This is a genomic window from Acidobacteriota bacterium (assembly GCA_028874215.1).
Classification (GTDB): Bacteria; Acidobacteriota; UBA6911; order RPQK01; family JAJDTT01; genus JAJDTT01.
The window spans coordinates 44,370-102,040 of sequence record JAPPLF010000093.1 but is presented as its reverse complement, the minus strand read 5'-3'; the positions used below and the strand labels follow the sequence as shown (position 1 = coordinate 102,040).

Annotated in this window: 48 protein-coding genes and 1 pseudogene (1 of these 49 only partly in view); 17 read left to right on the top strand and 32 right to left on the bottom strand. The window is 63.3% G+C overall.

All coding sequences use genetic code 11. The features are described from left to right. The 9 genes from OXT71_18575 to OXT71_18535 all read right to left on the bottom strand — a co-directional run. Positions 1-156: the 5' end (the start) of a glycosyltransferase family 2 protein gene (locus OXT71_18575; GenBank protein MDE2928397.1), read on the bottom strand. The gene continues 603 nt to the left of window position 1, outside the view; the window shows 156 of its 759 coding nt (coding positions 1-156); the start codon lies at positions 154-156; its stop codon lies off the left edge, out of view. Then, a complete protein-coding gene (locus tag OXT71_18570; GenBank protein ID MDE2928396.1) occupies positions 141-1,505 on the bottom strand; it encodes a hypothetical protein in 1,365 nt (454 codons plus the stop codon). Before OXT71_18570 ends, OXT71_18575 begins: the two co-directional genes overlap by 16 nt. A 68-nt stretch (positions 1,506-1,573) precedes the next feature. Beyond that, positions 1,574-3,820, bottom strand: a complete 2,247-nt coding sequence (locus tag OXT71_18565; protein MDE2928395.1) for a ComEC/Rec2 family competence protein — start codon at positions 3,818-3,820, stop codon at positions 1,574-1,576. A gap of 306 nt (positions 3,821-4,126) precedes the next feature. After that, positions 4,127-5,122: a VWA domain-containing protein gene (locus tag OXT71_18560; GenBank protein ID MDE2928394.1), complete on the bottom strand. Its 996-nt coding sequence runs from the start codon at positions 5,120-5,122 to the stop codon at positions 4,127-4,129. A 31-nt stretch (positions 5,123-5,153) separates the two neighbouring features. Beyond that, positions 5,154-6,638 carry an aminomethyl-transferring glycine dehydrogenase subunit GcvPB gene (gene gcvPB / locus OXT71_18555; protein MDE2928393.1) on the bottom strand — a complete coding sequence of 495 codons (1,485 nt, stop codon included), beginning with the start codon at positions 6,636-6,638 and terminating at the stop codon, positions 5,154-5,156. Next, positions 6,635-7,972 (bottom strand): aminomethyl-transferring glycine dehydrogenase subunit GcvPA, encoded by a 1,338-nt coding sequence (gene gcvPA, locus OXT71_18550; GenBank protein MDE2928392.1) that lies wholly within the window; start codon positions 7,970-7,972, stop codon positions 6,635-6,637. The genes gcvPB and gcvPA overlap by 4 nt, the downstream gene beginning before the upstream one ends. 12 nt (positions 7,973-7,984) lie before the next feature. Then, positions 7,985-8,380 carry a glycine cleavage system protein GcvH gene (gene gcvH, locus OXT71_18545; GenBank protein ID MDE2928391.1) on the bottom strand — a complete coding sequence of 132 codons (396 nt, stop codon included), beginning with the start codon at positions 8,378-8,380 and terminating at the stop codon, positions 7,985-7,987. A gap of 100 nt (positions 8,381-8,480) precedes the next feature. Beyond that, the gene (gcvT, locus tag OXT71_18540) at positions 8,481-9,563 is read right to left on the bottom strand and encodes a glycine cleavage system aminomethyltransferase GcvT (protein ID MDE2928390.1); all 1,083 of its coding nucleotides are present in this window, start codon (positions 9,561-9,563) and stop codon (positions 8,481-8,483) included. Next, positions 9,560-10,000, bottom strand: a complete 441-nt coding sequence (locus tag OXT71_18535; GenBank protein ID MDE2928389.1) for a hypothetical protein — start codon at positions 9,998-10,000, stop codon at positions 9,560-9,562. The genes gcvT and OXT71_18535 overlap by 4 nt, the downstream gene beginning before the upstream one ends. 189 nt (positions 10,001-10,189) lie before the next feature. Between OXT71_18535 and OXT71_18530 the strand changes: the two genes are divergently transcribed. Next, entirely contained in the window at positions 10,190-11,107 is a 918-nt protein-coding gene (locus OXT71_18530; protein ID MDE2928388.1) for a hypothetical protein, read from the top strand. A 323-nt stretch (positions 11,108-11,430) separates the two neighbouring features. On the opposite strand, the gene OXT71_18525 is transcribed toward OXT71_18530, so the two are convergent. After that, positions 11,431-13,311 carry a VWA domain-containing protein gene (locus tag OXT71_18525; protein MDE2928387.1) on the bottom strand — a complete coding sequence of 627 codons (1,881 nt, stop codon included), beginning with the start codon at positions 13,309-13,311 and terminating at the stop codon, positions 11,431-11,433. Positions 13,312-13,420: 109 nt separating this feature from the next. Here OXT71_18525 and OXT71_18520 point away from each other — a divergent pair, with 109 nt between their 5' ends. Continuing rightward, complete coding sequence (locus tag OXT71_18520) at positions 13,421-14,266, top strand: TonB family protein (protein ID MDE2928386.1); 846 nt, start codon at positions 13,421-13,423, stop codon at positions 14,264-14,266. Between the two features lie 90 nt (positions 14,267-14,356). On the opposite strand, the gene OXT71_18515 is transcribed toward OXT71_18520, so the two are convergent. Both OXT71_18515 and OXT71_18510 read right to left on the bottom strand, forming a co-directional pair. Further along, positions 14,357-15,157: a hypothetical protein gene (locus OXT71_18515; protein ID MDE2928385.1), complete on the bottom strand. Its 801-nt coding sequence runs from the start codon at positions 15,155-15,157 to the stop codon at positions 14,357-14,359. Then, on the bottom strand, positions 15,148-15,396 hold the full coding sequence (locus tag OXT71_18510) for a hypothetical protein (protein ID MDE2928384.1): 249 nt from the start codon (positions 15,394-15,396) through the stop codon (positions 15,148-15,150). Before OXT71_18510 ends, OXT71_18515 begins: the two co-directional genes overlap by 10 nt. 263 nt (positions 15,397-15,659) lie before the next feature. On the opposite strand from OXT71_18510, the gene OXT71_18505 reads away from it, so the two are divergent. Further along, positions 15,660-17,207, top strand: a complete 1,548-nt coding sequence (locus tag OXT71_18505) for an AAA family ATPase (GenBank protein MDE2928383.1) — start codon at positions 15,660-15,662, stop codon at positions 17,205-17,207. A gap of 30 nt (positions 17,208-17,237) precedes the next feature. Next, a complete protein-coding gene (locus tag OXT71_18500; protein ID MDE2928382.1) occupies positions 17,238-17,378 on the top strand; it encodes a hypothetical protein in 141 nt (46 codons plus the stop codon). 106 nt (positions 17,379-17,484) lie between these two features. Here the strand turns inward: OXT71_18500 and OXT71_18495 are convergent, their stop codons facing one another. The 4 genes from OXT71_18495 to ccsA are packed head-to-tail and all read right to left on the bottom strand — an operon-like array spanning position 17,485 to position 21,332. Continuing rightward, positions 17,485-18,288: a uroporphyrinogen-III synthase gene (locus OXT71_18495; GenBank protein MDE2928381.1), complete on the bottom strand. Its 804-nt coding sequence runs from the start codon at positions 18,286-18,288 to the stop codon at positions 17,485-17,487. Beyond that, a complete protein-coding gene (gene hemC, locus OXT71_18490; GenBank protein ID MDE2928380.1) occupies positions 18,285-19,223 on the bottom strand; it encodes a hydroxymethylbilane synthase in 939 nt (312 codons plus the stop codon). The genes OXT71_18495 and hemC overlap by 4 nt, the downstream gene beginning before the upstream one ends. After that, positions 19,220-20,485, bottom strand: coding sequence for a glutamyl-tRNA reductase (hemA, locus tag OXT71_18485; protein ID MDE2928379.1), 1,266 nt, complete (start codon positions 20,483-20,485; stop codon positions 19,220-19,222). Before hemA ends, hemC begins: the two co-directional genes overlap by 4 nt. Before the next feature lie 43 nt (positions 20,486-20,528). Beyond that, on the bottom strand, positions 20,529-21,332 hold the full coding sequence (gene ccsA / locus OXT71_18480) for a cytochrome c biogenesis protein CcsA (GenBank protein MDE2928378.1): 804 nt from the start codon (positions 21,330-21,332) through the stop codon (positions 20,529-20,531). Positions 21,333-21,530: 198 nt separating this feature from the next. On the opposite strand from ccsA, the gene trpS reads away from it, so the two are divergent. The 7 genes from trpS to ribB all read left to right on the top strand — a co-directional run bounded on the left by trpS (position 21,531) and on the right by ribB (position 27,111). After that, positions 21,531-22,538 (top strand): tryptophan--tRNA ligase, encoded by a 1,008-nt coding sequence (gene trpS / locus OXT71_18475; GenBank protein MDE2928377.1) that lies wholly within the window; start codon positions 21,531-21,533, stop codon positions 22,536-22,538. Next, positions 22,532-23,245 carry a segregation/condensation protein A gene (locus tag OXT71_18470; GenBank protein ID MDE2928376.1) on the top strand — a complete coding sequence of 238 codons (714 nt, stop codon included), beginning with the start codon at positions 22,532-22,534 and terminating at the stop codon, positions 23,243-23,245. The genes trpS and OXT71_18470 overlap by 7 nt, the downstream gene beginning before the upstream one ends. Next, the gene (gene scpB / locus OXT71_18465) at positions 23,239-23,772 is read left to right on the top strand and encodes an SMC-Scp complex subunit ScpB (protein ID MDE2928375.1); all 534 of its coding nucleotides are present in this window, start codon (positions 23,239-23,241) and stop codon (positions 23,770-23,772) included. The genes OXT71_18470 and scpB overlap by 7 nt, the downstream gene beginning before the upstream one ends. 198 nt (positions 23,773-23,970) lie before the next feature. Continuing rightward, positions 23,971-24,744: a pseudouridine synthase gene (locus OXT71_18460; GenBank protein MDE2928374.1), complete on the top strand. Its 774-nt coding sequence runs from the start codon at positions 23,971-23,973 to the stop codon at positions 24,742-24,744. Positions 24,745-24,751: 7 nt separating this feature from the next. Beyond that, positions 24,752-25,372 carry a riboflavin synthase gene (locus OXT71_18455; protein ID MDE2928373.1) on the top strand — a complete coding sequence of 207 codons (621 nt, stop codon included), beginning with the start codon at positions 24,752-24,754 and terminating at the stop codon, positions 25,370-25,372. Beyond that, complete coding sequence (locus OXT71_18450) at positions 25,317-25,946, top strand: hypothetical protein (protein ID MDE2928372.1); 630 nt, start codon at positions 25,317-25,319, stop codon at positions 25,944-25,946. The genes OXT71_18455 and OXT71_18450 overlap by 56 nt, the downstream gene beginning before the upstream one ends. A 28-nt stretch (positions 25,947-25,974) precedes the next feature. Beyond that, the gene (gene ribB / locus OXT71_18445) at positions 25,975-27,111 is read left to right on the top strand and encodes a 3,4-dihydroxy-2-butanone-4-phosphate synthase (protein ID MDE2928371.1); all 1,137 of its coding nucleotides are present in this window, start codon (positions 25,975-25,977) and stop codon (positions 27,109-27,111) included. A 52-nt stretch (positions 27,112-27,163) separates the two neighbouring features. On the opposite strand, the gene OXT71_18440 is transcribed toward ribB, so the two are convergent. Beyond that, positions 27,164-28,195 carry a VWA domain-containing protein gene (locus OXT71_18440; GenBank protein ID MDE2928370.1) on the bottom strand — a complete coding sequence of 344 codons (1,032 nt, stop codon included), beginning with the start codon at positions 28,193-28,195 and terminating at the stop codon, positions 27,164-27,166. A 154-nt stretch (positions 28,196-28,349) separates the two neighbouring features. On the opposite strand from OXT71_18440, the gene larE reads away from it, so the two are divergent. Both larE and ggt read left to right on the top strand, forming a co-directional pair. Further along, entirely contained in the window at positions 28,350-29,189 is an 840-nt protein-coding gene (gene larE / locus OXT71_18435) for an ATP-dependent sacrificial sulfur transferase LarE (protein ID MDE2928369.1), read from the top strand. Between the two features lie 62 nt (positions 29,190-29,251). Then, the gene (gene ggt, locus OXT71_18430; GenBank protein ID MDE2928368.1) at positions 29,252-30,970 is read left to right on the top strand and encodes a gamma-glutamyltransferase; all 1,719 of its coding nucleotides are present in this window, start codon (positions 29,252-29,254) and stop codon (positions 30,968-30,970) included. Between the two features lie 8 nt (positions 30,971-30,978). Here ggt and OXT71_18425 read toward each other — a convergent pair whose 3' ends face one another. From OXT71_18425 to rsmA, 11 genes and pseudogenes are all read right to left on the bottom strand, one after another. Next, the gene (locus OXT71_18425) at positions 30,979-32,337 is read right to left on the bottom strand and encodes a glycerate kinase (GenBank protein MDE2928367.1); all 1,359 of its coding nucleotides are present in this window, start codon (positions 32,335-32,337) and stop codon (positions 30,979-30,981) included. Next, positions 32,334-33,470, bottom strand: a complete 1,137-nt coding sequence (locus OXT71_18420; protein MDE2928366.1) for a hypothetical protein — start codon at positions 33,468-33,470, stop codon at positions 32,334-32,336. Before OXT71_18420 ends, OXT71_18425 begins: the two co-directional genes overlap by 4 nt. A 19-nt stretch (positions 33,471-33,489) precedes the next feature. Next, complete coding sequence (locus tag OXT71_18415; protein ID MDE2928365.1) at positions 33,490-35,142, bottom strand: N-acetylmuramoyl-L-alanine amidase; 1,653 nt, start codon at positions 35,140-35,142, stop codon at positions 33,490-33,492. Positions 35,143-35,239: 97 nt separating this feature from the next. Further along, a pseudogene (locus OXT71_18410) lies at positions 35,240-35,689 on the bottom strand (lytic transglycosylase domain-containing protein). Positions 35,690-35,969: 280 nt separating this feature from the next. Then, positions 35,970-38,612: an alanine--tRNA ligase gene (gene alaS, locus OXT71_18405; protein MDE2928364.1), complete on the bottom strand. Its 2,643-nt coding sequence runs from the start codon at positions 38,610-38,612 to the stop codon at positions 35,970-35,972. 129 nt (positions 38,613-38,741) lie between these two features. Next, positions 38,742-39,686: a branched-chain amino acid transaminase gene (locus OXT71_18400; protein MDE2928363.1), complete on the bottom strand. Its 945-nt coding sequence runs from the start codon at positions 39,684-39,686 to the stop codon at positions 38,742-38,744. Between the two features lie 117 nt (positions 39,687-39,803). Continuing rightward, a complete protein-coding gene (locus tag OXT71_18395; protein ID MDE2928362.1) occupies positions 39,804-40,781 on the bottom strand; it encodes a VWA domain-containing protein in 978 nt (325 codons plus the stop codon). A 26-nt stretch (positions 40,782-40,807) separates the two neighbouring features. Beyond that, positions 40,808-41,701: a VWA domain-containing protein gene (locus OXT71_18390; GenBank protein ID MDE2928361.1), complete on the bottom strand. Its 894-nt coding sequence runs from the start codon at positions 41,699-41,701 to the stop codon at positions 40,808-40,810. A 197-nt stretch (positions 41,702-41,898) separates the two neighbouring features. Then, positions 41,899-44,235: a DNA translocase FtsK gene (locus OXT71_18385; protein ID MDE2928360.1), complete on the bottom strand. Its 2,337-nt coding sequence runs from the start codon at positions 44,233-44,235 to the stop codon at positions 41,899-41,901. Positions 44,236-44,267: 32 nt separating this feature from the next. Then, positions 44,268-45,935 carry a ribonuclease J gene (locus OXT71_18380; GenBank protein ID MDE2928359.1) on the bottom strand — a complete coding sequence of 556 codons (1,668 nt, stop codon included), beginning with the start codon at positions 45,933-45,935 and terminating at the stop codon, positions 44,268-44,270. Positions 45,936-45,945: 10 nt separating this feature from the next. Beyond that, positions 45,946-46,746, bottom strand: coding sequence for a 16S rRNA (adenine(1518)-N(6)/adenine(1519)-N(6))-dimethyltransferase RsmA (gene rsmA / locus OXT71_18375; GenBank protein ID MDE2928358.1), 801 nt, complete (start codon positions 46,744-46,746; stop codon positions 45,946-45,948). 183 nt (positions 46,747-46,929) lie between these two features. Between rsmA and trxA the strand changes: the two genes are divergently transcribed. After that, positions 46,930-47,256 (top strand): thioredoxin, encoded by a 327-nt coding sequence (gene trxA, locus OXT71_18370; protein ID MDE2928357.1) that lies wholly within the window; start codon positions 46,930-46,932, stop codon positions 47,254-47,256. A 139-nt stretch (positions 47,257-47,395) separates the two neighbouring features. Continuing rightward, on the top strand, positions 47,396-48,769 hold the full coding sequence (locus OXT71_18365) for an adenylosuccinate synthase (GenBank protein ID MDE2928356.1): 1,374 nt from the start codon (positions 47,396-47,398) through the stop codon (positions 48,767-48,769). A gap of 64 nt (positions 48,770-48,833) precedes the next feature. Here the strand turns inward: OXT71_18365 and OXT71_18360 are convergent, their stop codons facing one another. The 4 genes from OXT71_18360 to OXT71_18345 all read right to left on the bottom strand — a co-directional run bounded on the left by OXT71_18360 (position 48,834) and on the right by OXT71_18345 (position 54,100). Further along, complete coding sequence (locus OXT71_18360; protein ID MDE2928355.1) at positions 48,834-51,149, bottom strand: TonB-dependent receptor; 2,316 nt, start codon at positions 51,147-51,149, stop codon at positions 48,834-48,836. A gap of 112 nt (positions 51,150-51,261) precedes the next feature. Then, positions 51,262-51,660, bottom strand: coding sequence for a hypothetical protein (locus OXT71_18355; protein MDE2928354.1), 399 nt, complete (start codon positions 51,658-51,660; stop codon positions 51,262-51,264). A gap of 101 nt (positions 51,661-51,761) precedes the next feature. Next, positions 51,762-53,147 (bottom strand): ABC transporter permease, encoded by a 1,386-nt coding sequence (locus OXT71_18350; protein MDE2928353.1) that lies wholly within the window; start codon positions 53,145-53,147, stop codon positions 51,762-51,764. Next, entirely contained in the window at positions 53,144-54,100 is a 957-nt protein-coding gene (locus tag OXT71_18345; GenBank protein ID MDE2928352.1) for an ATP-binding cassette domain-containing protein, read from the bottom strand. Before OXT71_18345 ends, OXT71_18350 begins: the two co-directional genes overlap by 4 nt. Before the next feature lie 113 nt (positions 54,101-54,213). On the opposite strand from OXT71_18345, the gene OXT71_18340 reads away from it, so the two are divergent. Both OXT71_18340 and ehuA read left to right on the top strand, forming a co-directional pair. After that, entirely contained in the window at positions 54,214-56,727 is a 2,514-nt protein-coding gene (locus tag OXT71_18340; protein ID MDE2928351.1) for a hypothetical protein, read from the top strand. A gap of 31 nt (positions 56,728-56,758) precedes the next feature. Next, on the top strand, positions 56,759-57,523 hold the full coding sequence (gene ehuA / locus OXT71_18335; GenBank protein MDE2928350.1) for an ectoine/hydroxyectoine ABC transporter ATP-binding protein EhuA: 765 nt from the start codon (positions 56,759-56,761) through the stop codon (positions 57,521-57,523). Positions 57,524-57,671 lie beyond the last annotated feature (148 nt).

Here is a 57,671-nt window from a genome sequence, read left to right as displayed (position 1 = left end):
TTCGTCGGTGGAGGCGTTGTCGCACACCACCAGGTCGTCGATCACCTGGAGCCCGCTCTCCGTCTGCAGGTCCAACAGCGATCTGACGACGGGGCCGATGTTGTCTTCTTCGTCGTGCGCCGGGATCACGGCGCCGACGGTCAGGTCCTCGTACATGGCACGTGGGCGTCGTGGGCGGGCTCCCCCTGGATCCCCCGGCGCCGGATCAGGTCATAGGCCAACGCCGCCAGGATCAAGCCGAATTCCAGGAAACGGATCCAGGCCGGCTGCTGGTACGCCTGCAGGGTGTAGTCGCCCAAGTGGATTCCGATCACGTAGCTGAGCAGGACGGCGGTCGACGCCGTCCAGGCCCAGGCGCTCGGGAAGATGGCCGCGAACGGGAGCAACCAGAGCAGATACCACGGGTTGATCACCGGAGAGACGGCAAGCAGCGCCCCGAAGAGCCAATCGCCCCGGGGGATGGCGTGCCGACCGCCTCGAGCGAACTTGCCGGCATAGCGCAGCCAAAAGACGGCGAACGCCAGACCCAGAATCAGCCGGGCCTCGAATCGTGGCAACAGGGTCCCCAGCAAGCCGAATGCCGCGGAATTGAACTCCCACTCCCGGGCGAACACCTGCAAAGAGGTGAGGTTCGTGCCGCCCGTCAGGAGGAATGGAGCATACACCGCGGCCAGTGTAACGCCGAACAGCAGCCAGTGGCGCGGACGAGTTCTCAGCAGCACCAACGGAGCCAGCACCAGGGCAAAAATCTTGGCGCCGGCGGCCATCCCCAGGCAGATGGCGGCGCTTCCCGCACGCCGGTTCCGGACGAGCAGGACCGCCGCCATGAGCAGGCAGGCGCCGGCGCCGTCCGGGTGCGCCGTGAAGGCGATTTCCTTGATCACGAGCGGGCACCAGGCGTAGAGCATCACGTTCCGGGTCGGCGCCATGCGGAGGAGAATCCAGATCAGGCCCAGGTCGACCAGAATCAGGATCAACTGCAGTGCCGTCACGCTGCCCGGTTGCAGCCAGTAGCTCAGCAGAAAGAATATCTGGGTCACCGGTCCGTAGATGGTCGGCAGGTCGGGGTTGTTGATGCCGTTTAGCACTTGCTGAAATGCCGGTGGGACGCTGGTGTCCAGAAAGAACGCCTCCGGCGCGGCGCCGTAAGGCGTTCCGGCCGTGGCGAAGCGGTAGCCGTCCCACAGATAGCGATGGAAGTCGTCCTCGAAGAAAGGTCCGCCGGCGAGGCCGCAGAGCCTGAAGGCCACGGCCCAGAGGAACATGCGTCCGATGGGAATCGGTTCGCCGCGCTGTCTGAAATAGAGGTAGAGTCCGAAGACGGGCAGGCCGGTCCAGGCTGCCAGGACGAAAAAGATGGGGAGATCGGGCTCGCCGGGCTGGCGGGCCAGGTAGGCGAGGGCGCCGTAGCCCAATGCGCACCAACAGCCGACGATGTCGACCATCCGGTGAGAGGTGGTATTGGACGGAACGTGGCCGTTTTTGCGGAGAGTTGTCTGAGACACGGTGGTTCGGGTTTCGCGAACGGGGTCAGGGGTTAGTATACGAGTTCCGGCGGGAGCAACGTCGCCGCTTAATTCTCCTCTTCCAGGGATCCCCCGGTGATGGGGCAGAAGCTGTCCGTCTCGCGCCGGTAGTGGGCGACCTGCCAGCTCGTTCCGTCGGTTCTCACGCGCAAGCTGCCCCATTGGCCGGTGGAGAGGGGGAGGGCTCCGGCGCGGCGGAGCCGTTGCAGGGTGGCTGGGGCGGGATGACCGAAGGCGTTCTTGCGTCCGGCCGAGATCAGACCCACTCGGGGCCGCAGCCGGCCCAGGAACCCCGAAGAGCTGCTGGAGTGGCTTCCGTGGTGGGCCACCTTCAGCACCGCCGTGGGTCCCAGCCTGGGAGTCAATCGCTGCTCGATGTCCCGGTCGATGTCTCCCGTCAAAAGCAGGCGGAAACGCCCGTATACCAGGAGCAGGACCACCGACCTGTTGTTGGAGCTGGAGGAGTTCCATACCGGATCTCCTCTCTCGGGCGGGTTGAGCACCCGATGCTCGACGCCCGAGAAGAGGAAGGTCTGACCGTCGCTCAGGGTCCGGCGTTGCTCCGGCAGCTCTCCAGGCGGAGGTTCTGCGAACATCAATCTTCCCACCGGAAAGGCGCGGCGGATGAAATCGTACCCTTGCACGTGGTCTTGGTGGGGATGGGTCAGGAGGACGTAGGAGAGATTCCGGATTCTACGGTGCCAGAGATAGCGTCCCACCAGCCTCTGCCCGACGAAGCGGCTGGGTTCCGCGTTCCACGACCACCGTCCTCCGGTATCCACCAGCGCGTCGCTGCCGTCCGGATAGGAGATGTGGATGCTCTCCCCCTGGCCCACGTCCAATAGGGTGACCTCAAGCTCTTCGGTGGCGGGCGCAGGCTCCCGGGTCACGGAGAGGAAGAGGAGAACCGGGGCCAGCCAGAGGAGGTGGGTCGCCCTCCGGCCCAGGATCAGAGCCAGCCCAAGGAGCAGGAAATAGAGAATCAGCTCTGCGGTCGTGGGGTGGGGCACGTATTGAATGGTGGCGACGCGCTGCACCAGTTCCATCAGCTCACGGATCAGGTCGGCCATCGTCCCCACCAGCCACGACAGGAGGTTTCCCGTGGGGAGCCAAAAGGTGGCCAGCAGCGCGAACGACGCCAGAAGGATGAGGGAGAAGCAGGGCACCAGAACCAGGTTGGACAGCCAATGGGTCCAGCACCAGACGTTGGAGTAGAAAAGGGCCAGGGGCAAGGTGAACAGTTGGATGCAGAGCGTGCACGAGACCAGTGAAAGCACCGATCCGGAGCCGCGGCCCAACCAGGGAACCAGGGTCTGCGACAGGGTTCTGGGCAGCGGCTCCAGGAGACCCTCCAGACGGTACCGGACCTGCCGCCCCATCCGGCTCCGAGCCGTCGGCTCGACCCTCACCTGGGGCAGAAAGAGCGATGACGCGGATCTCTGCAAGGTGCGGATCCAGGTATGGACGGGAAAGACGCAGAGTCCGATGGCCAGGAGGCTCAGATAAGAGAACTGGAAACTCGCCGTATGGAGGGATTGGGGCCGGGTCCCCAGCATGATCAGGGCGGCGATTCCAAGACCGTTGAGGAACTGGGATTTGAGGCCCAGGGACAGCAGGAGATGAATCCAACTGGCCATGAGTCCGGCCCGGATGGCGGAGATGGGAGCCCCCACGGCCACCACGTAGCTCCAGACGGCGCCCAGTGCCAGGAGGCGCCCGGCCAATCCCAGGGGGCGGGACAGGAGATGAAGAAACAGGTAGACCAGCGAGACGTGGAATCCGGAAACGGCGAAAAGGTGGAAGATTCCCAGTTTCTCGATGCTGATGCGATCGACCTCCTCAAGGCGGCGGGTCTGGCCCAGAAGGGTGCTCAGGACCAGGTCTTGCTGTTCCGGCTGCAGCGTCCGCCGGCAGAAGCGCTCGAATGATCGGACATAGGTGAACAATGGTCTTCGGGGGTCCCATCCGGCATCCGGCCCCAGGCGGCGGACCTGGAGGTGTGACTTGACGCGCATCACTCCCACGATTCCTCGTTGCCAGAAGCGCAGGCGCAGGTCCTCCACTCCAGGGATTCCATGGTGGGGCGGATCCTCGAGGAAGGTGCTGACCCGCAGCCTGTCTCCGTATCGGAGGAAGGGCTCCGTTTCGGTTTCGCCGGGGAGGGAGTAGACGTAGAGAGCCACCTTGCCGGGGAGGGAAAGAACCCGTCCCCGTTGTTGGACCGCCAGAGGCGTGATCTCCAGATACAGACCCTGCTTCAGCGCAAATGGGGGGTGGTTGATCCGGCCCACCATCTCGACGGTCTGTGTCCGGTCAAAGGCGAGTCGGGGACGCTGCTGCTCCTCGGTCAGGAGGCGGCCCGCACCCAGCAGGAGGGCAACGACGAGACAGGGGTTGAACAGGCAGAAACGGCCCAGTTTTGACAGTGGAACATCCAGTAGACTCTTTAACGACGGAATGCGGGAAAACTGCGACGGGGAGGCGACATTATTGTTCCTCCGGCTACACGGCTACACGGCTACACGGCTACACGGCTACACGGCTACGGGGCGACTAAAAGTCGCCCGTCCAATTCGGCGACAGGAATGTCGCCGCTCCCCTCAGAACCGGGGACTCGGCCAATAGTACTGGCGGCGGTGGAGGATCTTGCCGGTGGGTTCGCTGCATTGGACCCGGATGCTTCGAAAGGCCTGTTCCGAACTGGGCGGAGGACGGAAGGTGAGGACGTACTGGCTCTTGAGCTCCCGGGCCAGTTCCAGATACCTGTCCGTAAGCTCCTCCAGCCTCTCGGGAAAGAGGGCCCTCCCGCCGGTGGCTTCGGCCAGGTGGAGCATGGCCTGCTCCTTCTGCTCGAAGTAGGCGTCCACGAAGTCCTCTTCCGGATTCACCAACTCGGACATCACCCGGTTCAGGAATTCCACGCGATTGCTGCGGCCTACTTCGTCCTGGATCAGGCGGGTCCTGCTGATGATGTAGAGGGCGACGTTGGAAGCGATCAGGCGACGGACGATCTGGTCGTAGCTTTGACCGCTCTCGTTGTCCAACCCGTCGGTGAGCAGGATGATGGCCTTCTTCCCGGCGACCCGGGAGAGTTGCCTGTTGGTGGTGGTCCACAGCGCGTCGTACATGGCGGTCCGATAGCCCGGTTCCAGCTTCCTGAGGGCCCGGCGGACCGCCCTCAGGCTCGAAGTCCAGTCCTGGAGCACCTGGACGCGGTCGGAAAAGGTGATGACGGAGAACCGGTCGGTTCGCTGAAAGGAACGGGCGAAGTCCAGGGCCGCCTGTGCGATCTGCTTCAACTCGTTGCGGATGCTGCCGCTCACGTCCAGCAGGAGAGCGACGTGGATGCGGTCCTGGTCCAGCACGAAGTTCTCGATGGCCCGGGGGCTGTTCTCATCCAGCAGGGAGAAGTGTTCCCGTTCCAGATGGGTCAGGAGTTTCCCCGTCGGCCCGAAGACGGTGACCGGGACCCGGATGAAGTTGGCCCGGACTCGAAAGGAGGGGGGAACGGGATCCGAGGAGGGTTGGGCCTGGAGAAACTGGACCGCCAGCAGCCAGCAGGCGCTGAGCACAACAGCTCGACTCCGACGACTCACCACCGGGCCCTCCGCGTCTCGGTCCTCCTGGTTACCCTTCCTCCCCGGGACTCCACCTCAGCACCGGACGGCGGGCGGCCCGGGTCTCGTCCAGCCGGGTCCGTTTGGCCAGGCGGGGCGCTTCATGGGCGGCGTCCGCATCCTCCCGGGCTCGATGGTAGATCCGCACCATGGCGTCCACGAAAGCGTCCAGCTCCGCCTTGTTCTCGCTTTCGGTGGGTTCGATCATCATGGCACCCCGGACGATCAGGGGAAAGTAGATCGTCGGCGGATGGAAGCCCTCGTCGATGAGCTGCTTGGCCACGTCCAGCGTCTTGACTCCGTAGGGCTCCAGGGTCTTGTCCGAGAAGACCGCCTCGTGCATGGACGGAGTCGGGTAGGGAAGGTGGAAGTATTCCTGAAGCCGGGCGCGGATGTAATTGGCGTTGAGCACGGCGGTCTCGGTGAGCTGCTTCAGTCCGCTCCCGCCGCAGGTGAGGATGTAGGTCAGAGCCCGCACCATCATGCCGAAGTTGCCGTGGAAGGCGTGGACCGGACCGATGGAATGGGGACGATCCGAGTCGGCCCGGTAACCGCTGCCGTCCCGTTCGATCACGGGTAACGGCAGATAGGGGGCGAGCAAGCCTCGGCAGGCGACGGCTCCACAGCCGGGACCTCCCCCGCCGTGGGGAGTCGAGAAGGTCTTGTGCAGATTCAGGTGGAGCACGTCGATTCCCATGTCGCCCGGGCGCGCATAGCCCATGAGGGCGTTGAAATTGGCCCCGTCCATGTAGATGAGTCCGCCCTGATCGTGCACGATCCGGCTGATCTCCTCGATCCGGCTCTCGAAGATCCCCAGCGTGTTGGGATTGGTCAACATCAGGCAGGCCACGTCTTCGTTCATGCGCTCGCGCAGGATCCGGATGTCGATCCTGCCGGCGGAATCGGAGGGAATCGAGACCACCTGGTACCCGGCGATGGCAGCGCTGGCCGGGTTGGTGCCGTGTGCCGAGTCGGGGATCAGGACGTAGCGCCGTTGCCGTTGTTGCGCCTCATGGTGGGCGCGCACCATCAGGATCCCCACCATTTCTCCTTGAGACCCGGCCGCCGGCTGGAGCGTGACGGCGTCCAGGCCCGTGAGTTCCTGCAGGCACTCCTGGAGACGGTGGATGAGCTCCAGGTTCCCCTGCGACAGAGCGGCCTCCTGCATGGGGTGCACCAGGGCGATCCGCGGCATGCGGGCGGTCCGCTCGTTGAGCCGGGGGTTGTACTTCATGGTGCAGGAACCCAGCGGATACATTCCCAGGTCGATGTGGTAGTTCCAGGTCGACATCCGGGTGTAGTGCCGGATGATCTCCACCTCGCTCACTTCCGGGAATCCCCCGACCTCCTGCCGGGTCAGTCCCGGATCCAGGATCTCTTCGATGGGTGTGTCCTCCACGTCGAGGGGAGGAAGACTGTAGGCGGCCTTCCCCGGCGAGGACTGCTCGAAGATGAGCGGCTCGTTGAGGTTGTAGACGGAACTGGTTCGATTCATACGGTCACGCGGCTTTGCTGGAGAACGCGGATGAAGCGGTCGATCTGGCGCCGGGTGTTCTGGTCGGTGACGCAGACCAGCATCTGGTCCCGGCGCGACGGAAACCAGGTTCCCAGGGGCAGGCCCCCGATGATCCCTTCCCGGTAGAGCTCCTGGTTGAGACTCTCGGGGTCGTCCACCCGCAGCACCATTTCGTTGAATACGGGCCCCGAGAAGACCAGGCGGCCGGCCAATCTTCGCCTGAGGTAGTGGGCCTTCTTCAGGTTCTGCTCGGCCAGCTCTCGTATGCCGTTCTTGCCCAGAGTGGACAGGAAGATGGACACCGCCAGGGCGCAGAGGCCCTGGTTGGTGCAGATGTTGGAGGTGGCCTTCTCGCGGCGGATGTGCTGCTCCCGGGTGGAGAGGGTCAGGACGAAACCGCGCCGGTCTTTCCGGTCCACGGTCTGGCCCACGAGGCGGCCCGGCATCTGCCGCTTGTAGCGGTCGCGGGTGGCGAACAGCCCCAGGTACGGTCCCCCGAAGCTCAGAGGGAGTCCCAGGCTCTGCCCCTCTCCGGCCACGATGTCGGCGCCCATCTCACCGGGCGGTTTCAACACCCCCAGGGAGAGCGCCTCGGTGGTGACGGCCACTAGCAGAGCGCGGCGCCGGTGAGCCAGCCGGCCCAATTCCTCCATCTCCTCCACGACGCCGAAGAAGTTGGGGGACTGGACCACGACCGCCGCCGTCCGGTCGTCCAGGAGGGCGTCCACGGTCTCCGGATCCATGGAGCCGGCGGAATTGGCGGGGACGGTGGTTACGGAAAGGTGGTTCCCCGTATAGGTGCCGAGAACCTTCCGGTAGTTCGGATGGAGCGCCTCCGGGACCAGGATTCGTGTCCGGCGGGTCACCCGGGAGGCCATCATGACCGCTTCGGCCAAGGCGCTGGCCCCGTCGTAGAGGCTGGCGTTGGCCACTTCCATCCCGGTGAGCTGAGCGATGAGGGTCTGGTATTCGAAGATGGCCTGGAGAGTTCCCTGACTGACTTCCGGCTGGTAGGGCGTATAGGCGGTGAAGTATTCGGAGCGCGAAACCAGGGTGTCGATGACGGAGGGAATGAAGTGGTGGTACGCGCCGGCGCCCAGAAAGTAGCCGAAATCCTCGGCGCAGGCGTTCCTGCGGGCCATGGACTTGAAGTCGGCCAGAAGCGACGATTCGGAAAGCGGCTCCGGCAGATCCAGCGGCCGGCCCAGGCGGACTCCCACCGGGATGGACTCGAACAGGTCCTCCGTCTTCTCCACGCCGATGGCCTGGAGCATGTGTTGCCTTTCTTGCGGGGTCAGGGAAATGTAGCGCATGGGTCAAGCGGATCAGTGCCCGGATTCCTCGGCCAGGAACGCGGCGTACTCCTGGGCGGACATGAGCCCGTCCAGCTCGGCGGGGTCGCCCAGTTCCACCTGGATCATCCAGCCCTCGCCGTAGGGGTCGTCGTTGACCAGCTCCGGCTGATCTTCCAGGGATTCATTGACCTCGGTGACTGTCCCCGAAACCGGGCTGTAGAGGTCGGAGACGGCCTTGACCGATTCCACGGTGCCGAAGACGTCATCACCGCCCAATTCGTCGCCCGTCCGGGGGAGTTCGACGAAAACCACGTCGCCGAGTTCATCCTGGGCGTGATGGGTGATTCCCACGCGGCCCCGGCCCTCCTCAAGGACACGGATCCATTCATGTTCCCTGGTGTATCGAAGCCCTTCCGGGATCGTCATATTCTCTTCCTTCCGGTTTTGGGGGCCCGAACCGCCGGGCACCCACCCCGTTGGGGGGCGTCCACTATTTACCCAACCGGGCTCGATGATTCAACACCGATCAGCGGCGCCGGTAGAAGGGCGTCTTCACCACGACGGCCGGAAGAATGCGTCGCCGGTTTTGGATCTCCAGCTCTTGTCCGGGGACGGCCTTCTCCACCGGGAGATAGGCCAATCCGATGCTCTTCCGGCCCGACGGCGAATAGCTTCCGCTGGCGACCTGTGAGGTTCGGATTCCATCGATGAGCACCGGGTCGTGGTCGCGTGCGATGCCTCGTCCGGTAATTTCGAATCCGGCCAGCTTTCTTGCCGGTCCCTCCTGCCGGATTCGATACAGGGCCTCCCGCCCCATGAACGGCCCCTGATCCATGTCGACGATCCAGCCCAGGCCCGCTTCCCAGGAATTGGTGGTCTCGTCGATGTCGTTGCCGTAGAGCAGGTATCGGACCTCCAGCCGAAGCGTATTGCGGGCCGCGAGGCCCGCGGGCTGGATGCCCGCGGGTCCGCCGGCGTCCAGAAGGTCGTTCCAGACCTTGGCGGCCTTCTGCGGCGACACGTACAACTCGAAGCCGTCCTCGCCGGTGTACCCGGTGCGGGAGACCAGGCAGTCGGCATCGGCGACTCGTCCCAGGGTGAACCGGTAGTACGACAGGGAGTCCAGGTCCAACCGCGTCAGACGTTGCAGGATCGCCTGGGACCGGGGGCCCTGAAGCGCCAGTTGAGCGTATTCGTCACTGGCGTCCCGGATCTCGACATCTCCCTTCCGGTGCTCAAGCAGCCATTGGACGTCCTTCTCCCGGTTCGAAGCGTTCACGCACAGGAGCAGATGTCCGGCATGGATCCGGTAGATGACGATGTCGTCGACGAAAGTCCCTCCGGGGTAGAGCAGAGCCGAATATTGAGCCTGTCCCTCCTCCAGGCGCGACAGGTCGTTGCAGGTCATCTGCTGGGTGAATTCCAGGGCGTCCGGGCCCCGGATCTCGATCTGCCCCATGTGACTCACGTCGAAGAGTCCCGCTGCCGTCCGGACCGCAAGGTGTTCCTTGAGGGCGCCTGCATACTGGACGGGCATCTCCCAGCCGGCGAAATCCACCATCCGGCCGTTCCGCTCCAGGTGTGCGTGGTAGAGAGGAGTCCGCTTCATTCGGAGGACCCGGCGGAGACACGGCGAAAGCGGGACTGCTGCGTCGCCGCGGAAAAGAAGATCACGCCCAGGGACCTGAAAGCTCCGGCGTCGTCAGTTTCACCCACCACGACCCCCAGATCCTGGTCGCGCCCCAATACCGACTGGAAGTCGTACTGGGCATTCAAGCCCCTCAGGTGCATGTCGCCGTCATCGGTGGCAGGCGGCTCCAGGACGATCCTGGCTCGGACGGTGGGACCGGCCTCATGGACGCTGAGGACCCGGAAATCCCCACCGGCCAGGTGGTTGAACTGCTCGGTGATCTCCACCGCCTCGGCCAATCCGGGAGTGGACGGTCCGGAGAAAAAGATGTTGTAGAAGATGAAGGCGGGCAGGGCCAATCCCATGAGAATCATCACTCCCGCGGCACGCGACATCAGGTCTTTCATTCTATACAAGTCGGTGTCATTCCGGCATGCGAGTCGACGCGCCATCCGGCCCCGACGGCTTCTCGCGGTCGCGCAATAACCCGGCGAATACGGCGCCGTCGCCGCGTCTGAACCTTCCGGAACTCTCCATCGTCTATCCAAACAGGCAGATCGAGGTTGATCTGGCGAGGTCTGAAACAGTTCGCAGGGAGGATCGAAATGGATAGATCGGATGACAGGAAACAGTTTGCGGATCCGTTGCTGGCGGCGGTGGGCGGAGACCCTGACCGGGAGCCGGTTCCGGCCCCACACCGGGCAGCTCGCCTCGCCGGAGCGGTGATCTGGACGATGGTCGGCATTGGCCTGGGTCTGGGGGGATACCTCTTCTGGGACACGCACCAGGAGATCCAGCGTCTCAACCAGGACCTGACGGACAGCGAGTCGCGGTTGGATCAGATGAAGCGAATCCTGGAGAGTTCCGGCGAAAAGATCAGGACGCTGGAGGAAGGGGCGACCCGGCGCGGGAACCGCATCCAATCCCAGGACAAGGAGCTGAGCCAGTATCGGGATCTGTTCCAGGGCCTGAAGTCGGAGCAGGATCAGCAGACTCAGGGTCTGAAGTCGTTGGCGACGAACAAGGCGGACCAGGAGGACATGACGAAGCTCCAAGGTGAAACCGAGGGGCTCCGGAAAGCGAACGAGGGCGTCCGTAAGCAGGTGGACCAGGTCTCGGCCGGTCTGACCAATCTGACGGAGATCGCCGGCGTCAACCGGGCCGGCTTGGCCAATTCAAAGCGGAGACTCGACCGGCTGGACCGCGATCTGGACTCCACCAGCGACCGCCTGGCTGAGCTCTCCCGGTCTCTGGAGCGGGAAAAGATCGAATTCGAGCTGCAGGAAAAGGGAGGATTCATCAAGGTTCTCGACGTTCATCTGAATCTGCGGGACGCCAACGCCAAGAAACAGCGGTTCGATCTGGACATCTACGTGGGCCGCAAGCGGATCCAAAAGAAGCGCCAGTACGCCAACGAGCCGGTCTATTTCTTCGTGGACGGGGTCGACAAGCCCTACGAAGTGGTCATCACCCGTATCGTTCGGAATCAGGTCGCCGGCTACCTCACGGTCCCGGCCGCCTGATCCCGTCGCGCCGTTGGAGGGGGGACTCTCCTGTCCCCCCCGAATCGGAGGCTGGAAAGCCTCCGTTCCTGTCTGTTGGCTATTGATCCGGTGACGATTCCACCGCGATCGTCCCCAAATCCCTCACCCACCCATCCCGGCGCGTCCAATCCGCAATTCGCAGCGGCACCCCTCGAGGGTGCCGTCTTTCGTTTGAACGACCGGGTTCCACCGGAATCCAATTGGAGATCGCCTGTACGAAAGAACCGGAGGCCGCAATCACGCGAAGAATGGGCGAAATGGCGGCTGCGTAGCGGAACGATGCGGAATCGTCACCGCCGAGGTCAGTCCGAATCCGAACTGGAGTAGTATCCCTGCCGCGTGCGCGTCACCAGGTCCGGACGATCCCGGATCTCGACCCGGATGGAGCGCCACGACCGGTCCCGCTGCGGCTGGGGAACGTTGTAGGCCAGCAGATAGCGAACCCGGAGATCGTCCGCGATCTCCGAGAAGATCGTCTCCATCTCCTGGATCCGCCGTGGCGAGTAAAACCGGGCGCCCGTCTGGTCGGCGATGCTGGCAAGTTGCCGGCGCGCCTGGAGGTAGACGTTCCGGTCCTCTTGCTTGATGGAGATGGTCGGACGCCTGCGCTGTGGAATCTTCTGAAGAAGGCCTCCCAACATCCCGCGCGGCCTCGGCCCGACGTTGTTCCGGTGATCCAGGAAGATGGGATAGATCAAGGAATCCGACTCCCGGATCTCTCCGAACAGTTGTCCGAAAGTGGTGCTGGAACCCTCGGCGTGGTTTCCGGTGAGCTGGTTGTCGATGCCGTCCGTAAAGACCACGATGGCTTGGCGCGCGTGGCTTCCGTCCGAGTACTCGGTCAATGAGTCCATGAGGGCGTCGTAGAGCGCCGTCCCGCCGCCGGAGTAGATCCCGTCAATAGCGGTGCGCACCTTCTCGCGATCGCTGGTGAAGGGAAGGATCAGCCAACTGCGGGAATTGAAGGTGGCGATCGCGATCTGGTCGTTGTTCCTGATTTCACGGGAGAAGTCGGCCGAAGCCCGCTGGAGCATGTCCAGATGGGGCCGCGTGCTTCCGCTCACGTCCAACAGCAGGAGCACCCGGAAGGGCGCCTCGGTGGGTTCGAACTTCTCGACGGTCTGGAGCACGTCGTCTTCGTAGACCAGGAAGTCGTCCCGCGTCAGGTTTGAGACGCTCCGGTTGTTGCGCGGGTCCCGAACCGAGACGTTCAGGTAGACCCAGTTCACCAGGACCTTGAGAGAGTATCCGGGACCCGGAGCCTTTACTTGAGTGCGCACCGGATCGCCGGGTTCCGCAGGCTCGTCCGGTTCGTCGGGATGAGGATTCTCCGCAACCGGCCGCGGAACCTCTCGTTCCTGATTCTCCTCCGGCACATGGGAAATGCCTTGGACTCCAGCCGGGGGAAGCAACGGTTCGACCGGCACTTGGTCGACTCTCTTCGGCGGTTTTCGAAAGCCGTCGGGCCGGAAGATCTTGCAGAGCACGTTGCCACTGAGGCTGCTGGCGTAGAGCAGAGGCCCCCCGACCCCGAGGTTCCTCTGCAGGGACCCATTCTGCAATTCAAGTTCCCCGTTCCAGGAGAGGGTGCCGCCGGCTCGGATCCATCCACGGAGGTCCAGATCCGGGCTCAGTTGGCAGGTGATTTTTCCCCCGAAAGACTCCAGACGGATGTCGCCGCGGGGTTGGGTTCCAGTCCGAAAGAGGATGTCGCCGCTCTGGGTGCGAAGAGATACGGAAGAGGTCACGTCCTCCGAGGTCAACAGTCCGGAGAGAGTCCAGGCCTGCACCGGACCTTCCAACCCGTGGAGTTCGATGGCACTATGGGTTCCCCACACCAGGATGCCGAGCGAGCGTGGAGCATGAATCTCCAGGTAGGCGGATTCGGACACGTGATCGTCGAATCGAACCGAGATCTGCGTCTGCTTGGGGCCTTCCCGGGTCACGAGGGCGATCTTGTCCAGACGATTCGGATCGGAAGCCAGCTTCCGAAACCGGAGCTTGACCCGGTCGCCGTCCCAACCCCGGATGAACGTTCGCCCGAAATCGTTGTGGACCTGAAGCGTTCCACCCGCCGCCACCGAAAGCAGTTGCTCCCCGGTGGATTCGGATGCCCGGGAGGCAGGGGTCAGGAACAGGGCGACGATGAGGAGTGGAATTGCAGCGCCTGAGATTCGTTTCAACCTTTCGTCTTCCTGATTTCATCTATCTAGACGAGGGGGCCGCGTATTGGGTTCAGCGGCAGCGAGAATTGGTGACCGGTTAGAATTCCGGATCATGGAGTGCTGGCATATGTGGAAGAAGCCGGGAATGTTTCTGGGACTGATGGTCTGGGCCCTCACAGCAGGTTCCGTGGCTGCAGAGGGATCCCGGTATTTTCTCTATCTGTCCGATCAACGTGTCGTGACGGTGGAATTGCTGGACCCCGCGATGGCGATCCTGAATTTCATCAACCTGGGGGACAGCTTCGAAGCCGTGCGCGCTTACGAGTTGGTGCTGGTGGACGCGGAGGGCCGAACCGGCCAGGGACACCTGATCGTCCGGGAGGATCCGCCCAGCCCGAGGGACGTCTACCAGGTGAGCGGCCTGATCAAGCCCCACTCCTTTCTGGGATACAACATTGCGGGGCGGTATCACTTCGCGACGCCGCCGGACAGGTGCTACCTCAAGGTGGGAGGACGCATTCTGGAACTGGAACCCTTGACCGGGGAACAATTCGACCAGTTGGCCTCCATGGTGACCGAGTTGGATTTGAAGGCGGCCAATTCGGCCGCCATGGTGCGGGACATCGGTTTCACCCGGGGATATGGAATTCTCCACAAGGCCTCGGACATCGACGCCCGGCTGCGCGGGTACTTTCCCGACTCGGAGGTCATTCCCACCGTTCTCGCGGAGGGCTCCGAACCGAAACTCCCGAGCGCCGCCGCCCACCTGAAGGATCCGGTCGTGGTGGTCGTCAGCGTCATGATCAGTCCCTGGGGAGGCGTCTACGACCTTGAAGTGGTGGAGGGCGTCGACGAGAAGCTGGACCAGATGGCCCTCGACACGATCCGCAACTCCTGGCGCTTCCTGCCGGCCATCTCCAAGGGAGAGATCGTCACCAGCGAGCTGACGCTGAACGTGCGGTTCCGGAGGTAGTGACGGCGGCTGTTCGAGCCGGTACGGCCGATGCTGTCCGTATGTCGGGGCACCCCCTTGTGGGTGCACACTTGCCTCGCAAGCGAAACATCACCCCTGGTAAGGCGAAATCGTTGGCCAGGCCCCTCGAACGCGCCCGAAGTGGCGTGTCAGCCGGGGAAAATCGGGCGAAGCCGGATCCGGGGTCCGAGGCCTTAGATCCGGTAGGAGATAGAGGCAGCCCACCTCTTCAGGAGGGAGCTTGTTCAGGGTCGTTGTGGCCGCTTCGACCGCTGCGATCCAGCGCAGCTTCAGTCTCCTGAGATCAAGCGGCTTCCTCAAGCTGAGGCGATCGAGATCCGTTTGCCGGTAGGCGACGTGCCGTCCCATTTGGTCCAGCAGGAACTCCGGCGTGAAGCCGGGGTCTTTGCCGCTGGCCGCCCATACCAGAGCGCCAAGCGAAAGATACGTGTCGTGCAGGTGCAACACATCCACGAAGTCGCGAATCTCACTGCGTCCCGCCAGGGCCAGAACCTTGTTGGTCGCAGCGTCGGCGTCATGTAGCCGATAACCGCAGAGGTCGTCCGTTTGGACCGGGAAAAAGCGGAACGCGCTGTCGTAAGCCCATTCCATCTTCAACTGCTGGTCGGCGATTTCCACAAGACCTCGTTGGAATGTTGAGGTGCGCAGTAGCCATGAGAACGCGTAACCGGCATGCCGAAGCGATCTGGCATCCGCCGCCGCGCTCCGGGCAATGCTGTCGTCCAGGTCGTGGAACAGATTGATATCGTCTGAGAATCGTGGCGAATCGGCGTCTCGATGGAGGACCGTAGCGCCGGCAACGTCGTTTTCCGGGCTGCGATTCGAGGCGATCCGGCGCAGGATTTCGGCTTGTGCAGAGGTTAGCGGCATAGCTTCGCGGCGAGCAGAAATCCCGCATGGCCGCCGTTCTTTCTCAGGCCATCGACAATCATGGGGAGGTCTGCCCGCGTTATTTCCAGGTCAACGCGCAGGTACCAGAAGCACTGCCCGTGGAATCGCCGAAATGCCCACCTCGCCGTGCGCAAACGCGCCTCGTCGGTTGGATCGGGCGATGTCCGCGATGGTTCCTCTGGAGTGGAAACGCGCCGTTGCACTGCATCGGTCTGCATGACGAATCTCCTTCGGGCGCCAGCCCGGTTTCCAACGTTTCTCGAAGTTTACCTGTCCGCACAATTTGTCGTGGAGAATCGGCTATGGTTAGCCTTGGCGGGACCGGGAAAGGGACGGTCCCCTTCTGCCCGGTCCTGTCCGGACAGAGTCCCAGTTCTCCACCATGACCCCGAATCCATCCCTCCTTTCGGAAGCGACCCGGATCGGCCGGTTGCGGTGGCGGACGTTTGATCTCCCTTGTTCACCGAAGTAACCTGCGCTCATGCCGAGACGCCGACTGCCCATCGGCATCCAGACCTTCCGCAAGATTCGGGAGCAGAATTGCTACTACGTCGACAAGACGCCTTATATCCGCAGGCTGCTCGGTCAGGGCGCGCACTACTTCCTGTCGCGGCCGCGCCGCTTCGGTAAGAGCCTGTTCCTGGACACTCTGAAGGAGCTCTTCCAGGCCAACGAACCGTTGTTCGAGGGGCTGGACATCCACGACGGCTGGGACTGGTCGGTCCGCCATCCGGTATTGAATCTGAGCTTCGGCGGCGGGAATTTCAAGGAGCCCGGCTACGTCGAGGCGAATCTCATGGAGCAGCTTGACGCCGCCGAGCGCCGCGCGGGTGTGGTTGCCCACTACGCCACGGCGGCCGGACGTTTTGCCTCCCTGATCGAGGCCTTGCATCGACAGGCCGGCCATCCCGTGGCAGTGCTTATCGACGAATATGACAAGCCGATTCTGGATGCGCTGGAGGCACCGGAGACCGCTCGTGCCAATCGCGACTTTCTGCGTGGCCTCTACGCGGTCGTCAAGGACAGGGACGCGCACATCCGGTTCAGCTTCATCACCGGAGTGAGCAAGTTCTCCAAGGCAAGCCTTTTCTCCGGCCTCAATAATCTCCAGGACATCACTCTGGACCGGCGCTACTCTGCCATCTGTGGCTATACCGAGTCGGATCTGGACACGGTGTTCGCGCCGGAACTCCCGGGCCTCGACCGTAAGGAAATCCGCGACTGGTACAACGGCTACAGTTGGTTGGGCCAGGAAAAAATCTATAACCCCTTCGACATCCTCCTGCTCTTCGACAGTCGCAGATTCGGCGCCTATTGGTTCGAAACCGGTACGCCGACCTTTCTGGTCGAAACGCTCTTCAAGCGTCGGGTCAGCGCGCTGGCGTTGGATGACATGGTGGGGAGCGGCGATCTGCTTTCGACCTTCGACGTGGATGAAATGGCAACGGAAGCGCTGCTTTTCCAGACTGGGTACCTCACTATCACCGGGACCGAGGATCTTGGTGGGGAGCTTCTCTATCGATTGGGCTATCCCAACCGTGAGGTCCGGCAGAGTCTGAACCGCAGCCTCTTGCGTCACTTGGTGCGGGACTCGTCGCGGCAGATGGCCAACAGCGTCCGCCTGTACCGGTTGTTGGAGGCCAACGACTTCTCCGGGCTCGAGAAACTGTTTCATGCGTTCTTCGCCAGCATTCCCTATGACTGGTACACGAACAACGACATCGCCGACTATGAGGGCTACTACGCGAAGGTCGTCTACTCCTATTTCGCGGCTCTCGGTCTTGACATCACCGTGGAGGACAGCAGCAGCCACGGGCGCCTGGACATGGCGGTCCGTTTCAACGGCAACGTCTACCTGTTGGAGTTCAAGGTGGTGGAGTTCGAGCCGGAGGGCGGCGCGATGGCACAGTTGAAGTCCAAACGGTACGCGGACAAGTACCGTGGGTCAGGACAGCCGATCTATCTGATCGCCGTGGAGTTCAGCAAGGAGTCTCGCAACCTGGCGGCGTTCGAGGTGGAGCGTGCTTGACGGACAAAGATCCCCGGCTACGAACGTCTTGTGAAGTTCCGGCAGACGGGAGTCGATCCCTGGGAGGAAGACCCCGCCGAGCTCAAGGAATGGTACGGCCACTGGGACCCGGAGACGTTCGATCTTGAGCAGGCCAGGACCCACTTTGCCTGGCCCGCCAGCAGTACCTGACGGCAGTCCTGGGAAAGCGCGAAACCGGGGATGGAACTCTTCCGAAACCGGGCGGCGAAGAATTGTCAACGCTCGCCCTGGTCGTAGTGTTCGCGGCACTGTTCTTTCACAATCGTCTCCGAGCACCCTTCTGGTCGAAATAGTTGCAGATGGCCGCGAACAGTCCCGGGATGGTGGATTCCCGGGATTCGACCGCTATTTGGATTCCATGCTCGCAGGCCGTTGCCGCCGTGATGGGTCCGATGGCGGCGCAGGGAACGGACCGAACGCCGTCCGGATCGGTCGCCAGATTCATCAGATGGCGGACGGTGGACGAACTCGTGAAGGTGATGAGATCGGGTGCGCCCGCTTCGAGGGCCTGCTTGAGCGCCACTCGACTCTCCTCAGGGACCACCGTGTCGTAGACGGGAACTACCTCCACCTGAGCGCCGTGGCGGGTCAGTTCCCGGGGCAACAGGGAGCGGGCCTGGCTGGCTCTTGGAATCAGTATATTCAGGCCTTCGATCCGGTTCGAGTGAAGTTCCAGAAACGCCTCCAGGACGCCCTCCGCCTGGTAGCGCACCGGCACCAGGTGAACCTCCCGGCCGAACCGTTCCACTCGCCGGGCCGTGGCCGGTCCGATGGCGCAGATTCGGGGGGGCGGTCCATCCTTCCCGGACATGGGAGCGTCCGACTCCCGTGCCCGTGAGAGGAAAATCTCGGCCCCGTTGACGCTGGTGAAGAAGAGCCAGTCGAACCGGTGGGCCCTGGCGATGCATGGATCCAGCTCCCGGTTGGGCCGGGGCACGATCTCGATGGACGGGATCTCCACGACGTCGGCGCCGGCTTGGCGCAGGAGCCGGGAGAACTCGCTCGCTTGCGTGCGGCTCCGGGTCACCAGGATCTTTCGTCCTTCCAACGGACGGCTCATGCCGGCCCCCTTTCCTCCAATTCGCGAAGGATTTCGCCGCCTCCCCGGGAGAGGATCGACTCGGCGGCGTCGAGGGCCATCTGCGGAAGCTCCTGTTCGGGTCCGTGGACGCGGTGGCGGAGACTGATGGGCCGGTAAGGGCTGGCCAGGACGGCCTGAAACTCGCTGCCGTCGGACGTGAGGGAGGCATGCGCCCCCATGGGAACCTGGCAGCCTCCGCCCATTCGCTCCAGGAACCGCCGTTCGGCGTCGGTGCAGACGCGGGTCGGAGGATGGTCGAGGGCAGCCAACAGGTCCCGGGTCTGCCGGTCGCCGCACCGGCATTCCACCGCCAGGGCGCCCTGTCCGATGGCGGAAAGCATCTGGTCCTGGGAGAAGGTGAATGCGATCCGGTCTTCCAGGCCGAGTCTCTTCAAACCGGCGGCCGCCAATACGATCCCGTCCAGGCGTTGCTCTTCCATCTTCCGGATTCGCGTGCCCACGTTCCCCCGCAGAGGTAGGATCTCCAGGTCGGGACGAAGTAGCCGCAACTGGACGGTCCGTCTCAGTGAACTTGTGCCGATCCGGCCGTTTCGGGGGATCTCCCTTGGACTTCGAACGGCGAGCGAGGAAACCAGCGCGTCCCTTGGGTCCTCACGTTCGGGAATGGCGGCCAGGCAGAGCCCCGGGGGCAGCTCGGAGGGCAGGTCCTTGAGGCTGTGGACCGCCAGGTCGATCTCCTCCCGGAGGAGGGCATCCTCGATCTCCTTGACGAACATCCGCTTCACCGAGAGTCCCGCGAACTGCGGTTCGGGCCGCGGTTGGTCTCCGCTGGTACGGATCACCCGGATCCGGGTCGTGACGCCGGGGTGGCGCCGCTCCAGTTCGCGGCAGACGATCTCGGCCTGCCGCAACGCCAGGGGGCTGCCCCGCGATCCCACGCGGATTCGCGTCATTCCCCTTTGTCCAGACCGAATGCCTGCTTGATCATCTGGATGTTGTGCAGGCGCCGCTGCGGGTCCTGCGCCGGCGACTTGATCTCCATGATGATGGGGTGCGCGATGCGGCGGGCCGTCTTGCGGAGAATCTGTTCCATCCGGTTGGAGTCGGCGTCGGTCATTCCCTGGCGGCTCTGTTCCAGTTGAGCCAGGCAGATCTCTTCGAGGCGGCCTCTCAGGTCGGCGATGAGCGGGCCGAGGCTCATGGAAGCGATGCGCTGCATGTGGCGCTCGGATTCCCGCCGGACGATCTCCTCGGCCAGCTCGGCTTCGCGCCGGCGTTCCCGCAAATTGGCCCCGATCACCGTCTGCAGGTCGTCGATGTCGTAAAGGAAGACGTTTTCGATCTGGTTCACCCGGGGGTCCACGTTCCTGGGGACCGCAATGTCGATGATGAACAGGGGCGCGTATTTGCGCCGGTGGACCGCGTCATTGACGGTCTCGGGACCCAGGATGTAGGAGTCGGAACTGGTGGAGACCAGCAGGATGTCCGACTCGGGCAGGCGCTCTTCCAGGTCGGCCAGAGGAATCGACGTGGCGCCGAAAAGCGAAGCCAGTTGCCGGGATCGCGCCTCGGTCCGGCTGGCGACGAAGACCCGGGAGATCCCGGAGCGGACCAGGCTGCGGGTGGCCAGTTCGGCCATCTTGCCCGCGCCCAGCAGCAGAACCGACTTGCCCTTGAGACTGCCGAAGATCTTCCGGGCCAGCTCCACCGCCACCGAACTGACCGAAACCGCGGATTGGGAGATGCCGGTATCGGTCCGGACCCGTTTGGCGACCCGAAACGCCGACGGAAGAAGGGCCTTCAGCGCCGTTCCCGCGGCTCCCGCCTGCCCCGAAACGGCGTACGCCTGTTTCAACTGTCCCAGGATCTGGGCTTCTCCGGGAACCATGGAGTCGAGGCTGCTGGCCACCCGGAAAACGTGTACGACGGCATCCTGCTCCCGCAGGGCGTACAGGTATTGCTCAAGCGAATCGGGCTCCAGCGAGTGGTAACGGTAAAGGAAGTCCTTGATGCCGTCGATGGTCTCTGCGTCGTCTCCACCCTGGGCCAGAACTTCGACCCGGTTGCAGGTCGAAAGGATCATGCTCTCCCGCAACTGGTAGTCGCGGCGCAACGCCTCCAGGGCCGACGCGACCGCTTCCTCGCGGAAGGCGACCCGTTCCCGAATTTCGATGGGAGCCGTCTTGTGGCTCAATCCGACCAGGACAGGATGCATGTTCGAGGTCTCTCCGCTCCGCTTGTGGAGGGGAACGATGGGGCTAGAACTGGTGAAGGCCTCCAAAGTAGCTGGCGCCCAGATAGGTGAACAGCACCCACAGGAATCCGGCCATGCTCACCACCGCGGCTCTCTTTCCCCGCCAGCCCGCCGTCAGCCGCAGGTAGATCAGAGCCAGGTAGATGCACCAGGTGACCATGGCCGATACGACCTTGGGATCCTTGTGCCATCCGTTGACCCAGTCCTGCTCGGCCCAGACGATCCCCGTCAGGAGCCCGGCGGTCATGAAGGAAAAGCCGGCCACCAGGAACTTCAGGAACAGGTCGTCCAGCGTGGTCAGGGAAGGGAGCTGATAGTAGAAGGTCTTGGGTTTCTTGTTCTTGAGCTCGCGTTCCTCGAACACGTAGAGGACGCCCGCCACGAAAGTGACCAGAAACATGCCGTAGGCCAGGAACATGAGCGGCGTATGCACGTAGAGCCAAGCGCTGCTAAGCATTGGTTTTATGGGCGAGGCCTTCAGAAAGACCGTGCCCAGCATCAGTGCCGCCACCGCCGGCAGCAGAAAGGTGCTCAGGGCCCGGATCCGGTACCGGACGTAGGAAACGAAAAAGCACAGGGAGACGGTCCAGGCAAAAAACCCCAGGGAATCGCGAAGACCGGTGAGCGGAAAGTGTGCCGTCTCCACCGCGGAAGCGATGAGGAATCCGGAGTGCAATCCGAAGCCGATCCCCACCGTGACGACCGCAATTCGAAAGAGGGCTGCCTTGTTGGCGAAGAAGACGAGAGTGCTGAATGCGAGTCCGGCCACATAAAATGCAAAGGCGGTGTTGAAAAGGAGGCCGCTCACGGGGGGCCATTATAGTAGAGCCGCGACTTTCCTGTCGCCGACGAGAGGCCACAGGAAAGTCGCCTGGCCCAGTCGGCGACAAGAATGTCGCCGCTCCGGAGTCGCCTTTCCCCCGGTTGCGAGACGGGGGTATCTGGTAAATCATGGGCGTCGCTTTCGAATGCGGACGGCGGCCGCGGCAATAGGGAGGCCGAAAACGTGACCAAGAAACGGGTTTTCAGCGGCATGAGGCCGACGGGACGGTTGCACCTGGGACACCTCATCGGCGCCCTGGACAACTGGGTCGGCATGCAGGAGGAGTACGACTGCATCTACGGAATCGTGGATTGGCACGCGTTGACCTCCGAGTACCAGGACACCCGCGCGGTCCAGGACAACGTGATCGAGATCGCCATCGACTGGATCGCGGCCGGCCTCGATCCTGAAAAATCGGTCCTGATGATCCAGTCCCTGGTGCCGGAGCATGCCGAGCTCCATCTGCTCTTGTCCATGGTGGTTCCCGTGCCCTGGCTGGAGCGGGTTCCCACCTACAAGGAGCAGGTCATGCAGTTGCGGGAGAAGGACCTCTCCAACTACGGCTTCCTGGGATATCCGGTTCTGCAGGCGGCCGACATCATGATCTACAAGGGCGAAGTCGTGCCCGTGGGCGAGGATCAGGTTTCCCACCTGGAGCTGGTGCGGGAGATCGCCCGGCGCTTCAACCACTTCTTCGGCCGCGTCTTTCCCGAACCCCAGGCCAAACTCACCACCACGCCGCGGCTGCCGGGCACCGATGGCCGGAAGATGAGCAAGAGCTACGGCAACGTGATCCAGTTGTCGGAAGACCCGGGCAAGATTCGCCGCAAGGTCATGACCATGGTCACCGACCCGGCGCGGGTGCGCCGGACCGACCCGGGCGACCCTGAGGTGTGTCCGGTCTTCGACCACCACAAGGTCTTCACGCCGCTCGAGGGACAGGAATGGGCGGCGCAGGGTTGCCGGACGGCGAAGATCGGCTGCATCGACTGCAAGCGCCGGCTGCTCGAAGGAATGATCCCGGTCGTGGAGCCTTTGCACCAGAAGCGCGTCGAATTGGAGAAAGACCGGGAGAGCGTGAAGGAGATCCTGGTGGAGGGCAGCCGGCGAGTTCGGGGCCGCGCCCGGGAGACCTTGGGGGAGGTGCGTCAGGCCATGAATATAAATTACGACCGGCGTTCGCAATGGTGACCGAGACGGAGACTTGCCAGGTTCAGCTCGATGTCTTCGAGGGCCCGCTGGACCTGCTGCTCCACCTGATCCGGACCCAGGAACTGGACATCCGGGACATTCCCATCGCCCGGGTGACCCGGCAATACCTGGACTACCTGCAGTTGATGCGGGATCTGAACATGACCGTGGCCGGTGAATACCTGGTCATGGCGGCCACGCTGATCCACATCAAGTCCAGAATGCTCCTCCCCGAAGACGACTTGTCCGAGCCGGAACCGGAGGAAGATCCCAGGGAGGAACTGGTCCGGGATCTGCTCCAATACGAGCAGTTCAAGAAGGCGGCCCACCTGCTCCACGAAAAGGAGATCCTGGAGCAGTCCTCCTGGACCCGGGGAACGAACGAGTTCGCGGAGGAGGAAAAGGAGATGGTCGTGGTCGATCTCTTCGACGTGGTCCGGGCGTTTCACCGGATCGTGAACCGGTACAAGGACCGGATCCTGGTGGAGATCGATCGGGACGACGTGACGCTGGACGGCAAGATCGACGAGATTCGCCGGCTCCTCCAGTTGGAGGGCGAGTTCTTCTTCTCACTCTTCTTCAAGCGGGGCATTTCCCGGCGCCACCTGGTGGTTGCCCTCATGGCGCTCCTGGAACTGGTCCGGCTGGGCGAGATTCGACTCTTCCAGAAGGGCGCCTTTCAGGACATTCGAATCGTGGCATGTTGAAGGATCCGCTCGCTTCACAGATCCTGGCGGTTCTCTTCGTCGCCAAGGAACCCGTATCCATCCCTCAACTCCACCAGGTCTTTCCGGAGACTTCCTCCCAGGACCTTTCCAGGCTCGTGAGGGAGGTGGCGAAAGAGTTCAATACGGTTCAGGACTCGGTGGAGATCCGGCAGGTCGCCGGAGGCTACCGGATGAACAGTCATGCCCGGCACCACGAGACCATCCGCCGGTATCTGAAGAGCCGGCCTTCGGCGCGGCTCTCGCTGGCCGCACTGGAGACGCTGGCGGTCATTGCCTACAAGCAGCCGGTGACCATGCCCGAGATCGCCGAGATCCGGGGGGTGAAGGGAACCTCGACGATTCGGACCCTGCTGGAGAAGAAGCTCATCGAGGCTCAGGGCCGCAAGAAGACGGTGGGACGCCCGATCCTGTACGGCATCGGACGGCAATTCCTGGTCCACTTCGGCCTCAACGATCTGAGCGAGCTTCCGACTCTCGCCGAGTTCGAGGAGATTCTTTCCAGCTAGAAGATTCCCGGGGCGGCGGTTTCCCAGCCGCCGATTCTTGAGTTGCCGGACCAGGCGATTAGGAAATCGCCCTTCCGGCCGGAGCGGCGGTTTCCTAACCGCCGAACGCCGATGCAGCAGTCGAACGCGCGAGGAGCCGCTGAAGGACGGGGGGACAGGAAAGTTCCCCCTCGTGGCGCGTAAGATCTACCCGGAACGATGTGGCGTCTGCAGAAAATCATGGCCCACGCCGGCCTGGCTTCCCGGCGGAAGTCGGAGGAGTTCATCCTCCAGGGCCGAGTCACGGTCAACGGAAGAGTCGTCGACCGGCTGGGAACGCGGGCGGATCCGGCCCGGGACGAGATCCGGATCGACGGTGTCCTGCTGCGTCCGGAGAAGACCGAATACTACATCGTGAACAAGCCGCGCGGCGTCCTGAGCGCCGTCTCCGATCCCCGCGGCCGGCCCGTCGTCACCAGGTTGGTCCCCTCCCGGGTCCGGTTGGTTCCCGCGGGCCGGTTGGACTTTCAAAGCGAGGGCCTGATGCTGCTCACCAATGACGGGGACCTGGTCCGAAACGTCACCCGTGCCGGTGGGCTGGAGAAGGTCTACCACGTCAAGGTGGCGCGGTCCCCGTCGCCGGCCGCGCTCCGGCGCCTCCAGCGCGGGATTCGTGCCAAGGGTAAACGGATGGCGGTCCACCGCATCCGATTGCTGGAGCCGGGAAACAACCCCTGGTACGAAGTGGTTCTGGTGCAGGGCAGGAACCGGCAGCTCCGGATCATGTTCGGGGTCGTCGGCCACCTGGTCATGAAGCTGAGACGGGTCGCCATCGGCCCGTTGAGGCTGGGACGACTGGCGCCGGGGCAATACCGGGAACTTGCGGATTGGGAGGTCCGCCGGCTCAAGCGGGGGAATCGAGCGGCGCGCCGGAAGGGTGTCAGCCCCCGTCGTAGTAAACTGGCCAGGCGGCAAGCCGTGAAGCGAGGTTAGAAATCGCATGTTCACCGGAATCGTGCGGGAGACGGCCCCGATCAGGGAGCAGGAGATGGGGCCTTGGGGGGCGAGGCTGACCCTGCAATGCAGCCCCGGGCTCCTCGGGGCGTTGGAGATCGGTCACAGCATCAGCGTGGACGGCGTGTGCCTCACCGTATTTCGCATGAACGGGCAGGCCTTCCAGGTGGAGGCGACACCCGAAACCCTGCTCCGGACCAATCTTTCGGACAAGCGAACCGGAGATCCACTGAACCTGGAGCCGGCGGCGAAGCTTTCCGATTTCCTGGGGGGCCACCTGGTGCAGGGACATGTGGACGCGCCCGGACGCCTGGTCTCCAAGCTGCCCGAAGGGAACTCGTGGATCTTCCGGATCGAGGCGCCGGCGGAAGTGTTGCGCTACTGTACTTTCAAGGGAAGCATTGCCGTCAACGGCGTGAGCCTGACGCTGTCGGCGTTGAATTCCAAGGGCTTTGAGGCCACAATCATTCCCCACACCATGGCGGTCACCAACTTCGGGACGATGGCGGTCGGGGATCGAGTGAACCTGGAAGCGGATCTGATCAGCAAGTATGTGGAAACACACGTTCGTCACCATACTGGGCAGCCTGCTGATTTTTCCGGCTAGCTCGAAGGCGGCAGGCGCCGGATCCTTGGAGGTGGGGCCCAACTCGGTTCTCATCTACAAGAGCTACTCGGGTCCCGTGGAACGGGAGTGGATCCTGCGGTTGGCGCGTTTCGGTCCCGACGTGGTCCTGGAGTGGGAGTCCTTCGCCAATCAAGGAACCCTCCATCTCTTTCGCAACTCCGTGCTCAACGGGACCAGTTTCAGTCTCTTCGGACTCTTCGAGCCGGGTGTGGAAAAAGAGTCCAAGAAGGTCATGACGATCTGGTTTTCGCGGAAGACCTATGGAGAGCTCGTGTCCAAGGGCAGGACGCGAATCAAGGTGAACCGCTTTCCCCGCAAGCTCGAATTGCTGGAGGACGATCGTTTCCGGCTCAGTGTGAATCGGCGCCCGCACGAGGTCGCCGTCATACGGGCGGAGGATGATCGGGGCGCCGAATGGGTGTTGTTGAAGGACCCGGACAATCCCGTCCTTCTGGAATATACGGAACGCAAGTATCGTCTCGCCCTGGTCAGTTTTCAGACCCGGTCTCAGGTTTCGCTGCGTTGGCTTCGCCGGCTCCCGCCGGTGAAGTAAGGAAGAATTGTAGGAGCAGTCTTCAGACATGAGCCTGGATTCCATCGAGAACGCCATCGAGGACATCCACGACGGCAAGATGATCATCGTGGTGGACGAGGAGGACCGCGAGAACGAAGGTGACTTGACCATGGCGGCCGAAAGGGTGACGCCGGAGAGCATCAACTTCATGGCCACTCACGGCCGCGGCCTGATCTGCATGCCCATGACTCCAGAACGGCTGGATCGGCTGGAGATCCCTCTCATGGTCTCCAGGAACGAGTCGATGTACGAGACCGCCTTCTGCGTCAGCATCGAAGGCCGCCGGAACGTCTCCACGGGAATCTCGGCCGCGGACCGGGCCACCACCATTCTGACCGCCATCGACCCCAGAACACGTCCGGAAGACTTGATCCGGCCGGGGCACGTCTTCCCGCTCCGGGCCCGGCCCGGAGGCGTCCTGGAACGGGCCGGCCAGACCGAAGCGGCCGTGGATCTGGCCCGGATCGCCGGCCTCGACCCGGCCGGCGTCATCTGCGAGATCATGAACGAGGACGGCACCATGGCGCGGTTGCCCGACCTCCAGCGTTTCGCCGCGCGGCACGGCATCAAGATCGTATCGGTCGTCGACCTGATGAAGTTCAGGCTCCGGACCGAACGGTTCGTCAAACGAATCCAGGAGATTCCTTTCGAGTGCGAGCAGGGCCGGTTCCAACTGGTCCTGTATGAAAATGAGCTGGACGGGAACCGTCACGTGGTCCTGACCAAGGGCAGGGTGAACACCGATGAACCGGTCCTGGTTCGAGTCCACTCCGCTTTGTTGTTGGGAGACGTCTTTTCCGGATTGAAGCATGACTCGGGACGCGAACTGCGGAAGGCCCTGGAGTTGATCCAGGCCGAGGGCCGGGGAGTCCTGGTCTATCTCAGGTACACCGACAAGGAGGACCGGCTGTTGCGGGAGATCACCGGAGAGATCCAATATCCCGCCAATTTCCGGGACTATGGCGTCGGAGCCCAGATTCTGGCCGATCTTGGTCTACGCAACATCCGGGTGCTCACCAACCACCCCAAGAAAATCGTCGGCCTGGAGGGCTTCAACCTGAACGTGGTGGAGCAGTTGAGCATTCCCGTACGCCGTGCCGGAGACGGGCAAAAGGAACGGCGGGGAGTGGCGAGCGGGAAGTAAGGAGCGGGAGAAGGTACGCCGGAGCAGCACGATGGGGCCGCTCCGTCGTCGTCTACTTGTCTCTTTTTTCAGCCAGGTAGCCTCTCCGGTGGGCGACCTTGAGCTTGTCGATCTTGCCGTCCCCGTTGACGTCTACCTTCACTTCCACCTTGATCCGGCGCAGCTTCCCGTCCTTCTTGGTGTTGGTCGAGATATAGCCCAAGGAGTACTGGTTCCGCAGCAGATTCGCGATGGTCATAAAGATGTTGGGGAACTGGGTCACGAAGCGGGGAAAGAACGCCTCTCCTCCGGTGTACTTGGCCATCTCCTTCAAGACCACGTCGGCCTGGTAGAAGTCCATCCTCGTCGTGGTGGAAAAACGGTCTTCGTACCGGAGCCTCAGGTTCTGGCCGATGCTGATGGGATAGATCACCGCGTTGGTTCTCTTGACCTTGTCCAGGGCCTCTCCCATGTTCTTTCGGCTGAAGGTGTCGAGCCCGGTCGAGAGGAGCACGACGGCAGTCTTGCCTTCCGCCTCTTCGATTCGGTCCAGGACGTCGAAGATGGTGTCGTAGAGGTTGCTCTCCCGGAAGCCGGGATAATTCAGGCGCTGCAGGGCCCGATAGACCTCGAATTTGTCCTGGGTGAAGTCCACCAGGATTTCAGGCTTCAGGTCGTAGGCGACCACTGCGACCCAGTCATCCTTTCGCATGTTCTCCGCGAAGATCCGGGACCCGAGCCAAGCCTCGTAGAGCATCTCCCAGGGCAGGACGGCGCTGTATTCGGTCACGAGGACGGCCGTGATGGGAGCTTCGATGGGACTGAAGTGGGTGAGCTTCTGCTTCACCTTGTTTTCATAGACGTCGAAGTGTTCCTGCTGAAGCCCCTGGATCAGGTTTCCCTTGCGGTCACGGACCGTGACGTCCAACCGCACCTGATCGACCTCCACCGTCAGGGCGGCCCGGCCCTGGGGCCGGTCCCGCTCCTCCTCGATCCGGCGGGACTCGCGGTCGGATCCCTGGCTCGCGGCCAGGGCCGCCGTTGGCGCCGTTCCAACGATGACGAGGAGAGCAGCCAGCAACAGAAGTTTTGGCGTTAGTTTCATGGTTTCTCCCAGGCTTGAGGACGCCGGTTGGATTGCCTTCATATTAACATATGGGGAGCCTCCCGACCGGAATCGGCGCCGGTGACGAGTTCGCAAGTCCGACCGGATCGGCTCCTCATTCCTCATGCCTGCTCCGGGTGGTAGAATCGCGGCAGTGGATCCCGAAGAGAAAGAAAAGAATCTCTTTCAGTACCTGGAACGGTATCGCCGAGTCGTCGTGGCGTTCAGCGGCGGCGTCGACAGCAGTTACCTGGCCTTTTGCGCCCATCGGATATTGGGCAACGAGTCGCGGGCCGTCACGGCCCTGTCGCCCTCGGTTTCCGGTTACCAGCGAAGGCTGGCCCTGGACTTCGCCCGGCGCTACCGGTTGAATCACACGCTGATCGAGACCCGGGAGATGGACAATCCCGACTACGCCCGGAATCCCACGAATCGCTGCTACTTCTGCAAGGACGAACTCTACGTCCATCTGAAGAGACTGCTGCAGGAATGGAATGCGGAAGCGATTCTGGACGGCTCCAACATGGACGACATCGGCGACTATCGGCCCGGCCGGCGCGCCTCCCGGGAGCAGGGCGTCCTGAGTCCGTTCATCAACGTGAAGCTGAGCAAGGATGAGATCCGGTCCCGGTCTCTCAAGTGGGGTCTCCCCACCTGGGACCTGCCGGCCATGCCGTGCCTCTCCTCCCGCTTTCCCTACGGCGTCGCCATCACCGAGGAGAAGCTGCAACAGGTCGATGCGGCCGAGGCCTACATCCGGAGCCTGGGGGTGGTCAGCTTCCGCGTGCGTCACCACGAGGAACTGGCCCGGATCGAGGTCGACCGGGCGGAGCGCCACAAGCTGATGGATCCGGGTCTTTTCGACGACATCAACCGCAAGCTCCGCTCCCTGGGGTACCAGTACGTAACTCTGGATTTGCAGAGCTTTCGGTCCGGCTCCCTGAATCAGGTGGTGAGTCTGGAACTTTCTTCCGCACAGTCCAGGAACACCTGACGCCCGAAACCCTTACTGCCTGCTGACTCTTGGACGTCACCTCGAATAGCCGGAATTACGCCATGATTTCGTTCCACCGTACGGCATCTGCACCCCGGCTGCCGGGCTGGGTCCTGATCCTGTTCGTCACCACGGGTCTCCTCTCCTGCCGTCCCGAGGTGACGGCTCCGGGCCCCACCGTCGCTTCCCGGGGGATGGTGGTCAGCTCCAGTCCGTTGGCCAGTCAGGCGGGTGTCGATGTCATGCGCGAAGGTGGGAACGCCATCGACGCCGCCGTCGCCGTGAGCTTCGCGCTCGCCGTCGTGCACCCCATCGCCGGCAATGTGGGAGGCGGGGGGTTCCTGCTCTACCACGATGCCGAGACCGGCCGGGAGATCAGCGTGGACTATCGCGAGATGGCCCCCGGCGGCGCCGGCCGCGACATGTACCTGGACGCCGCGGGGGAGGTGGTTCCGGAGTTGTCCACCGTCGGTTACTTGGCCTCGGGGGTACCCGGTTCAGTGGCCGGGCTCCACTTGGCCTGGAGCCGTTTCGGGACGCTTCCCTGGAGCCGGTTGCTGGAGCCGGCCATCGAACTGGCCCGGAGCGGCTTCGTAGTGGAAGAACACTTCGCCCGATCGCTGGAGTCGGCAGCTCCCCTCCTGGAGCGGTTCGACGAAACCCGGCGCATCTTCCTGCCCGGCGGAAGTCCCCCGGCGCCCGGCCGGACCTTCACGCAGCCCGACTTGGCGCGCACGCTGGAGGCCGTTGCCTGCAATGGCGCCGAGGCCTTCTACCGGGGCGAGATCGCCGAGCTGATCCAGCGGGACATGGAGGCTCACGGCGGGATCATGACGCGGGAAGACCTGGCCAACTATGTGGCCCGGATCCGGCCTCCGGTCCGGGGGCGTTACCGGGGTTATGAAGTCGTGTCCATGGGTCCTCCCAGCTCCGGGGGCGTGATCCTCATCGAGATGCTCAACATGCTGGAGTTGGCCGGTCGCCGGCAGGAGACCACTGGGCGGCTCCATCTGTTGGCGGAAATCATGCGCCGTGCCTTCGCCGACCGCGCCGCGACCATGGGGGACGCGGATTTCGCCGAGGTGCCCGTCGATCGTCTCCTTTCCCGGGAACATGCCCGGGAACGGTTGGGGGATCTGGACGAGACGGCCGCTACCGAGAGCAGCCAGGTTGCCGCGGGTCCCTTTGCCGAGGAGTCGCCGCAGACCACGCATCTCTCGGTGGTGGACCCCGCGGGGAGCGCGGTGGCCATCACCACCACCATCAACGGTAATTTCGGTTCCGGCGCCACCGTCAAGGGAGCCGGATTCCTGCTGAACAACGAAATGGACGACTTCACCTCCCGCCCGGGAGTCCCCAACATGTTCGGGTTGCTCCAGGGCGAGGCCAACGCCATCGCTCCCGGAAAGCGGCCGCTGAGCGCCATGACGCCCACCCTCGTCAAGCAGGACGGCAAGGTCCTGCTGGTTCTGGGGAGTCCCGGCGGACCCACCATCATCAACACGGTTCTGCAGATCATTCTCAACGTGTTGGACCAGGAGATGGATCTGTACGCGGCCGTCGATGAGCCCCGGATCCACCACCAGTGGATGCCCGACCGGATCGTGGCCGAAACCGGCGCCTTGTCCCGAGAGGTCGAAGCCGAGTTGGAGTCACTGGGACACGAGGTGGTCTATCGCGGCCGGATCGGCGATGCCCACTGCATCCGCGTGGACCCTGTCAGCGGCCTGCGGGAAGGTGTGGCCGACCCTCGCCTCTGGGGCGAGGCCCGCGGTTTCTGAACCGCGGGTTAGCTTCCCACCAGGATGAACCGGAGGTCCATCACGTTGGTCTGGGTGGGGCCGGTGATGATGAGGTCGCCCAGCTTCTCGAAAAAGTGGTAGGAGTCGTTGTCGCCCAGGTAGGACTCCGGATCGAGTCCCAGCGAACGGGACCTTCGTGTGGTTTCCGGTCTGGCCCAGGCCCCGGCGGCGTCGGTGGGACCGTCGTTGCCGTCCGAACCGATGGAGGCGATGAGCACCGGCTCGGCTCCCCAACTTTCCATTTCGCGGGCGCACCAGAGGGCGAACTCCTGGTTCCTGCCGCCTTTTCCCGATCCGGTGACTCTGACCGTGGTCTCCCCTCCGGAGATGATGCAACAGGGTGGGGCGACCGGAAGGCCGCTCTGGAGCACTTCCCGGGCGATGCCCACGTGGACCTTGGCCACGTCCTCCGTGTTGCCGTAGATGGAGGAAGAGAGGATCAGGGGTGCGAAGCCCAGGCGGCGGGATTCGGCTGCCGCCGCCTTCAGAGCCAGGATGTTGCTTCCCACCACCCTGTTCTGGACCTTCACGAAGGCCGGGTCGTTCTCTTTGGGGGTCTCCCGCGGGGCGTCCACTCCACCGGCGGCGCCCTCCTGCAGATACCGCAGCACGGGACCGGGCACGGCGGTCCGGATCCCGTACTGCCTCAGGATTCCCAGACAGTCTTCGAAGCGGGTGGGATCGGGAACGGTGGGTCCCGAGGCGATGCTGCTCAAGTCGTCCCCGACCACGTCGGAGAGGAGCAGGGAAACCACCTGGGCGCCGTGGGTGTGCCGCAACAGGCGGCCTCCCTTGAATCGGCTCAGGTGCTTCCGAATGGCGTTGATCTCGTGGATGGTGGCGCCCGAGTTCAAGAGGACGGAGGTGGCCGCCTGCTTGTCGGAGAGCGTGATTCCCGGGACGGGGCAGGGAGTCAGGGCCGAGCCGCCCCCTGAGATGAGCACCAGGAGAAGGTCCCGGGACGTCAGGTTCCGGTCCAGGAATTCCAGGATCCGGGACGCGGCGGCGACGCCGTTCTCATCCGGTTCGGGATGCCCGGCCTCCATCACCCGGGTTCTGTCCAGAACTCCGCCGTGCCCGTACTTGACCACCACCAGACCACCGCTCAGACGATCTCCCAGGATCTGTTCGACGGCGCGGGCCATGGGAACGGCGGCCTTCCCGGCGCCGGCCAGGAAGACCCTGCGGAACCCCCTCAGCGGATAGTTCCGGTCTCCCACGCGAAGCACTTCATCGTCCAGAAACAAGGAGTCTCGAACCGTCCGGCCCGGATCCACCGCCGCCAGAGCCGCACGGTAGACAAGCTCGAGGACCCTTTCCAACCGGATTGACTTCCCGCCGGTCATGATTTTCGGAATCCCGGCCAGGATGGCCTCTCGACGCGGTCCGGCGTGGGAGCGGACCCCGACAGATTCAGGTGTATGGCGTCATTCCTGGACGACCACGCCGGGAAGCGTTCGTCAATCCGGTGCCAGATGTAGCCGAGGAAACAGCCGAAACCGAAGCTGCCCACGATGAAGCAGACGGTGGCCAATGCCGTTCGCAACAGCATGTCCAGAAAACTCCGGGCCTCGCCCTTTGGCTCCACCTGAACGGTCCGGTCATGGACCCATTTCACCGCCGGCGCCCATTGAACCTCTCCCAATACGGCCTGTGCCCTGGATTCGGTTCCCAGAAAGACAGCCAGCAGCAAGCCGCTCCGCTTGATGTAGATACCGTCGGGAGAAAAGAACGAATGCAATGAGTTCTGCAGCTCGAGGAAGTACTCGGCCGCCAGGGACGGGGTCGGGTAGGCCAGCAGAAACAGGGAACCGACCTCCGGGCCATAGTCCGCGAAGGCGACTTCGACCCGGTCCTGGAAACCGATCTTGTCCATGAGCGGGTCGGGGAAGCGATCGTTATTGGCCAGGGCCGCCGGCCCCAGATAGATGCCGACCGATTCCGTGACCAGGTCCTGACGCGGCAGGTGCAACACCGTCACGGGATGGAGATTGACGATGGGGATCGCTTCCACGAGAGCCGCCACGGCGCCTTTGAGCTGATCCCGCGCCCGGGGTCCCGGTCCGGCGGTGAGTCGAAACAGAAAGGGGCCCCGCCAGAAGATACAACTCCCTTCTCTGTAGCGGTTCTCCACCGGCAGCTCGAGCCGGTCCCGGGCGCCGGGCCGCAGCAGCGAATCGAGCCGGTACAAGCCGAATGCGCCCTGCTGATGCAGCGTCTCGTGGACCTCCATTGCCAGGGGCGAGTCGCCAGGTCCCTGGAGGCGCCACCGGGAATAGGACTGAACGGCGTATTCTTCCAGCACGGGCCGCGAAAAATCCCCGGCCGCCCGTTCCGGGCCGGCTGACTTCTCAAGCAGGTGGAATCGGTACCCGGACAACCGTTCCAAATACTGCTGAACTCCCGCGGGCGAATCCTGGGAATGGAGTGGCGCCAGGAATGCGGAGAAAACAAACCCGTAGAGCAACGGCACTCTCACGGTTCAAACGCCTCTTCTTTCACTTCTTTTTCCCCTTTCGGTCCCGCACCTGAATTCCGGCCAAGTCTCCCTGGGAGCCGGCGTTAGCCAAGTCTTGGAGGTACTGTTTTACACCCTCGAACAGGGCTTCGGCGACCCTTTGATGGTTCTCGGCAGTGGTCAGGAACCTCTCTTCGTCCGGATTGCTGATGAATCCGACCTCGGTGAGGATGCTGGGCATGCTCGCTCCCATGAGCACGATGAAGGGAGCCGTCTTGACACCGCGGTTCAGGAATGGCCGGCGGTGCTTCTTGATTCCCGAGAACAGGTTGGCCTGTACCACACCGGCCAATTTACGCGACTCGGCGTTGTGGGTTCCCTTGGTGATCTGGCGCACCAGGTCTTCGAGCTCTCCGACCGTGCGTTGGGATGCGGCGTTCTCCCGCGTGGCCACTTCCTGCGCCGACGCGGACCGGGCAAAGTTCAGGTAGAAGGTTTCCGCCCCGGTGGCCCGTCTCCCGTGGCTGGAGTTTCCGTGAATGGAGATGAAGAGATCGGCCTGGTGCTGGTTGGCGATGGCGGTACGCTCTTCCAGGGGGATGAAACGGTCGTCGTCCCGGGTCATGATCACCTGGGTGCCGAGGCGCTGTTCCAACAACGGCTTCAGGCGTTTGGCGATGCTCAGGACCAGGTCCTTCTCCCGCAGGCCTCCGGGACCGATGGCTCCCGCGTCGTGACCGCCATGGCCGGGGTCCACGACGACACGTCCCACCTTCAATCCCAACACCCGGGTGAGGGTGAGGTCTTCCTGCGGTCCGCGTTTGGCGGCCCGCCGCGTTTCCGGAGGTTTTCTGCGAGTCGCAACGGCCGAAGGGGCCGGACGAGCCGGTCGGGCGGTGCTGAACTCCCGGGTCGTTTTGGCCTTCCGCCCGGAGCCGTGGCCATGGGTATCGATGACGATGCGAAACGGTTCGAACAGGGCGAACACGGTTTGTTTTCGGATCTTGTTGTAGTCCAGAACCACACGGACCACCTCCGGGCGGTTTCGGGCGACACGGATCCGTTTGATGAAGACGCCGTCCACGCTGATGGTTCGTCCATTCAGATCGGGCCCCGGGCGGGTTCCCGCAAGGTCGAAATAGATCCTGTCGGGTGACTGGAGGACCTGTTTCTCGAACTGCACCTCCCGGTCCAGTTGGATGACGACGCGGGTGTAGTTCTCGCTGGCGCGGTAGCGAATCTCGGAGACCACGGCCAGAGGCGTCTTTCCGGAAACCGGGGCCTTTCGGAGGACCGGCGTTTCCAACTGTTCGGCCCGGTCGAGGGCGGGGCCGCGATGGCGCGACCGCGGGTATTCCCGGGCCAGGCGGCGATAGGCGCGAACGGCTTCCCGGCGGTATTCGCCCTGCGGCGCACGATCGGCCATGCGGTCGTACAGGGTTGCGACGGCGTAAATGGAATCGGCGGCGATTTCCGGATCCGGATCCAGGTCGACGACTCGGCGGTAGAGTGAGACGGCCTTCCGGTAGTCGGGAATCGTCCGCTTGGATTCCGGCTTGGCCAGCAGCTCAAGTCCGAACCGGAAGGCCTCGGCGTAGGCCGATTCAGCGGCCTTGCGGTCCTGACTCAGGATCGGGGACCCGCCAACGACCACCAGGAACAGCGCCGGAAGCAGACGAAATCGGATCAGCACAGTCACACTCCTTTGGCCCCGGGGTGGACTGATACCAACCGCAATTGTACACACTGCGACTGTCAACTTCGAAAAGGCGAGTGTGGGGCGCCCGGCCCTAAAAGGGATTCGATTGGGGGAGGTTGGTCAGCAGAACCCGTCCACCCGGTTGGACCACCCGAAGGATCCGGTCGCCGGGGACGCGGGCGGAGGCGAATCCGTAGAGCCGCCGGACCTTTTTCACGTAGTCGATGGTTTCCGGGTACGGAGGGACGCCCCCGTAGCGGATCACCGCGTTCTCTCCCGCGTTGTATCCGGCGAGAGCCAGTTCCAGGTCGCCTTGGAAATAGTCGAGGAGGAATTCCAGGTATCGGACTCCTCCTTCGATGTTCTGGACCGGATCGAACACGTCGCGGACGCCGAACCGGCGAGCCGTATCGGGGTGCAGTTGCATCAGCCCCAGGCATCCCTTGGGAGAGACGGCTTCCGGGCGGAAGTTGCTTTCGACGCGGATGACGGCGTTCACCAAATCCATGTCCACGCCGTAGCGCAGAGAGATCTCCTGTACCGTGGATTGATAGAGGCCGGGTCCGCGGCCGGGTTGAGACCGCAGGCCGTGCCGTTCCGGCCGGGCCGGGGCCAGGTTGGTGAGCACGCGCACGCCGTCTTCTCTCCAATAGCTGTGGATCCGGTTCGCCAGCAGGGAAGGCGACGCCGTCAGCAGCACCAGCAACAAAACCATCATTTGCCGGATAGGATGCTCCGGCCGCCGGGATGGCCGAGTCGAAATCGGGATGATTCGATGCGTTGCGCTGGTCGCCGCCATTCGAGCCAGTATAACCCGAATCTCAGTTCAGCGACTCTTCCACCAGCCGGTAGGTCTGCTCCAGGGCTTCTCCCAGCCGGGAAACGTCCCTGCCTCCGGCTTCGGCCATGTCGGGCCGTCCGCCTCCGCCTCCCCCCACCAGCCGGGCCAGCTTGCGGATCAGAACGTGGGCCTGGATCCGATCGGTCAGATCGTCGCTGACCATGGCGATCAGGCTGACCTTCCCGTCAATGGGCGTTCCCAGGACCACGACCCCGGACTGGAGCCGGTTCTTGAGTTGATCGGCCAATTGGCGCAATGAGCTCCGGTCCAGATCCGCCACCTCTTCGGCCACGACGCGAATTCCCCGGACCCGGCGCGACCGGTCCAGGGTGTCCAGGCTCTTCTGCCCGGCCAACTTCAACTGCAGGGCGTCCACCTGCTTCCGGACCTGCTTGAGGTCCTCCAGGGACTTTCGGATCTCCTCTTCCAGGGCCGTCATGGGAGTCTTCAATCGCCGGGAGAGGCTGGATACGACGGCATCCATCCGGGAGTAACGGGACATGGCCGCCTCTCCCGTCAGAGCTTCGATTCTCCGCACGCCGGCGGAGACGCTTCCCTCGCCGGTGATCTTGAAGAGGCCGATCTCTCCGGTCCTTCCCACGTGGGTGCCGCCGCAGAGCTCCAAGCTGAAATCGGGAATGGAGACCACCCGCACCTGCGAATCGTATTTCTCTCCGAAAAGTGCGGTGGCGCCTTCCTCGAGAGCTTGATCCAGGCTCCGGACACGGGTGTCGACACCGCTGTCGCGGCGGATTTCCCGGTTGACCAGATCCTCTACCTGGGAAAGCTCCTCAGGCGTCACCGACCGAAAATGGGTGAAGTCGAACCGGAGACGATCGGGGGCGACGAGAGATCCGGCCTGCTTGACGTGGACTCCCAGGATCCGGCGCAAGGCGGCGTGCATGAGGTGTGTCGAAGTGTGGTTTCGGGCGGTGGCCCGCCGCCGGGGAAGATCCACGCTGGAGCGAACGGCGTCTCCCGGCTTGAGCTCGCCCTGTTGGACACGGACGCGGGAGAGGCGCAGTCCCTGGGCTGGAGTGTAGGTGTCGAGGATCCGGAACCGGGCGGAGTCGGTCTCCAGAGTCCCACGATCTCCGACCTGGCCTCCCGCCTCGGCATAGAAAGGACTGCGGTCCAGCACCACTTCGCCCTCTTCTCCAGGTCCCAGCCGCGGAACCAGTTTCTGGTTCTCCACCAGCGCCAGGACCGAGCCCGGGACGGCTTCCAGTTGCTCGTAACCCGTAAACTCCGTTTCGTACCCCTTTCCGGCCAACTCCTGGTGCACCGGCTGCAGAGTCTTGCCCGCCCCTTTCCAACTGGCGCGGGCCCGCTGCCGCTGCTTCTCCATCTCGGCGAAGAAACCGGGCTCGTCGATCTCCAGGGAGCGCTCCTGGGCCAGGTCCCGCGCCAGGTCCAGGGGAAACCCAAAGGTGTCGTAGAGCCGGAACAGATCCTTGCCCGGAAGGGTTCCGCCATCCGATCCCCGAACCCGGTCCACGATCTCTTCGAACAGGCCCATTCCGTGGTCGAGCGTGGCCCGGAACTTCTCCTCCTCGTAGCGCACCACCCGCGCCAGGTACTCCCGTTGGGGCTCCAGATCGGGATAGGGCTCGCTCATCAGATCGGCCGCCAGGGTGGCCAGAGTGAACAGGAAAGGCTCTTCCTTCCCCAGCAACTGACCGTGGCGAGTGGCGCGCCGCAGGATTTTTCTGAGCACGTAGCCGCGGCCTTCGTTGTCCGGTATGACCCCGTCCCCGATGAGGAAAGCGCAAGCGCGGCTGTGGTCGGCCAGGATGCGCAGGCTCACATCCGTCCGGTCGTCGTTTCCGTAGGAGCTGGAGGTGAGGCGCGCGGCCTCCTGGATGAGAGGTTGGAACAGATCGGTGTCGTAGTTGCTGGTCACGCCCTGAAGAATCGCCGTGATGCGTTCCAGACCCATGCCCGTATCGATGGACGGCGAGGGCAGGGAAGTGGTTCGGCCCTGGGAATCCCGGTTGAGCTGCATGAAGACCAGGTTCCAGATCTCCACGTAACGGCCGCATTCGCATCCCAGCTCGCAGTCCCGGTGACCCAGCGGACTGACGCCCAGGTCGAAGTGCAGCTCGGCGCAGGGTCCGCAGGGACCGGTGTCTCCCATGGCCCAGAAGTTGTCCTCCTCTCCCAGGCGGTAGACCCGCTCCCGGGGAACGCCGATATCTTCGCGCCAGAGTCCGTAGGCTTCGTCGTCGTCCTTGTAGACCGTGGCGTGGAGCCGGCGGGCCTCGAGGCCGTACACCTCGGTGCACAAGTCCCAGGCGAATCGGACGGCCTCTCGCTTGAAGTAGTCTCCGAACGAGAAGTTCCCCAGCATCTCGAAGAAGGTGTGGTGGAGGGGCGTTCGGCCCACGGTGTCCAGATCGTTGTGCTTGCCGCTCACCCGCATGCATTTCTGGCAGGTGACGGCACGGTTGTATTCCCTCTGTTCCAGGCCCAGAAAGACTTCCTTGAACTGATTCATCCCGGCGTTGGTGAAGAGCAGCGTCGGGTCGTCTCCTGGAATCAGGGAACTGCTCTTGACGACGCGATGGCCTTGTTCCCGGAAGAAATCCAGAAAGGTGGTGCGGATTTCCACGGATGTCTTCATGGTTGCGTTCCCAGGTTGAGGGCGGCGGTTCGGAGGGACGGGTGAGGCGTTTCGGAAATCATCCGGCCCCCGCCGGGTCCGGGGGCGAAAATCGTGCGCGATCGTCACGCCCCTGGTGAGAAATGCGGGCTATGCTCCGACGCGAGCCTCCCGATAGACGCTGGTCATCCAGCCGTGCCGATCCTCCACCTCGCCTCCGACGTAGTCGAAGAAGTCTTCCTGAATCCGGCTGGTGACGGGTCCCCGTCTCCCCGGGCCCACGGCGATGCCGTCCACGGAACGGACGGGGGTGACCTCTGCTGCCGTGCCGGTCAGGAAGACCTCGTCGGCGATATAGAGGCGCTCGCGCGATATCTGCTCTTCAATGACGGGGTAACCGCGTTCCCGGGCCAACGTGATCACGGCGCCCCGGGTGATTCCCGGAAGGATGGCGCTGGCCATCGGTGGCGTCGAGATCGTCCCGTCCTGAATCACGAATATGTTCTCTCCCGCGCCCTCGCTCACCAAGCCGTTCGTGTCGAGCGCGATGCCCTCGGTGTACCCCTTCAGGGTGGCCTCCATGTTGATCAGGGTGCTGTTGATGTAATTGCCGCCCACCTTGGCCAGGGTCGGAAAGGTATTGGGAGCGGCCCTGGCCCAACTGGAGACACAGACGTCGACCCCCTGTTCCAGGCCTTCCTCTCCCAGATAACGTCCCCATTCCCAGACCAGGATGACCACGTCGATGGGATTCTTGAGGGGGTTGACGCCCAATTCTCCGTAGCCACGGAAGATCAGCGGCCGGATGTAGCACGCCCGCAGGGAGTTTGCCCGGATCGTCTCCAGGATCGCTTCCTCGATTTCGGCCCGAGAAAAGGGAATATCGGTTCGGTAGATCTTGCAGGAGTTGAAGAGGCGCCGAACGTGCTCCCCGAAATGGAAGATCTCGGGACCGCGGCGAGTCTCGTAGCAGCGGATCCCCTCGAACCACGAGGTGCCGTAGTGAAGGGCGTGGGACATGACGTGAACAGTCGCCTTTTCCCACGGAACCAGCTTTCCGTTGTACCAGACGAAACTGCTCTTGGGCTCGGTCATAACGATTCAGAATAGGTGCCGGTCCGGTTCAAGTCAAACTCCGGAGCCGGTGTTTGAGCATGCTCCAATAATAGCGAACCACAGGTGACATCCGATTTGATGCCCACCCCCCGTTGGTCATTCCCCGGCCTTCTCCGGGCCGCCGTAGTAACCCTTCTTTGCCTGAATCGTCAACTTTTTTTCTCCGGGGTTTCGGAGTTGGACCTCAATGGTCCGCCAACCGCCGTTGGTCAACGAATTGGGGGTGATGTAAGCGATCCGGTATTGGTTCCTGAGCTCGCTGGCGATTCGTCGAAAGACGTCATTGAGCTCGTAAAGCTCCTCGGGAAAGTAGACCTTGGCTCCGCTCTGTCCCGAAATCGCATCGACCGTAGCCCTCAGCTTGTCGTACTGGGATTTGAACACGCCGAAGAAGCCCCGGTCCCGGCTCAACGACTGGTCCAGCAGGGCCACCACGTAGAGCTGGACTTCGTTGGACCGGGCGATCTTCTCCAAAAGCTCTTCATGCCGGTAGTAGCTGTCCTTGTCCTCGCCGTCGGTGAACACGGTGACCACCTTCTTGGCTTCGGACCCGTTCTGCGCCTTTTCGAGACCGAGATAAATGGCGTCGTAGAGGGCGGTTCCCCCGCCGACGACAGTGTTGTCCAGCATGTCCCGGATATCCTCCGGGTCCCGGGTGAAGTCCTCTTCCAGATTCACGTCGTCGTCGAACATGATCAGGAAATGTTCATTGTCCGGATGGCTCAGGGCAAGAAACAGCTTCGTCGCCCGGTGGGCCAGATCCTGCTTGGGCCTCATGCTGCCGCTCTTGTCCATGACGATTCCACTGGTGGAGGGAACGTCGTCCTGACCGAAGTAGGTGATCTCCACCTCGGCTCCATCTTCCAAAACGACGAAGTCCTCCGAGGTCAGGCCCGAAACCAGTTCGCCGTCTTCGTCATAAACGGCGGCGTAAAGGACGACTTGGTCGACTTCGGTGCGGAAAAAGGGGCGGTCCCGTCCGGCGTCCGTGCCGCCCGATGATTGTGCCGCAAGAGCCGGGTTCAGAAAGAGAAGGCCGGCCAGAGCGGCCCTGATCGAAGTGGAAAGGAACATGGCGGTGACCCGGACCCCGCAGACGGTTACTTGTTGGGAGCGAAATAACCCTTCTTGGCGCGGACGATCAACCTGGGCAGTCCTTCGGGGGGATCCAGCTTGACCTTGATCTTCCGCCATTTACCGTTGAAGGTTCGGTCCGTGGGGACGTAGCCCAACAGGTACTGATTACGAAGCTCGGTGTGGATCAGATCCACGAAGTAGTCCAACTGCTTGAAGTTGTTGGGAAAGAAAGCCCGGCCGCCGGTCAGGCTGATGATCTCGGCGATGATGTCCCGGCCATAGGGCAGCCGGCCCCGTTCCCCGATCACGTAGAGTTGGACATCCGATTCCTTGACGTATTGTTTCAACTCGCTGAAGGTGTATCGGCTGCTGTTGTCTTCCCCGTCCGTGATCACGATCAGAGCTTTCTTGTCGTGGCGCGCCGCGCGAATCTTTTCCAAGCCCAGATAGATGGCGTCGTAGAGAGCGGTCCGGCCTTTGGGGTTCGAGATGGTGACCTGATTCTGGACGTTCTCGCTCTGCGCGGTGAAGTCCTGGACCACCGAGGTCCGGTCGTTGAAGGTGATCAGGAAATACTCGTCCTGGCGGTTGCCCTGCTTCAGGAAGCGGACTACGGAGTTGCGCGCACTCATCATGTTGTCGCCCATGGACCCGCTTCGGTCCAGGATGATGCCGACGCTGATGGGCGCCTTGTCGACGGAGAAGTGGATGATGGACTGCTCGACCTTGCGTTCGAAGACTCGGAAGTGCTCGGGTTCGAGGCCGATCACATAACGGTTCAGGGGATCGGTCACGGTGACCCTAAGGGCCACCATGTCGACATCCACCCGGAACCGGGGAGGCAGGTCCCGCTCGTTGGCGTTTGCCCAGGGACTCCCCAGCAACAGTATGAGTGCGGCTGGGAGAAATCTACCCATGTACTGAAACCATTCTATGGCATACGTTTAAAAAGTAAAAGTGACCCCGGGGAGGGAGGGGGAGAGGAACGGCGGTATCCTATCCGCCGAACTCCGGAGTGACCGGTAACGAAGAATGGGCGATTGGAAATCGCCCTTCCTCCTATTTCTTTAAAGGGAGGGTGCCGGGCCAAAAGCGGGACTTTCACCACGGACTGTCAATCCCGGCTGTCCACTTCTTCGAAGTAGTCGGGCGCCACCAGAATGTCGCGGGCCTTGCTTCCGTCGGGGGGACTGATGATGCCCTCGTGCTCCATGATGTCCAAGAGCCTGGCGGCGCGTCCGTATCCGATTCTGAGCCTTCGCTGCAGGAGGGAAGTGGATGCCTTGCCGGTCGCCACCACCAACCGGGCGGCCTCATCGAACAGGCTGTCTTCCGCGGGCGAGACGCCGCCGACCGCTCCGGGTTCGTTCTCATCCTCGTCGCCGGCGAGGATTTCCTCGCGGTAGTCGGGATTGCCCTGGTCCTTGATGTAGGAGGTCAGGCGATTGATTTCCTTCACGCTCACCCAGGCCCCGTGGGAGCGAACCAACCGTGAGGTTCCGGGAGACAGCACCAGCATGTCTCCCATGCCCAGCAACTGCTCCGCGCCGTTGCCGTCCAGGATGGTCCGGGAGTCGATCTTGGAGGAGACCCGGAAGGAGATCCGGCTGGGGAAATTGGCTTTGATCAGGCCGGTGATGACGTCCACCGACGGGCGCTGCGTGGCGAGAATCAAGTGGATCCCGATGGCCCTGGCCATTTGGGCGAGTCGAGTGACGGCGGTTTCCACCTCTTTGCCCGTGGTGAGCATGAGGTCGGCCAACTCGTCGACGATGACGACGACGTAGGGAAGGGGACCCTCTTTCGACTGGCCCGGATCTTCGGTCACCAACTTGTTGTATTCCCCAATGTCGCGAACCCCGGCGTGCGCCAGCGTCCGGTACCGTTTCTCCATCTCTCCCACGGCCCAGTTCAAGGCGTTGGCCGCCTGCTTCGGGTCCGTGACGATCGGCGCCATCAAGTGTGGAATGTCGGCGTACAGGCCCAGCTCGAGCCGTTTCGGATCGATCATGATGAATCGGACTTCGTCCGGGCCGGCCTTGTAGAGGATGGAGCAGACGATGCAGTTCAGGGCCACGCTCTTCCCCGATCCGGTGGCCCCGGCAATGAGAAGATGCGGCATTCGCGAAAGGTCCGCCACGTAGTTGGCGCCATGGATGGTTTTCCCGAGTCCCAGAGCCAGAGGGGATTGCATCTGGTGGAAGCTGCCGGACGAGAGGATCTCTCTCAAATGGATGATCTGGCGATCCGAGTTCGGGACTTCGATGCCGACGGTGTTCTTGCCGGAGATCCGTTCGATGCGGACCGACTCGGCCTTCAGAGCCAGACAGAGATCGTCCGAAAGATTGGTGACGCGGCTGTACTTGATGCCCGGATCCGGCTTGAATTCGAAGGTCGTGACCACCGGCCCGGGATGAATCTGCAACACTTGGCCCAAGACCCCGAACTCGGCGCACTTGGTCGCCAGGATATGGGCTCTTTGTATGAGGTCGGCCTCGTCGATCTCCGGCCTGATCAGGTTCTCCTCCAGGTAATCCAGAGGAGGGAGCGTGTAGGTGGAAGCCGCGTCCTGCCTGGGCCGGTCGACCGGAGTCGATTCCGCCGGAGCCGCCGCCACCGGCACCGCGAAGGCTTCGGCCTCCGGTCCGGACTCCGGTTCGACCTCGGGCAAAGCGGCCGGAATGGCCTGCGGGATGGTCGTTGGGACGGTCTGTGAAACGGATCGCGCAATAGTTTCCGGAATGTTCTCGGGAGGAGGCGCATCTTCGGGCTTGACCCCGTCCCAGGTCATCCTCCGCGGCATCGGTTGCGCCACTTGAGATTCCGTCTTTTCGCTCCAGGTCGCCGCTTCCTTTTTTTGGCGCCGGCTATGAGTCCAATCGGAATAGTGCGCCCAGGCGTTCCGCAAGAGGTTCCAGTTGCGGTTGCCGATCCAGCCCAGGAACCGGTTCACGGAAAAAGTGGTGCCGGCGACCAGAGATAGAATCAGGGCTGTGGCCAGGACGAGCAGGGCTCCGGGAGCGTTCAGCACGGAGGTGAGGTAATGCGCCAGCATCACTCCCAGGATCCCGCCGGGGGCAAAATTCACATCCGGACGGATGGGCAGGGGAACGATGGAGAAGGCCGCGCTCAAGGCGATCAGGCCGGATACGACGCAAAACAGCTTCAGGAAGGGGTCTTCCAGACGCCGTCTCCGAAGCCACCGGTATCCCAGGAGCAAAAACGGAATGGGCACGCAAAGGGCCGACCAACCGAGCAGTTGGTACAGAACGTCCGAGCTCAAGGCGCCGATCTTGCCCGCCAGATTGGAGTAGATCCGGCTGGACGAGGCGACGCTGTATGAGGCGTCGGTGGGATCGTAGCTCACGAGGGACAGGGTCAGCAGGGCGGAGCCGAACAGGAGGGAGAGTCCCAACAATTCCGAAATGCGCTGGTAGGCCTGGATGCTCATGTCGACTCCTTCCGATGATCGATGCGTCCTGGCTACAGGGCCAGCATCATCGGGACGATCAAGGGCCTCTTCCTCGTGCGTTTGCGCAGGAAACGCTTCAACCCGGTCTGCAGCATCTCTTCCAGCAGGCCTTCGTCCCGTTTCCCGTTGGCGCCGGTTTCGGACACGAGACGGCGGATCCGGGCCCGGGTTTCCCGCATCAGGTCCTCGGAATCCTCCGGTTGAACGAATCCACGGGATATCAACTCCGGCTCCCCGATGAGTTCCCAGCTCACCCGGTCCAGCCGAAGTCCCACCACAAGTACCCCGTCGGTGGCCAGAAAACGGCGGTCTCTGAGGAGGTCCCGATCCACCTGCCGCCGGATGCCCTCATCGATAAAGCGGCGTCCTGCCCTCACCCGGCCCAGGATCTCGGCCTTGTCGGGACCCAGGCCCAGGACTTCTCCGGATTCCAGGAGATGGACCCGGTCCGGGGGGATCCCCTGGCGCCGGGCCAGGCTGGCGTGGGCCGCCAACTGGCGGAATTCGCCATGGATGGGAATGAAGAACCGGGGCCGCGTCAGGTCGATCATGAGCTTGAGGTCTTCCCGGTAACCGTGTCCGGAAGCGTGGATCGGCTCATGGCGGGAGTCCAGCACGCGGGCTCCTCTGCGGTAGAAGTTGCTGATCATCCGGCCGATGGCCTTCTCGTTTCCGGGGATGATGCGGGACGAAAGGAGGACGAGATCGCCGGGCTCGATTCGAACCTGGGAAACCTGGTCCACGGCCAACCGGCTCATGGCCGACATGGGCTCTCCCTGGGTGCCGCTGGCCAGGACGACGAGGCGTTCCGACGGAATCCGCGCCAGATCGTCCCGCGACCCCAAGACTTCGGAATCGGTCCTCAGATATCCCAGCCGGGATGCCAGGCGGATGTTGGAGACCATGCTCCTCCCCAAGGGAACCACCTTGCGCCCCACCTCGCGGGCCAGGTCCAGGACGATTTGGATCCGGTGCATGCTGCTGGCGAAGGTGGCCAGGATGATCTTGCCGTCGGCCTGGCGAAACAGGTTTTCCAGGGGCTCGTAAACGGAAGACTCGGAAGGAGAAAGACCCGGGACATCCGCGTTGGTGCTGTCCGAAAAGAGCGCCAGAACACCCTCTTGCCCCAATTCGGCGAGTCGCGCCAAGTTGCTCCTGTGGCCGTCGATGGGGGTCTGGTCGAACTTGAAGTCTCCGGTCCAGACAATCCGGCCCGCGGGAGTCCGAATCGCAAAACAAAAGCTTTCGGGAAAGGAATGGGTGACCCGGAGGGGTTCCACCCGGAAGACCCCCAGGTCCACGGGACGATCGGCTTCCAGCGATCGAAGGTCCGCCTCTTTGTCCAGTCCTCGCTCCCTTAGCCGGGACGAAACCAGGCCCAAGGTCAGCCGGTTGGCGTAGACCGGGACCTGAAGCTGATCGATGATGTAGGAGACTCCCCCGGCGTGGTCCTCGTGGCCGTGGGTCAACACGATGCCCCGCAACTGGCTCCGGTTTTCCAGGAGGAAGCTGATGTCGGGGACCATCAGATCCACGCCCAGGCTGGTCACCGGGCGACGGCCTGGAATCATCATTCCGGCATCGACCAGTATCAGGTCGTCTCCGGCCCGGAGGGCGGCACAGTTCATCCCGAATTCGCCCAGCCCTCCCAGGGGGATGACTTCCAAACGACCGCTCATTGGCGGCCAACTATAGCATGCGTGCCAGACACACAAACTGTTCCAAAGACACCTCCTCCGCCCTCTGACGGGGTTCGATTCCGGCGTCTTCGAAAGCCGGTTCCAGGCGCCCCTTCCAGGGTCCGAACACGCTCCGGAGATTGTTTCTGAGTGTCTTCCTGCGCTGGCGGAATCCGGTCCGGATCAGCCGCAGGAACCGGTCGTGGCACGGGAGGTGGGCCGGCCGTGGGCGGGGGATCAACTGCATGGCGTGGGAGCGGACCTCGGGTGGAGGGGCAAAAGCGCCGGCCGGCACGTCGAAGCCGCGAATCCGGGAAAAGCGGTGTTGGAGCACCAGCGTGAGATAGCCGTAGCTCTTGGAACCGGGCCGGGCCAGAATGCGCTCGGCGACCTCCTTCTGGACCATGAAAGTGAAGCTGTGAAACCGATGGCCGAAAGGAATCATCTTTGTGAGTACGGCGGTGGCGATATTATAGGGAAGGTTGGCCACCAGCTTGACGGGAGCTTCGGGAAAGGTGGCGGCCCAATCGAGATCCAGGACGTCCGATTGGATCAGGGTCAGCCGCGACAGGGACTCGGGCCTGAGACTGCGTTTCAGAAAGTCCGCCAGATCCCGGTCGAACTCGATGGCGACTACATTGCGGGCCCGTTCCAGGATGAGCCGAGTGAGCTGGCCGGTGCCCGGGCCGATTTCGATGACGGTCTCCCGGCCGGTCGGCGCCGCCAGCCGGACTATCCGGCGGCAGTAGCCGGCGTCGTGGAGGAAGTGTTGCCCCAGGGAACGTTTGGCCCGGGGGAATTTCGGAGTCATACGTGGGACCGCGGGCAGTCCGCGGCGACTTTCAACGCAGGCTCCTATGTTAACATGTGCCGCGGTGGGCGCTCCGGGTTCTGCGCCACCGCAATCAGAGGCAGTCAATAAGGGTTTCTGAAGGTCAAGCGGGGCCGGCGGCGGCGTTGGGCGCCCGCTCGATGGAGATTTCAGGAGGACAGGATGAGCGACAAGGTTCAGGACGTTACAGATCAGAGTTTCGAGACGGACGTTTTACAGGCGAGCGATCCGGTGCTGGTGGATTTTTGGGCGGCTTGGTGCGCGCCCTGCCGGATGCTCTCCCCCACCATCGATCAGATTGCCCAGGACTTTTCCGGTCGCGCCAAGGTGGTCAAGCTCAACGTCGACGACAATCGTGAGACTTCGGCCAAATATGGGATCCGGGGCATTCCGACGCTGCTGCTCTTCAAGAATGGGGAACTCAGGGACCAGGTCGTTGGCGCCACGTCCCGAGAGAACATCGCCCGTCTGATCGAGAACCAGCTCTAGCCGTCACCGCGTCCGGAGATGGATGACCGACCCGGTTGAGGAACTTTCCAATCAAGGTTGACTGCGGTTCGGCTTGCGGCCGGTATGCGCACCGATCTGGTCAAGTCCCTGAACCGGCTTTCCGTTTTTCGTCTGTACTATGGCTAACGTCGTGATCGTCGGCACCCAATGGGGTGACGAAGGCAAAGGAAAAATCGTCGATCTGACGACACGTCATTTCGACGTCGTCGCTCGCTACCAGGGTGGCCACAATGCCGGGCACACCGTTCTGGTGGCGGGCGCCAAGTATGTCCTCCACCTGATCCCGTCCGGGATCCTGCACCCCGGCAAGGCTTGTGTCATCGGCAACGGGGTCGTCGTGGATCCGGTGGCTCTGGAAGAGGAGCTGCTGGCGCTGGGGGAATTTTCCTTGCGGGGGCGGCTTCATGTGAGCAACCGGGCACACCTGATCATGCCCTACCACCGGCTGTTGGAGGGCGCCGAGGAACGCCGGTTGGGCAAGGCGAAGATCGGGACCACGAGCCGGGGCATCGGACCCTGCTATGAGGACAAGATGGCCCGGAGGGGCATCCGGGTCGGCGACCTGTTGTCACCCCGGCTCTTTCGCTCGAAGCTCCGGAACTATGCGGGTTTGAAGAACCGCATTCTGGACCGGGTCTACGGCAGCGGCGGGGTGGACACCGATCAGATCGAGGAGACCTATCTGGGCATCGGCGAACGGATCGCCTCCTATGTCACCGACACGGCGGAGTATCTGAACCGGGAGATCCGGCGGGGGAAGAACATCCTTTTCGAGGGCGCCCAGGGAACGCTGCTGGACGTGGATCACGGCACCTACCCGTTCGTCACCTCTTCGAACGCCACGGCCGGCGGAGCTTGCACCGGCAGCGGCGTGGGGCCGGGCGCCATCGACGGAGTGATGGGAATCACCAAGGCCTATACGACCCGGGTTGGAGGCGGCCCGTTTCCTACCGAGCTGGAGGGTGCGGAAGGGGAGGAGATCCGGGAGCGGGGCGTCGAGTACGGCGCCACCACGGGGCGGCCCCGGCGTTGCGGATGGTTCGATGCCGTCGTGGCCCGGTACAGCAATCTGATCAACCACGTGGACACGCTGGTGGTCACCAAATTGGACGTTCTGGACCACTTGAAGGAGCTTCGGATCTGCACCGGCTACCGCTACCGGGGGAGCCGGTTGACGAGTTTTCCCACCGACGTGGGAGCGCTCGAAGACGTGAGCCCCATCTACGAGACCCATCCCGGCTGGCAGCAGGACACGTCCGACATCCAGGATTACGAAAACCTGCCGGAGAAGGCCAAGTCCTACCTGCATCGGCTTGGCGAACTCACCGGTGCGGACATCTCCATCATCTCCACCGGTCCGAACCGGTCCGAGACCATCATTCTTGAGGAGAGCCCCCGGCTCCAGCGGCTTCTCAAGCCGCGCCAGGTTGCGGAGGGGGGACTGTTAGTCCCCCATAGTGGAGGGGGACGTCCAGTCCCCCGATCCGAGTAAGGGCGTAGAGGCGGGACTGCCGTCCCCCCTGCCCCCCCTGCGGCGACAGGAAAGTCGCCGCTCCTCAGAACTCGTATTCCAGTCCCAGGTAGAAATTCCGGCCCATCTCGGGGATGCGGAGGCGGGTGAAGGGATTGGGAGAGTTCAGGTGATTGCTGTAGAGCCGATCACCCAGGTTTTCGACCCCGGCCTTCAGCGTCCATCCGGAGGTGAGAGACGCCCGTCCTCTCAGATCGGCAACGGCGTAACCGCCGGTCGCCTGCTCGAACCTCCGGGAGGCCACCCGGTTCTGACTGGCCACGAGCGTCACTGACAGATCCACCCAGTAACGACGGTCGGGCGAGCTCAGCTCCAGAGCCGCCTGTCCCTGCAACGGGGGCAGTCCCAGGATCGGTTCGCCGAACAGCTCGTCCATTCCCCAGACATAGGAGAGAAATCCCCGGAGCCGGAAAATGGGGGGCAGCTCTTGTTCCAGCGTCAATTCGGCTCCGTGGAAGCGGGCTTGTGAACCGTTGATGTAGCGAAACACGACCGGCGGACTCAAAGGCAGCCGCTTTTGCAGGGAGGGATCCGCCTGCACGGTGATGTAGTTGTCGATCACGCGGTGAAAGAGGTCCAGGTCGAGGCGGGTCGTCTCCCGAACCAGGCTGCTGCCCAGATTGAATTCCAGGCTTTCTTCCGGGTTCAGGGCCGGATCGCCCATGAACTCGGCGGCGATCTGGAACTTGGTGGCCGGGAATCGGTCGGAATAGCGCTCCAAAACCGTGGCGGTTCGCACCGCGCGTCCCAGTCCGGCGGTCAGGGACACGCCCTGGCCCATGGACCATCTTCCGTTCAGCGCGGCGCTGACGTGCGTCTCTCCCTGGTCGAGTCCGCCTTGCGTGTTGGCGGCGAAGAAGTCGGAAACGGCGCCGGCCACGGCCTGGACCCGGTCGATCCGGACTGTCCCCGCCAGTTCGGTGCGCTCCCCTTCTCGGACCATCTGGACGTAGAATCCCTGGTCGCTGAGTTCGGCATCGGGCCAGACCACATCCCGGAACAGGAGGACCATGGGAGCGCGCCGGAATATGGACCGCGTGGCCGTCTGATTCGAATTGTAGAAGTCCAGGCCGAACCTCCAATCCCAGAGACCTTTCTCAATCAGGGCCGAGAAGTCCCCGCCGATGGTGTTCGACTCCGTGGGCAGGTCCACCAGCAGGCCGAACGGAGGCTTCCGTCCGGCCATGGGCCGTGCCGTCGGCTTCTCCTCGTTGTTCATCAGGTGGTCTTTCAAGTTCAGGTAGACCTGGCCGCGGATCTCGGAGAGGGCTCCCGCGGCCGGATTCCAGGTCAACCCCACGGCGTTGGACCGGGTGTAGAAATAGCTGGCGTCCAGGATTCGTCCGGGATAGTCGATGTCATTCTGTTCCTGATAGCCGCCCGCGTAGTCCAGCACCAGCTCCGGCAACAGCTTGAATCCCAGGCTCCAATGCACGTCGTCCGAACTGTAGTCGCCAGGGACCCGGCTTCCGTCGCCCGCCCGGTAGTCGTTGCCCTGCCGCCGGTTGTAGAGCAGGTGGAGCCGAAACCATTCGTTCCCGCCCCAGAACAGGCCGTGCCCGTCCTGGTTGACGGCATTCTGTCCGTAGCGGTATCCGAACCGTCCATGAAAGCGGCCGCCGCCGCTGTGGAAGGGGGGCCGAAAGGTCTGCACCTGGATTCCGCTCAGCACTCCGGCGCCCCATCCCAGGGCGTAGGGGCCCTTGACCACGCGAATGGACCGGACCGCGTGGGGGCTCACGTGACTCATGTCCGAGTCCATCCGCGCGGGACCGGCGGCAAAGGTTCGGGTCCGGTCCACGAAGGTGCCGATCTGGTTTTCCTGCAGGCCCCGAATGTTCGGTTCCAGGTTGATGGGTCCTCGCCGGACCGCGGCGGTTCCCGCCTCGCCCCGGAGAAGTTCGGCCAGGTCCTGGCTCTCCTGCCGGTCGATCCGGCCGCTTCCCATGGCCAGTTCATGCTGCATCCGGGGCGCGCTCGCCCGCACTTCCAAATGCTGGACGGTCGTGTCCACCTCCAACCGCAAGAGCAATTCCTGAGGCTGATCTCCCAGGAGCCAGGCTTGTTCATAGGTTTGAAAGCCAGGCACCCGGACCCTGAACGAGTAGCGTCCGGGCTTCAGGCGGACGCGAAATTCGCCCCGATCATCGGTGAAGCGGGCCTCTAACGGTTTGCCGGATCGGAGGGCCTTCACTTCGGCGCCCGGAATGGGATAGCCGTGAGGGTCCACGACCCGGCCTTGGAACACAACGGGCTCGGTTTCCGCGGCCAGCAGCTTCCCTCCCGCCGGCGCCATGCAGGCGAGATGGAGGCAGACCGCGGTTCCAATCAGTTGGCGCATACGAACCTCCTTTTGGTGTCGCACGCTCAGAGCAAACAGGGAACCCCCGGCGGGCGCACGGAAATATTCCCGGCGGCGGGGGATCCCGAATCGTCGTTTAACTGTCCTCGAGTCAGGAGAACGAGCGTGGAGGAGGGTCGTCGGGGACTGGCGGGATCAGGGGGGTTCGCAAGGGAGGCTCCGGGGCGAGGCCGGAGTCAAGGTCATCGCAACCGGTCCGGACCGGAGGGAGGAAGACGGCCTTCAGATTCATGAATCCGATGCCGTCGGGCTCGGCTCCGCAGTCGGAGACGAACCGGAGCCGGCCCGGTATTCGCGCCGGCCGGGCGCAGGCCGGAAGGCCGTCGTCCGGGGTTTTCAACTGCTTCAGGCACGCGTCCGGACAGCAGCAGGCGCTCCCGTGAGTCGGACAGGCCGAAGCCGCCGGCTCACTCCCCGCTTCTCGAACCAACCAGACCATGGGGCTGGTGGCCAGGACGAACAAGAGAATGGAACCGGCCACCGTCTTCACGGATTCAGCGTACGCCGAACCGAACCCGGACGCAACGAGGAAGAGGGGGAAGGCGAAAATCCTGCGCGATCGTCACGCTGCCTGGTGAGAAACGCAGACTCCTAACCGTGACGGACCCAGCGAACGATCTCCGGCAGGCTGGCCCGCTGTCCCCTCATCAGGATTCCCACCCGGTAGATCCGTCCGGCCAACCAGACGACGGCCGCCACAGCCGCGGCCAGGAGGAGCAGGGAGAGCCCCCATTGCCAGAGCGGAACTTCGGTGGAGAAGACCCGGGAGGGCATCACCACAGCGTTGAAGGGTGGGACCATCGACAGAATCACGGCCCATCGGTTGTTGGGACTCTCCATCAGCAAGGGGCCGGCAATGAGGGAGATCATGCTCACCAGGACGATGGGCGTCATCGCCTGTTGGGCGTCCTGAAGATCGCTGACCGTGGCCCCGGCGGCGGCGAAAACCGAGGTGTAGAGGAGATAGCCCAGGACGAAGAAGAGCAGCGCCAGGATGACGCTCTCCCACGAGATGGAATCCGAAATCAGGTCGATACCCGAAAGATCGGCGGTTTCACCGGTGATCGGGTCGCGGCCGCCACCGAGAACAGGACCTGGAGACGGCACGCTCGTCAATCCTCCGCGGGTGAGGAAAAAACCAACCGCGGTGGCCGCCATCAGGGCCCAAATCCCGATCTGAGCCAGGGCCATGGCGCCGCAGCCCAGTATCTTCCCCAACATCAGTTCCCAGGGGCGTAACGACGATGCCAGGATTTCGACGATGTTCGATTGCTTGTCCTCGATGGTCGACATCAGGACCATCTGCCCGTAAGCCACCAGGAGCATGAAATAGAAGTAGACGACGCCCATGCTGGCGATGGACTGAATGGTCTGGGAGCGGGTCTCGCCCGTGTCGGTGACGTTGACGGCGTTCAATCGAGGTCTGCGCAACAACTCTCGTGCGTCCACTGCTTCGACTCCCGCCGCTTGGAGTCGAGTTTGCAAAAGAGCCCGTTGGAGCGCATTGCGGGCCGATCTCAGAGTTCCCGACGGAACCTTGTCTCTGGCCAGCAAGGTGGCGGTCACCCGGTCCCCGGTGTCATCCGTTTCCTCCCGGCTCGCGACAGCAGCACCACGGGCCGAGGTGGCGGCTCCGTCCGGCAAAATCAGCAGGTAGTCGAACGCCGTCGAAAGGAAACGCTCCCGGATCGCGTCAGCGGGCAATTCTTCCAGGTCGGGCGCCCGCGACGCCGTGACGAAACCGTCATTCAATTCCTCCACCAGCAGGTTCGCTACGGTTCCGCCGGAGTCCACGACTCCAATGGTCTTCCCTTTCTCGGAGTCCTCCACGTCCCGCATCGCGAAAACGATGAGGAAGGCCACGCCGACCATGATCACCGGCATTCCGATGGTGCCCAGGATGAACCACTTGGTCTTGACGCGTTGCATGAACTCGCGGTACGCGACTGCCATAACGCTGGGCGTAAATGGGTTCATACCGCACCCGCCTCTCCAGCCGGCGGGGCGTCGCTCGTCGACAGGCCGGCCGCCTCGGCCTTCTCCATGAAGATCTCGCGCAGTGAGGGTTCCGTGAGTTCGAAACGTGAAATCCTCGCTCCCGACTCCACGGCCCGGTGGAGCAGGACTTGAGGATCGGCGCCTTCCTTGAGCCGAACTTCAACGTAACCGCCCTGGTCGGCGGCGCGCTCCACCAAGCCGGGCGCCGCCAGGAACTCGCTGCTCCCCTCGAAGGCGATGGCCAGATCCCGCCGCCCGGAGGCCGCCTTCAAGTCGCCCACCTTCCCGTCCAGGACCTTGTTGGCGCCGGCGATCATGCAGACCCGGTCGCAAAGGCGTTCGGCGTCTTCGATCAGGTGGGTCGAAAGGAGAACGGTCGCTCCCGCGCGGCGGCGCTCCAGGACCAACCGTTTGAAAAGCTCCACGTTGAGCGGGTCCAGTCCGCTGAACGGCTCGTCCAGAACCAGCAGCTCCGGCTCGTGGAGGATCGTTCCCAGAAGCTGGACCTTCTGTTGCATTCCCTTGGAGAGGGTTTCCACCTTGTCCCGGGCGCGTTCGCCGAGGCCGACCTCCTCGAGTCCGCCGAGAGCCCGTTCCATGGCATCCATTCTGCCCAGTCCCTTGAGCACACCCAGGAATACCAAGTGGTCGATGACCCGCATCTTGGGATACAGCCCGCGCTCTTCCGGAAGATACCCGATACGCCGTCGGGTCGACTGGAGGTCAGTAGTGCCCAACACCTCCACGGTTCCGTCGTCGGGGCCGATGATGTCGAGAACGATGCGCAGCAGGGTGGTCTTGCCGGCGCCGTTGGGACCGATCAACCCGCAAATGGTGTCGGACGGCGTTTCCAGGTCCACGCCCTCAAGGGCCGTCTTCTTGCCGTAGTTCTTCCGGATGCCACGAAGACGAAGCGCGGGAGCGGTCACCATACGGACACGATAACAATTTCAGCCGAACGGCTGCCACCGGGACGCGCTTTGGAATTCGGGCTAGAATGAGTCGGCGATCGACTTGAAACGAAGGCAATTTCGGTGGAGGCCCCGTGTTGACATCAAGTGCGCGACGGATAGTGGTCCCAGTCCTGGTTCTACTTTTTCTCTTCCAGACGGCGGTGTCCCAGAGTGCCCTCACGCCCATTGATCTGGCTCCCTATCGAGTCCAAAAGGGTGATCAGGGAGCGGAACCCGCTGGATACCAGCTGAATTTTGTGGGAGAAGCCGGACATCGGCTCGAATTCAACTATGTTCCGGCAGAGCCCGTGGAGATGGAGGTATCGGTGGGGTTTCCTGCGGGAGGGGCTCGAACCGAAAGACGGCTTCTGGAGGCGGGAGCGGAAGACGCTGCGGCCGGCTTTGATCTGGGGCCTCTCTTGGGCCATGGACCCTACCGGCCCCTCCCTGCCTCCAGCCACAAGGGGCCCCAGGAGAGGGTCCGGGGATACTTGCGGACCGGCTGGTGGGTCGACACTCACGATTCGGGGAACTACCGCCTGACCGTGAAGGGACGGCGAGTCGGGGACGGCCGGGTCCTGTTCTCCAACGACTTCCGCCTTCCGGTCCAGACCTGGGTGGGAGCGGACCTGGACCGTCTGGCCTATATCGACGACAACGCCGCCGAGGTGGAGCTCTGGCTCAGGAAAGGCGCTCCGGTCCGGGAGCTGGCCGTGGAAGTCGATCTCGTGGAAGCCGGCACCGGAACCGTGCGATCACCCGCCACGGCGGTCCGGCTCACACCGGACAAGGCTCATGTCGCCTTCGATCTCACCGGCCTGAAGGCGGCCACGTATCACGTGCGGGTGCGGCCCCGGGTGGATGGACGGCTCTGGGATGACGGGCCCCGCCGGGCATTGTACCTGCACCGGAACGGGCCGCCGCCGAAACCGGAACCTCCCCTGGAGATTCCGGTGGCTTCCCAACTGTTCGTGGACGACTACCTGATCCAGGACCAGCGGCATCTCCGGAAGGTCTTCCATCCGGCCCGCAAGCTGGACACTCAGGCCCTGTTCCGGCCCGACCGGCCTTGGGAGGGCCATTACGCGATACTGCGCGAGGGCGCCGGCCTGTCCTTCAACCGGGAGAAGCAACGGTACGAGTTGGAGTACATCAGCCCGACCCGGTACCGGATGCTGGCCGTATCCAGTGACGGGAACCGTTGGACCAAGCCGGAACTCGGTCTGGTGGAGTTCCAAGGTTCCCGGGCCAACAACATCCTGGAGAAGATGGCGTCCCGGGGCCACGTGGGCGAAGGAGAGAAGTTCGGCGGGCTTTGGGACTACCGAACCCGCGGCATCCCTGATCTGCGGACCGCCACCCGGGTCAGTACTCCCAAGTTTCCTGACATGGAGTTTCAGCGGGGGATCTACCTGATGGTCCGGGATTCCGAGGGAGTGGCCTATCTCACCACGGAACGTCCCTTCATGCGGAATCACCTTCAGGTGGAGACGCTGGACAGCCCCACCGACAACCTGGGGCCCATGTTCTACGACGAGCGCACCGGTGAGCTGGTGCTCTATTTCGCCGCCCATCCTCCGGCCATGGGGCGGGCGTTGGTGCGCTACGACAACAAGTGGGCCGTCTCGCGGAACCTGGGGCGGATGACCACGCGCGACGGCGTGAACTGGCACCGGAGCTATATCTGGGCGCCGCCGCGGGAACACCCGAAACACCAGAGCTACGGGATGCAGCGGGTGAAGCGGATCGGGGACCTCTACGTCGCCTTTTTTCCGCTCTACGACTGCGGGACTCAACGGATGTCGATCCATCTCTGGGTGAGCCGCAACGGCATCCATTGGGAGGATCTGGGAGGGGATCGGGCCTGGATTCCCAGCGGACCCGAGGGCAGCTTCGATTACGGGATCGTCTACAGTTTCTCCGAGGGCCCGGTGGAAGGAGACCGGTCCGTCAGTTTCTATCACGGCACCAACACCCTGCACGTCAACGCCTGGATCCGGGACAAGCTGGTGGGCGGCGGACCGGGTGATATCCCGATCCCCGCCTCCGGGATTTTCGACGACAAGCAATACAATGGTCGGCCCTATCTCTCCCCGCCGGCGCCGGTGGAGCCCGCGTGGGCGCTTTACGAATGCATCTGGAGCTGGCGGCGGCCCCGCTGCAGCCGCACGGTGGAGGAAGTCCGGGAGGCGTTCTGGGCGGAGCTCGAGGCCAACACGGGTCAGACCCGGGAGGACCATATCGAAAAGAGCCGGGTGTTCCAGATCGCGCCGGCCCGGGTGGAGTACCGCACCAACGGGTTCGCGTCGCGTCGGGCCGGAGACCGGGAAGGCGTCCTGACGACCCACCCGCTGGTTTTCCAGGGGAGCCGTTTGACGGTCAATGCGGCGGCTGCCGAGGGCCGTGTGACTGTAGAGGTCCTGGATGCGGGAGGGCGGCCGGTAGCCGGTTACAGCCGGGACGAGTGCCTGCTCACGGCCTTCGACAGCACCCGGCAGGAAGTGGCGTGGAGAGAAAAAGCGGATCTGGCTTCCTTGCGAGGCCAGCCGGTTCGCCTCCGCTTCCACCTGACGAATGCCGACCTGTACGGCTTCCGGATTCGATAGGCAGCTCTTGTCCCGAACCAGTCGCGACGCAATCATCTCCATGCGCCGGGTCCGGAAGTCGTACGGAGACCTTCTGGTTCTGGACGATCTCGATCTCCAGGTGCCCCCCTCCCAGAAACTGGCCCTGATCGGACCCAGCGGATCCGGCAAATCGACCATTCTCCGAATCCTCATGACTCTGGAGCGCGTGGACTCGGGCCAGGTGCTCATCGACGGCCAGCCGGTCTGGGAACGGGATCGCAGGGGCCGTCAGGTTCCCGCCGGATCCCGCCGCCTGAGGGAGATTCGGAGCAAAGTGGGAATGGTGTTCCAGCAGTTCAATCTGTTTCCACACATGACCGTGCTCAAGAACCTGACGGTGGCGCCCAGGCGGGTCCTGGGCCTGTCCCGGGAAACGGCTCGGGAGCGAGCACTGGCCCTGTTGGAGAAGGTCGGCCTGCTGGACAAGGTCGAAGCCTACCCGGCGCAGCTCTCCGGAGGTCAGAAACAGCGCGTGGCCATCGCCCGGGCGCTGGCCATGCAGCCCCGGATCATGCTCTTCGACGAGGTCACGTCGGCGCTCGACCCCGAGTTGGTGGGCGAGGTGCTCCAGGTATTGGAAATGCTGGCCCAGGAGAGCGACATCACCATGTTGATCGTGACCCACCACATGGGGTTTGCCCAAGACATCGCCGACCGGGTCGTCTTCCTGGACCAGGGACGGATCGTGGAGGACGCAGCGCCCGGGATCATCTTCTCCCAGCCTCGGGAAGCCCGGACGCGAAAGTTCCTGGGCAGCATCCTGGCCGCCCGATGAGGAAAGAGGGCGCTGGGAGTGGGGGTTTTCCTACCCCCACTCCCCAGGGGATAGGAAAGTCCCCCCCACTAATGTCCCCTCCTACCCTATCCGTTCACCAGATTCACGAGCGGTTCCAAAGCGGGCATTCCGGAGGCGATCTCCTTTC

Bases quoted from the DNA above. Each gene is read 5' to 3' on its own strand.
- OXT71_18425 (MDE2928367.1), bottom strand. From the start codon at position 32,337: ATGACCGGCGGGAAGTCAATCCGGTTGGAAAGGGTCCTCGAGCTTGTC.
- OXT71_18450 (MDE2928372.1), top strand. From the start codon at position 25,317: ATGTGGAAACACACGTTCGTCACCATACTGGGCAGCCTGCTGATTTTT.
- OXT71_18530 (MDE2928388.1), top strand. From the start codon at position 10,190: ATGGATAGATCGGATGACAGGAAACAGTTTGCGGATCCGTTGCTGGCG.
- rsmA (MDE2928358.1), bottom strand. From the start codon at position 46,746: ATGACTCCGAAATTCCCCCGGGCCAAACGTTCCCTGGGGCAACACTTC.
- OXT71_18470 (MDE2928376.1), top strand. From the start codon at position 22,532: ATGGTGACCGAGACGGAGACTTGCCAGGTTCAGCTCGATGTCTTCGAG.
- OXT71_18345 (MDE2928352.1), bottom strand. From the start codon at position 54,100: ATGGTGACCGCTCCCGCGCTTCGTCTTCGTGGCATCCGGAAGAACTAC.
- gcvT (MDE2928390.1), bottom strand. From the start codon at position 9,563: ATGAAGCGGACTCCTCTCTACCACGCACACCTGGAGCGGAACGGCCGG.
- OXT71_18520 (MDE2928386.1), top strand. From the start codon at position 13,421: ATGTGGAAGAAGCCGGGAATGTTTCTGGGACTGATGGTCTGGGCCCTC.
- scpB (MDE2928375.1), top strand. From the start codon at position 23,239: ATGTTGAAGGATCCGCTCGCTTCACAGATCCTGGCGGTTCTCTTCGTC.
- OXT71_18455 (MDE2928373.1), top strand. From the start codon at position 24,752: ATGTTCACCGGAATCGTGCGGGAGACGGCCCCGATCAGGGAGCAGGAG.
- ribB (MDE2928371.1), top strand. From the start codon at position 25,975: ATGAGCCTGGATTCCATCGAGAACGCCATCGAGGACATCCACGACGGC.
- hemC (MDE2928380.1), bottom strand. From the start codon at position 19,223: ATGACGCGAATCCGCGTGGGATCGCGGGGCAGCCCCCTGGCGTTGCGG.
- OXT71_18365 (MDE2928356.1), top strand. From the start codon at position 47,396: ATGGCTAACGTCGTGATCGTCGGCACCCAATGGGGTGACGAAGGCAAA.
- OXT71_18510 (MDE2928384.1), bottom strand. From the start codon at position 15,396: ATGCAGACCGATGCAGTGCAACGGCGCGTTTCCACTCCAGAGGAACCA.
- OXT71_18400 (MDE2928363.1), bottom strand. From the start codon at position 39,686: ATGACCGAGCCCAAGAGCAGTTTCGTCTGGTACAACGGAAAGCTGGTT.
- OXT71_18350 (MDE2928353.1), bottom strand. From the start codon at position 53,147: ATGAACCCATTTACGCCCAGCGTTATGGCAGTCGCGTACCGCGAGTTC.
- OXT71_18495 (MDE2928381.1), bottom strand. From the start codon at position 18,288: ATGAGCCGTCCGTTGGAAGGACGAAAGATCCTGGTGACCCGGAGCCGC.
- OXT71_18380 (MDE2928359.1), bottom strand. From the start codon at position 45,935: ATGAGCGGTCGTTTGGAAGTCATCCCCCTGGGAGGGCTGGGCGAATTC.
- OXT71_18385 (MDE2928360.1), bottom strand. From the start codon at position 44,235: ATGAGCATCCAGGCCTACCAGCGCATTTCGGAATTGTTGGGACTCTCC.
- gcvPA (MDE2928392.1), bottom strand. From the start codon at position 7,972: ATGCGCTACATTTCCCTGACCCCGCAAGAAAGGCAACACATGCTCCAG.
- trxA (MDE2928357.1), top strand. From the start codon at position 46,930: ATGAGCGACAAGGTTCAGGACGTTACAGATCAGAGTTTCGAGACGGAC.
- gcvPB (MDE2928393.1), bottom strand. From the start codon at position 6,638: ATGAATCGAACCAGTTCCGTCTACAACCTCAACGAGCCGCTCATCTTC.
- OXT71_18505 (MDE2928383.1), top strand. From the start codon at position 15,660: ATGCCGAGACGCCGACTGCCCATCGGCATCCAGACCTTCCGCAAGATT.
- OXT71_18565 (MDE2928395.1), bottom strand. From the start codon at position 3,820: ATGGTGGGCCGGATCAACCACCCCCCATTTGCGCTGAAGCAGGGTCTG.
- OXT71_18390 (MDE2928361.1), bottom strand. From the start codon at position 41,701: ATGGGTAGATTTCTCCCAGCCGCACTCATACTGTTGCTGGGGAGTCCC.
- OXT71_18395 (MDE2928362.1), bottom strand. From the start codon at position 40,781: ATGTTCCTTTCCACTTCGATCAGGGCCGCTCTGGCCGGCCTTCTCTTT.
- ggt (MDE2928368.1), top strand. From the start codon at position 29,252: ATGATTTCGTTCCACCGTACGGCATCTGCACCCCGGCTGCCGGGCTGG.
- OXT71_18440 (MDE2928370.1), bottom strand. From the start codon at position 28,195: ATGAAACTAACGCCAAAACTTCTGTTGCTGGCTGCTCTCCTCGTCATC.
- alaS (MDE2928364.1), bottom strand. From the start codon at position 38,612: ATGAAGACATCCGTGGAAATCCGCACCACCTTTCTGGATTTCTTCCGG.
- OXT71_18515 (MDE2928385.1), bottom strand. From the start codon at position 15,157: ATGCCGCTAACCTCTGCACAAGCCGAAATCCTGCGCCGGATCGCCTCG.
- gcvH (MDE2928391.1), bottom strand. From the start codon at position 8,380: ATGACGATCCCGGAAGGGCTTCGATACACCAGGGAACATGAATGGATC.
- OXT71_18360 (MDE2928355.1), bottom strand. From the start codon at position 51,149: ATGCGCCAACTGATTGGAACCGCGGTCTGCCTCCATCTCGCCTGCATG.
- hemA (MDE2928379.1), bottom strand. From the start codon at position 20,485: ATGCATCCTGTCCTGGTCGGATTGAGCCACAAGACGGCTCCCATCGAA.
- OXT71_18460 (MDE2928374.1), top strand. From the start codon at position 23,971: ATGTGGCGTCTGCAGAAAATCATGGCCCACGCCGGCCTGGCTTCCCGG.